Annotated in this window: 39 protein-coding genes, 1 rRNA gene and 1 other annotated feature; of the genes, 32 read left to right on the top strand and 8 right to left on the bottom strand. The window is 50.6% G+C overall.

All coding sequences use genetic code 11. The features are described from left to right. Positions 1 to 235: 235 nt before the first annotated feature. The 9 genes from rrf (at position 236) to AR333_RS09895 (ending at position 8,582) form a co-directional block, all read left to right on the top strand. A 5S ribosomal RNA gene (gene rrf / locus AR333_RS09860) occupies positions 236 to 352 on the top strand. 271 nt (positions 353 to 623) lie between these two features. Then, positions 624 to 1,382, top strand: coding sequence for an SDR family NAD(P)-dependent oxidoreductase (locus AR333_RS09865; protein ID WP_068775205.1), 759 nt, complete (start codon positions 624 to 626; stop codon positions 1,380 to 1,382). 459 nt (positions 1,383 to 1,841) lie between these two features. Next, positions 1,842 to 2,120: a hypothetical protein gene (locus AR333_RS09870; RefSeq protein ID WP_068775206.1), complete on the top strand. Its 279-nt coding sequence runs from the start codon at positions 1,842 to 1,844 to the stop codon at positions 2,118 to 2,120. A 461-nt stretch (positions 2,121 to 2,581) separates the two neighbouring features. Further along, positions 2,582 to 3,520: a ubiquinol oxidase subunit II gene (gene cyoA / locus AR333_RS09875; protein WP_172798861.1), complete on the top strand. Its 939-nt coding sequence runs from the start codon at positions 2,582 to 2,584 to the stop codon at positions 3,518 to 3,520. A 23-nt stretch (positions 3,521 to 3,543) separates the two neighbouring features. Further along, positions 3,544 to 5,514, top strand: coding sequence for a cbb3-type cytochrome c oxidase subunit I (locus AR333_RS09880; protein WP_068775208.1), 1,971 nt, complete (start codon positions 3,544 to 3,546; stop codon positions 5,512 to 5,514). After that, complete coding sequence (gene cyoC, locus AR333_RS09885; protein ID WP_068775209.1) at positions 5,515 to 6,141, top strand: cytochrome o ubiquinol oxidase subunit III; 627 nt, start codon at positions 5,515 to 5,517, stop codon at positions 6,139 to 6,141. Between the two features lies 1 nt (position 6,142). After that, entirely contained in the window at positions 6,143 to 6,499 is a 357-nt protein-coding gene (gene cyoD, locus AR333_RS09890; protein ID WP_068775210.1) for a cytochrome o ubiquinol oxidase subunit IV, read from the top strand. Positions 6,500 to 6,605: 106 nt separating this feature from the next. Next, positions 6,606 to 6,835: a binding site (T-box leader), on the top strand. Between the two features lie 78 nt (positions 6,836 to 6,913). Next, a complete protein-coding gene (gene argS, locus AR333_RS25745; protein WP_367584233.1) occupies positions 6,914 to 7,537 on the top strand; it encodes an arginine--tRNA ligase in 624 nt (207 codons plus the stop codon). Then, positions 7,476 to 8,582 (top strand): DALR anticodon-binding domain-containing protein, encoded by a 1,107-nt coding sequence (locus AR333_RS09895; protein WP_367584235.1) that lies wholly within the window; start codon positions 7,476 to 7,478, stop codon positions 8,580 to 8,582. The genes argS and AR333_RS09895 overlap by 62 nt, the downstream gene beginning before the upstream one ends. Positions 8,583 to 8,641: 59 nt before the next feature. Here the strand turns inward: AR333_RS09895 and AR333_RS09900 are convergent, their stop codons facing one another. The 4 genes from AR333_RS09900 to msrA form a co-directional block, all read right to left on the bottom strand. Continuing rightward, positions 8,642 to 9,571 carry a D-alanyl-D-alanine carboxypeptidase family protein gene (locus tag AR333_RS09900; RefSeq protein WP_068775211.1) on the bottom strand — a complete coding sequence of 310 codons (930 nt, stop codon included), beginning with the start codon at positions 9,569 to 9,571 and terminating at the stop codon, positions 8,642 to 8,644. Positions 9,572 to 9,756: 185 nt separating this feature from the next. Next, positions 9,757 to 10,869 (bottom strand): cell wall metabolism sensor histidine kinase WalK, encoded by a 1,113-nt coding sequence (locus tag AR333_RS09905; protein WP_068775212.1) that lies wholly within the window; start codon positions 10,867 to 10,869, stop codon positions 9,757 to 9,759. Continuing rightward, complete coding sequence (locus AR333_RS09910) at positions 10,859 to 11,566, bottom strand: response regulator transcription factor (protein ID WP_068775213.1); 708 nt, start codon at positions 11,564 to 11,566, stop codon at positions 10,859 to 10,861. The genes AR333_RS09905 and AR333_RS09910 overlap by 11 nt, the downstream gene beginning before the upstream one ends. A gap of 242 nt (positions 11,567 to 11,808) precedes the next feature. Further along, positions 11,809 to 12,777, bottom strand: a complete 969-nt coding sequence (gene msrA / locus AR333_RS09915; protein WP_068775214.1) for a peptide-methionine (S)-S-oxide reductase MsrA — start codon at positions 12,775 to 12,777, stop codon at positions 11,809 to 11,811. A 325-nt stretch (positions 12,778 to 13,102) separates the two neighbouring features. On the opposite strand from msrA, the gene AR333_RS09920 reads away from it, so the two are divergent. The 5 genes from AR333_RS09920 (at position 13,103) to AR333_RS09940 (ending at position 20,479) form a co-directional block, all read left to right on the top strand. Then, complete coding sequence (locus tag AR333_RS09920; protein ID WP_068775215.1) at positions 13,103 to 13,642, top strand: NUDIX domain-containing protein; 540 nt, start codon at positions 13,103 to 13,105, stop codon at positions 13,640 to 13,642. A gap of 260 nt (positions 13,643 to 13,902) precedes the next feature. Then, a complete protein-coding gene (locus AR333_RS09925) occupies positions 13,903 to 17,133 on the top strand; it encodes a phosphodiester glycosidase family protein (protein ID WP_068775216.1) in 3,231 nt (1,076 codons plus the stop codon). Between the two features lie 268 nt (positions 17,134 to 17,401). Further along, positions 17,402 to 18,538, top strand: coding sequence for a metallophosphoesterase (locus AR333_RS09930; protein WP_068775217.1), 1,137 nt, complete (start codon positions 17,402 to 17,404; stop codon positions 18,536 to 18,538). 78 nt (positions 18,539 to 18,616) lie between these two features. Beyond that, positions 18,617 to 19,621, top strand: a complete 1,005-nt coding sequence (locus AR333_RS09935; protein ID WP_068775218.1) for an aldose 1-epimerase — start codon at positions 18,617 to 18,619, stop codon at positions 19,619 to 19,621. A gap of 147 nt (positions 19,622 to 19,768) precedes the next feature. Further along, positions 19,769 to 20,479, top strand: coding sequence for a hypothetical protein (locus AR333_RS09940; RefSeq protein WP_068775219.1), 711 nt, complete (start codon positions 19,769 to 19,771; stop codon positions 20,477 to 20,479). Positions 20,480 to 20,651: 172 nt separating this feature from the next. Here AR333_RS09940 and AR333_RS09945 read toward each other — a convergent pair whose 3' ends face one another. The 3 genes from AR333_RS09945 to AR333_RS09955 all read right to left on the bottom strand — a co-directional run bounded on the left by AR333_RS09945 (position 20,652) and on the right by AR333_RS09955 (position 25,666). Then, positions 20,652 to 21,899, bottom strand: a complete 1,248-nt coding sequence (locus tag AR333_RS09945; RefSeq protein WP_068775220.1) for an ATP-binding protein — start codon at positions 21,897 to 21,899, stop codon at positions 20,652 to 20,654. Positions 21,900 to 22,092: 193 nt separating this feature from the next. Further along, a complete protein-coding gene (locus tag AR333_RS09950) occupies positions 22,093 to 23,976 on the bottom strand; it encodes an ABC transporter ATP-binding protein (RefSeq protein ID WP_068775221.1) in 1,884 nt (627 codons plus the stop codon). Further along, a complete protein-coding gene (locus AR333_RS09955; RefSeq protein WP_172798862.1) occupies positions 23,969 to 25,666 on the bottom strand; it encodes an ABC transporter ATP-binding protein in 1,698 nt (565 codons plus the stop codon). Before AR333_RS09955 ends, AR333_RS09950 begins: the two co-directional genes overlap by 8 nt. A gap of 259 nt (positions 25,667 to 25,925) precedes the next feature. Between AR333_RS09955 and AR333_RS09960 the strand changes: the two genes are divergently transcribed. From AR333_RS09960 to AR333_RS10025, 14 genes are all read left to right on the top strand, one after another. Continuing rightward, positions 25,926 to 26,483: a nucleotidyltransferase family protein gene (locus tag AR333_RS09960; protein ID WP_068775223.1), complete on the top strand. Its 558-nt coding sequence runs from the start codon at positions 25,926 to 25,928 to the stop codon at positions 26,481 to 26,483. A 167-nt stretch (positions 26,484 to 26,650) separates the two neighbouring features. Further along, a complete protein-coding gene (locus AR333_RS09965) occupies positions 26,651 to 27,868 on the top strand; it encodes an MFS transporter (protein WP_253735800.1) in 1,218 nt (405 codons plus the stop codon). A 218-nt stretch (positions 27,869 to 28,086) separates the two neighbouring features. Continuing rightward, positions 28,087 to 28,344, top strand: coding sequence for an HPr family phosphocarrier protein (locus AR333_RS09970; RefSeq protein WP_068775224.1), 258 nt, complete (start codon positions 28,087 to 28,089; stop codon positions 28,342 to 28,344). Between the two features lie 9 nt (positions 28,345 to 28,353). Beyond that, positions 28,354 to 30,108: a phosphoenolpyruvate--protein phosphotransferase gene (ptsP, locus tag AR333_RS09975; RefSeq protein ID WP_068775225.1), complete on the top strand. Its 1,755-nt coding sequence runs from the start codon at positions 28,354 to 28,356 to the stop codon at positions 30,106 to 30,108. A 105-nt stretch (positions 30,109 to 30,213) separates the two neighbouring features. Continuing rightward, positions 30,214 to 32,136: a transcription antiterminator gene (locus tag AR333_RS09980; RefSeq protein ID WP_068775226.1), complete on the top strand. Its 1,923-nt coding sequence runs from the start codon at positions 30,214 to 30,216 to the stop codon at positions 32,134 to 32,136. A 2-nt stretch (positions 32,137 to 32,138) separates the two neighbouring features. Next, positions 32,139 to 33,272: an amidohydrolase/deacetylase family metallohydrolase gene (locus AR333_RS09985; protein WP_068775227.1), complete on the top strand. Its 1,134-nt coding sequence runs from the start codon at positions 32,139 to 32,141 to the stop codon at positions 33,270 to 33,272. Continuing rightward, the gene (locus AR333_RS09990) at positions 33,260 to 33,622 is read left to right on the top strand and encodes a hypothetical protein (protein ID WP_068775228.1); all 363 of its coding nucleotides are present in this window, start codon (positions 33,260 to 33,262) and stop codon (positions 33,620 to 33,622) included. Before AR333_RS09985 ends, AR333_RS09990 begins: the two co-directional genes overlap by 13 nt. A gap of 14 nt (positions 33,623 to 33,636) precedes the next feature. Continuing rightward, complete coding sequence (locus tag AR333_RS09995) at positions 33,637 to 34,002, top strand: glycine-rich SFCGS family protein (protein ID WP_068775229.1); 366 nt, start codon at positions 33,637 to 33,639, stop codon at positions 34,000 to 34,002. Positions 34,003 to 34,010: 8 nt separating this feature from the next. Continuing rightward, on the top strand, positions 34,011 to 34,349 hold the full coding sequence (locus tag AR333_RS10000) for a DUF4312 family protein (protein ID WP_068775230.1): 339 nt from the start codon (positions 34,011 to 34,013) through the stop codon (positions 34,347 to 34,349). Positions 34,350 to 34,426: 77 nt separating this feature from the next. Beyond that, positions 34,427 to 35,215 (top strand): DUF4311 domain-containing protein, encoded by a 789-nt coding sequence (locus tag AR333_RS10005; RefSeq protein WP_068775231.1) that lies wholly within the window; start codon positions 34,427 to 34,429, stop codon positions 35,213 to 35,215. 2 nt (positions 35,216 to 35,217) lie between these two features. After that, a complete protein-coding gene (locus AR333_RS10010; RefSeq protein WP_068775232.1) occupies positions 35,218 to 35,868 on the top strand; it encodes a DUF4310 family protein in 651 nt (216 codons plus the stop codon). Positions 35,869 to 35,950: 82 nt separating this feature from the next. Continuing rightward, entirely contained in the window at positions 35,951 to 37,051 is a 1,101-nt protein-coding gene (locus AR333_RS10015) for a DgaE family pyridoxal phosphate-dependent ammonia lyase (RefSeq protein WP_068775233.1), read from the top strand. A gap of 33 nt (positions 37,052 to 37,084) precedes the next feature. Beyond that, positions 37,085 to 37,807: a KDGP aldolase gene (locus tag AR333_RS10020; protein ID WP_068775234.1), complete on the top strand. Its 723-nt coding sequence runs from the start codon at positions 37,085 to 37,087 to the stop codon at positions 37,805 to 37,807. 614 nt (positions 37,808 to 38,421) lie between these two features. Next, entirely contained in the window at positions 38,422 to 38,655 is a 234-nt protein-coding gene (locus AR333_RS10025) for a CsbD family protein (protein WP_068775235.1), read from the top strand. A gap of 259 nt (positions 38,656 to 38,914) precedes the next feature. Here AR333_RS10025 and AR333_RS10030 read toward each other — a convergent pair whose 3' ends face one another. Further along, positions 38,915 to 39,805 carry a phosphatidylinositol-specific phospholipase C/glycerophosphodiester phosphodiesterase family protein gene (locus AR333_RS10030; RefSeq protein WP_068775236.1) on the bottom strand — a complete coding sequence of 297 codons (891 nt, stop codon included), beginning with the start codon at positions 39,803 to 39,805 and terminating at the stop codon, positions 38,915 to 38,917. 401 nt (positions 39,806 to 40,206) lie between these two features. Here AR333_RS10030 and AR333_RS10035 point away from each other — a divergent pair, with 401 nt between their 5' ends. The 4 genes from AR333_RS10035 to AR333_RS10050 all read left to right on the top strand — a co-directional run bounded on the left by AR333_RS10035 (position 40,207) and on the right by AR333_RS10050 (position 43,581). Continuing rightward, entirely contained in the window at positions 40,207 to 40,875 is a 669-nt protein-coding gene (locus AR333_RS10035; RefSeq protein WP_068775237.1) for a chromate transporter, read from the top strand. Positions 40,876 to 40,887: 12 nt separating this feature from the next. Next, positions 40,888 to 41,424, top strand: a complete 537-nt coding sequence (locus AR333_RS10040) for a chromate transporter (protein WP_068775238.1) — start codon at positions 40,888 to 40,890, stop codon at positions 41,422 to 41,424. Next, on the top strand, positions 41,417 to 42,628 hold the full coding sequence (locus AR333_RS10045; RefSeq protein ID WP_068775239.1) for an ROK family transcriptional regulator: 1,212 nt from the start codon (positions 41,417 to 41,419) through the stop codon (positions 42,626 to 42,628). The genes AR333_RS10040 and AR333_RS10045 overlap by 8 nt, the downstream gene beginning before the upstream one ends. 98 nt (positions 42,629 to 42,726) lie before the next feature. Beyond that, a complete protein-coding gene (locus tag AR333_RS10050) occupies positions 42,727 to 43,581 on the top strand; it encodes an SMP-30/gluconolactonase/LRE family protein (RefSeq protein ID WP_068775240.1) in 855 nt (284 codons plus the stop codon). The last annotated feature ends 176 nt before the right edge of the window (positions 43,582 to 43,757 follow it).

The raw sequence follows: 43,757 nt of genomic DNA on the forward strand, positions 1-43,757 counted from the left end.
CACAGCAATGTGTGGAGCTGACCAATACTAATCGGTCGAGGGCTTGACCTACAGGTCTTTACGCGAGTAGAGGCCAACATCGGAAGCATGGCCTATGGCCGTGCACCACAAGATCTTTGGATGGATCTTAGTACATCTTTCGCTGCTAGTTTTCAGGGTACAACCCTGTGATGAGTAGTATGTCCGCAAGGAGATGCTGCGATTTTCGAAGTCTCTAACACTTCGGAACATCCTGTTTGGTGACGATGGCGGAAGGGAACCACGCGTACCCATCCCGAACACGACCGTTAAGCCTTCCAGCGCCGATGGTACTTGGACCGCAGGGTCCTGGGAGAGTAGGACGTTGCCAAGCAAATCAAAGAACATTCCGTTATATCAACGGAATGTTCTTTTTTTATCCAGAAATTGATATCAGAATTTTGATTTTATTTCATCCTATCGGGAAAACTAGTAAACAGACAATATTCGAACCTAAATTGAGATCATTGGCACGAAATATCGGTGGGATCTGAGAATGAACAGTTTTTTTTGGTTGATGAAATAAATTTCATTTAGTGCTAAACTAAATGAAGTAGTGATTCTTTCCTGGTCGCTCAATTTACTTACGCGAGGAGACACAACTAATGGAGAACACCAGCAAAGTCGCAATTGTTACAGGCGGGGGCAGCGGGATCGGTAGAGCTAGTTCCTTGAAATTAGCAGAAGATGGCGTCAAAGTAGTGATTGTTGATTTTAATCAGACAACAGGCGAAGAAACAGTAAATCTGATTAAAGAACAAGGCGGAGAAGCAATTTTTGTACAAGCTAACGTAACAGACAGTAAAGATGTTCAAAACTATGTTAATAAGACTGTCGAAACATATGGCAGAATTGATATCTTTTTTAACAATGCAGGCGTTATCCAGAAGTTTGCCAAGCTTGCGGATGTACCGGAAGAAGAATTTGACCGTACGATGAACGTTAACGTAAAAGGTGTTTTTCTGGGCCTGAAATATGTTCTTCAAGTGATGGAGAAACAGGGCAGCGGTTCGATTATAAATACGGCTTCGACTGCCGGTATCAGAAGTGAGCACAGTGCAAGTGCCTATTCAGCAAGCAAGCATGCTGTAATTGGTCTGACCAAAGCAGCCGCACTTGAGTATGTCAGACAGGGTATTCGCGTTAATGCAATTTGTCCGGGCGGTGTTGAAACTGCACTGACAGCCGGAGTTACGGAGAGCTTTAAAGAAGGGGGCTATGTACCCGAAGAGGTCTCGACTATGCGCATCGGCCGATTCTCACAGCCTCAAGAAATTGCAGAAGCCGTGGTATTCTTAGCCTCCGATAAATCCAGTTATATGACGGGTTCGGTAATGGTGGTTGACGGAGGCTTGACTCTGTAGATTCTACAGGAAGCGCGGCAAGCTCGTGGTATGACTCGTGGTGTTAAATGAGGGAAGGACAGAATTTCTGTTCTTCTCTTTATTTGTATACCTATCCTAATCCCGCTAGATTGATCCCAACAATAGAATATTTCTGTTTGATACGATGAGGAATAAGGGCTGGAAGATTAGATAGGGACCCGAATCGAACGAGTCAAAGACAGCATCAGGGTCAGAGATGAAGTTAGGCATAGATAAGGGGCTGGCAGGAAACAATTTTCTGATGGGATGATTTAATTTAATCGGTGCTTTCTGCGTTTCTACTGGGGGTTTCTCCCAATGTTTAACGCCCTCCCAGGTCGGGTAATAATAAGTGTCCAATTGTTGATCAAAATTTGAATATTTTTTGAACAAAACGTTTGTTTTGTGCTATAATAGACACAAATAGACCCTTACAAGCCTGAAAGGGAAGTGATTCCATTGACAACGAATTCCGTAACTGTAAAACAGATCGCTAACAAAGAAAAAGAAGTTCGCCGCTTATTTAATTTTATGAACATCATGGCGTGGAGCGCGCTCGTGATCGGTGTAGTGTTGAGCCTGTGGAACGTCACACATTTTAGTGACAAGAACTTAACTCTTATGGTCGGCATTGGATTCTTAGTAGGCAGCGTCTTTATCTATACGATCGGCACAGCAATTCATCTGGTTCATAAGCGTAAGTATGAGCAGCAGGAGAATGAAGAAAGCAACGCCTAGAAATCTGGTTATAAGGTAATCAAACTGTACAACAAGAAAACCTCTCTTTACCTATTATAGGTGGAGGGAGGTTTTTTGCGTTTTAGATTTTAAGAATCCCTTTGTTAGGGTAAAGATGTTTATGCCCTGCGAATTGACAAGATTAGACAGGTTTCGCGCACCCGATTATTTCTAAAAACATTCCAGAAACATTCCAAAAACATGCAGAATGCAGATTTTATCCGCGAAAATGCCTAATGGTTACAGAAAAGCGTCTAAACGTTGAACATTGTATTACGGAAATTCAACGGATCGTTGACACATTTGTTAACAGGGCAGATGTTCGATTACGTTTCTGTTATGTTTATCACATAAATGTATGAACGAACGATTTTCGCAGGCTTTAATTGGCGGGGTCGTCAGTCAGGAGATGAGGAGAATTGAAGAAGGCAAAGTTATTCCGGCGTTTCACAGCATCAGCTATGCTGGTCTTGATGGCGGTTCTTTCTGCCGGATGTGACCTTATCGTGCTCGATCCTAAAGGGCCGATCGGTCAGCAGCAGTTAGATCTGATCATTATTTCCACCATTCTTTGCCTGGTCATTATTGCGCCTGTTCTGATTATTACTTTCGTAATCGTATGGCGTTACCGTGATAAGCCGGGACGTAAAGCGAAATACGAACCTAATTGGGAGCATAGCACCAAGCTCGAAACCATCTGGTGGGGTATTCCGATTATTATTATTTTGGCGCTAGCCGTCGTAACGGTAAAGTATACGTACGCGCTTGAGCCTTCTAAGCCGATTGAAGCAGAGGCCAAACCGATCACGATTCAAGTGACCTCGCTCGACTGGAAATGGCTCTTTAAGTATCCGGAGCAAGGCATTGCTACCGTGAACTACGTTCAATTTCCGGAAGACGTGCCGGTTCGCTTTGAACTGACCGCTGACTCTCCGATGAACTCATTCTGGATTCCTCAGCTTGGCGGGCAGGTATATACCATGTCAGGTATGGCAATGAAGCTGCATCTGATGGCCGATGAGCCGGGTGAATATATGGGATCCGGGGCTAACTTCACGGGCAGAGACTTTGGCAGCATGAGATTCGTAGCTAAAGCGACTTCCCAGCAAGAGTTTGACGAGTGGGTGAAGAAAACGAAAGCGGAATCGCCTGCTTTAACTATGGATGGCTATAAAGCTCTGGCCGTGCAGGGTGTATCGGAAGTGAAGTCGTATTCTTCGTTCCCTAACGGGCTGTTTGAGCAAATTGTTACGAAATACGGCGCTCACAATAATCATGGAGCGACGGGGGAGAACAGCAAGCCTGCTGAAGGCACTGCTGACAAATCCTCTACCGATGGAAACACCAGCTCTGATGGAGCTGCCAAAAAAGATGAGCATTCCGGCCATAGCGGCCATTAATAGAGAGGAAGGGAGGGTCATCTATGTTGGAGAGTATAAAACAATTCGCTTCTGAATTTTTCGTTACTGGCGATCCGCTTATTTATGGCGCTGACGTCAGTATCGCTTTGGCTACTATTGCCATTATCTTCGTACTGACCTATTTTAAAAAGTGGCAGTGGCTGTGGCGTGAATGGCTGACAACCGTCGATCATAAAAAAGTCGGCATTATGTATATCATTGCTTCCATTCTGATGCTGTTCCGCGGGGGCGTGGATGCGCTCCTGATGCGTACGCAGCTGGCCATGCCGGGTATGGAGTTCCTGGAACCGGAACACTATAATCAGATTTTTACAACTCACGGCGTCATTATGATTTTGTTCATGGCGATGCCTCTGATGTTTGGTTTGTTCAACATTGCAGTACCGCTTCAGATCGGTGCGCGTGACGTCGCGTTCCCGTTCCTGAATGCACTGAGCTTCTGGCTCTTCTTCTTCGGTGCCATGCTGTTCAATATGTCCTTCGTTATCGGAGGTTCACCGGATGCAGGCTGGCTTGCGTATCCTCCTCTATCGGAGCTCTCGCATAGTCCGGGGGTCGGGCAGAACTTCTATATATGGGGGATTCAGATTTCAGGTATCGGTTCCTTGATGACAGGGATTAACTTCATCGTTACGATCCTGAAAATGCGTGCCCCGGGTATGAAACTGATGAAAATGCCTATGTTCAGCTGGTCTGTTCTTTCCAGTTGTATTACGATCATTTTCGCATTCCCGATTCTGACGGTTACACTATTCCTGCTCTTCTTAGACCGTTTTGCAGGAGCGCATTTCTTTACCCTCGACGGCGGGGGCAACCCGATGATGTACATCAACTTGATCTGGATGTGGGGTCACCCTGAAGTGTACATTGTTATTTTGCCGGCTTTCGGTATTTTCTCTGAGATTGTTTCAACCTTCTCGAAGAAAAAGATTTTCGGTTACAAATCCATGGTCTTCGCTATGATGATTATTAGTGTCCTGTCGTTCTTTACATGGGCGCATCACTTCTTCACGATGGGATCGGGGGCGAATGTCAATGCCTTCTTTGCCGTAACGACCATGATCATTGCCATACCGACCGGTGTGAAAGTGTTTAACTGGCTCTTCACCATGTTCCGAGGGAAGATCAGGTTCGACACTCCGATGCTGTGGACGATCGGTTTCATACCGTGCTTTATTGTCGGTGGTATGACCGGGGTCTTGTTGTCGGTAGCACCGGCAGACTTCCAGTTCCACAACAGTTATTTCCTGATCGCCCACTTCCACCAAGTTCTTATCGGCGGCGTAGCCTTCGGTTACTTCGCAGGTCTGTACTACTGGTGGCCTAAGATGTTCGGCTTCAAGCTGAATGAGAAGCTCGGCAAATGGGCATTCTGGTTCTGGAATATCGGTTTCTATGTCTGCTTTATGCCGCAGTATCTGCTGGGTCTTGACGGGATGACTCGTCGTATCAGTACCTATGGCTGGGATACCGGATGGTATGCACTCAACCTGACTTCTACCATCGGCGGATTCTTGATGGGTGTAGGATTCCTTTTCCAAGTATGGCAGATTGCACACAGCATCAAATTTATGGACAAAGACACAACTGGCGATCCTTGGGACGGACGTACTCTCGAATGGTCGATTCCTTCTCCGGCGCCACTGTATAACTTTGCAACGATCCCTTACGCTCCTGAACAGGATCCGTACTGGGAAGAGAAGCAGCGAATCGCTCAAGGGCAGAAGCCTGCGCCGAAACCGCCGCTTGAACCGATTCATATGCCGAAGAATTCGGCTATTCCATTCATTAAATCGGTTTGCTGGTTCATTGCCGGCTTTGGTTTTGTCTTCAATTGGATGTTCTTCGCTATCCCGGGTCTTATCGGTGTAGCGGCCTGCATGATCTATCATTCCTTTAATTACGACACAGATTATTATATTCCGGTGGACGAGGTTAAACGCACGGAAGCCGCAGCAAGGGGGTCGGTCTAATTGGCACATGTTAAAAATCACGCGCACTCGCAAGCTCAAGGTCACGATGATCATCATGACGGCCATGTCGACCAGGAGTCGCTGCGGAGGTTTGGTTTCTGGATCTTCCTGATTACCGACGTTATTCTGTTTGCGACACTGTTTGCTACTTATATTGTACTGAGAAATAACACCAATGGCGGCCCAACCGGTGCGGAATTGATCGAAATGCCCGGTATTATCGCCTCCACCTTTATCTTGCTGACATCGAGTTTTACAAGCGGTCTGGCTGTCTTGTCGATGAACAAAGGCAACCTTAAAGGTCTTATCGGCTGGTTGGCAGTAACCGTATTGCTCGGTGCCTCCTTTATTGCGCTGGAAGTGAACGAATTTGTTCATCTGGTGCATGAAGGAGCTACGATCTCTACGAGTGCCTTCTGGTCCGGGTTCTTCACACTGGTCGGTACGCACGGGCTTCACGTATCGATCGGTCTCGTGTGGATGATCGGGCTGATGATTCAGCTTAAGCGTCATGGCATCAACAACATTACGAAGCGTAAAGTGGATGTTATCAGCTTGTACTGGCACTTCCTGGATGTTGTTTGGATCTTCGTCTTTACGTTCGTTTATTTAATGGGGGTGATGTAAGATGGCACAACATACGTCCCATTCAAATGGAGCAGGCGGGAATCACGGGCATTCGGAGGAGTCGCACGGTCACGGTTCCCTGAAGTCTTACGTCATCGGTTTTGTTCTGTCGATCATCTTGACAATCATTCCTCTGGTTGTCATTATGAACGACATGCTGCAGGGTAAAGCGGCACTGGTAGTTCTGCTTGGCACAGCCATTCTACAGTTCCTGGTACAGCTGCTGTTCTTCATGCACTTGAATGAAGAGAACAAACCGCGCTACAACCTGATGACGCTGCTTATGGGGATTCTGATCGCTGGAACGATTGTTGCCGGTTCGATCTGGATCATGACTTACAACGCAGTAGCAACCTAATCATTTAAGATGAACTAAGCCTTCCCGATTCCGGGAAGGCTTTTTTACTTGACATCGTTCTTGTCTTCCTGTATAAGTATTTTAATATTCAGTTGATTGCTATAATTTAAGATTGTTGAACGGGAAAGTATATTCAGCGCGGAGAGTCACAGCGAGCCGGAAGAGTGGGAACCGGTACAGATGCGTGAATAGAAACGGATCCGGGAAATGGTCTTCTGAACGTCCAGTAAGAAGATCCGGCTAATATGCCGTTATCCGTATGAGCGGCCGCTTCCGTTTAACTGAAGCCGGCACATAGAGTGGTACCGCGGGAAGCTATGAGCTCTCGTCTCTTATTAGAGACGAGGGCTCTTTTTGTTTGTATAGTTTCACATCGAGAAAGCAGTTCCTAAAGAATTTAGAGGGGGAAGAAAGATGATCCATACCCAGCTCCAGCAATCCATTGAAGAAATAGTAAACGGTATGCTAGTTGAATCGGGAGCGGAATGGCCGCAGAATCTTCAGGTGAAAATTGAGCACCCTGCCCACCCGGAGCACGGGGACTACAGTACGAACATTGCCATGCTGCTCGCGAAGCAGTTGAGAAGATCATCTCTGCAAATCGCTGCCCTTCTGCAAGAAAGATTGAAAACGCTAAAGATTGCCGGTGGATTGTTTGCTGAAACAAGGATCGCAGCGCCGGGCTTTTTGAACTTTTATATCGACTGGCAGGTGTGGGCGAATGAATATGCAGGGAGACAGAGGGATAGAAGTGGGACTGCTGCCAGGGAATCTTCCAAAATCGTGATCGAACACACCTCGATAAATCCGAACAAATCCGCACACATCGGACATCTAAGAAATTCCTGTATCGGGGACACGCTGGCCAGAATGTTACAAAGCGAAGGACATCAGGTGGAGGTTCACAATTATATTGATGATTTGGGCAATCAGCTTGCGGATACGGTAGCAAGTGCTGGTATGGGAAAGCGGTATAGTGAGAGAAGGATTCTGGGAAGAGACTTTTGCGCTGCTGAAACAGACAGAAGTCTTCTATAAGGTCAGAGAGGGTAAACTTGCAGGGTGCTGGGTGCTGAAGCATCGCGAGGAAGAGCAGGAGGTTGCTGCAAGCGAAGCAGACGAAGAATATCAGAACGATAAGATCCTAGTCCGCTCAAACGGTATTCTGACTTATACGGCTAAGGATATCGCCTACCATTTGTGGAAGTTCGGACTGCTTGCCAATGACTTCCGTTATAAAGAATTTACGCCAGGCGTATGGACGACCCAACCCCAAGGTGAGGGCAGACCCATAGGGCAGGCGGACACGGTGGTTAATGTAATCGATCACAGACAGGAGTATCCGCAGGCCATGGTGAAGCAGGCGCTGGAGGTGCTTGGCTATGAAGAGCAGACGGCCCGGCTGAAGCATGTAAGCTACGGGGTCGTCTCTCTGAGTCATGAGACCGCTGCCGGCCTCGGTGTGGATATATCTGAGGGCAGGAGTTCGTATCCCATGTCAGGCCGTCAAGGTGTCGGGATCAAGGTGGCAGAGCTGCTGGACCGCATGGAGCACGTGATTGACGAGAAGAGGTCCAGGACAGCGGGACTGCCCAGCCGGGACATTGCAGCGGCTTCCATCCGGTACTACCTGCTTAAATACCATCTGCAGACCGAAGTTGTCTTCGATTTGCAGCAGGCTACGGAGGTTTCAGGCAACTCCGGGGTCTACCTGTTGTATGCACATGCAAGGGCGTGCAGTGTACTGCAGAAGGCCAAGGAAGAGAAGGGGGATGGTTCCCTCCTTCATGATTCAGTAATCGTTGATGGAGAAGCGCTCCAGCCGCAAGAGCTGAGCCTGCTCCGTCATCTGGCTTATGGACCCGAAATCAGAGGAGCCGCAGCCCGGCAGCTGGCGCCGAATATTCTATGCGGCTATGCGTATGAGCTTGCCCTGCTGTTCTCCAATTTCTACAGCGCTTGTCCCATTCTGAAGGGGGCGGAGCAGCGGCAGAGCTTTCGTCTGTGGCTGACGTCATTCTTTAAAGACTCGCTTGAAGAAACGTTACACCTGCTGGGACTCCCCGCGCCTGAGAAAATGTAGGCAGGCGCTTGCAAGAGCAGCCGGGCTTGCCGAACCGCTCTTAGAAGCATAGGGAGCGGCTAGGCTTTAAAACCATAGCGGAGAAGCTTCTGGGAATCGGTCCAGATACCCGAGCGCGTTGATTTGAGGACAACGGCGATCAGATTCCGTCCATCGCGGCCGGCGGAGGATACGAGACAATAGCCGGCTTCGTCCGTAAACCCGGTTTTTACTCCGTTAACCCCTTGGAAATAGAATTCGCCATCCTGCAGGAGCAGCTGATTCCGGTTCTCAAAGGAAATGCTGGTCCCGGCGGAAATCGCAGTATGACGCGGCTCATCTACGATGCTGCGGAATGTTTCGTTCTTCATCGCGATCTGAGTGATTAACGCGATATCATGTGCAGTGGTGTAATGGTCATCATGATGCAGACCGTGCGGATTCATGAAATGAGAATCCTTCGCGCCGATTTTGCGCGCTTTGGTATTCATCAGCGAGGCGAAGTAACGGATACTTTGCTGAGCGGTTAGCTCCTGCCCGCTATCCTTCCGTGCGATGTAGCACGCTACAGTGCGGGCTGCATCATTGCCCGATGGCAGCATCATGGCGGCAATCAGGTCCCTCAGCGTCAGACGCTGGCCTTCTCTGAGTCCTGCGCTGCTTTCACCCGGATCAGATTCGCGGATTTCATCCCCTACGATGATCTGCTGGTCGAGGTCACCCTTCTCCAGTGCGATTAAAGTAGTCATGATCTTAGTTGTGCTGGCCGGGTATAGTCTCAGGTTTTCGTTCTTGTCATACAGGACAGAGCCGCTATCTGCATCCAGCAGAAGTGCGGCTTCTCCTTCAAGATCACCAGGCAGGATGACATTGCCGATTACTTTCGTACGGAGTGAATTCCATGCAAAAGCCGCGTGCGGCTTAATCGTGTTCCAAGGTTCGGCAAGAAGAGAGACAAGAAGGAGCACGGCAAGGGAGCCGATGAGAAATGCGGCGATTCGTAATTTCATCTGGGTCAATTCCTTTCGGATAATCTCCTTCCATTGTGAAGGACAAGAATAAACAATCCGATAAGAAAACCTAACGAAAAGATTAAGATTGCAGCGGAGGCTGTATGGGTGGAACGCTGTTCCGTCAGCAATAAACAAGAGGCGCACCTGCCAGGGATGCACCTCTTGTTTATTGGACGGACGGCCTATTTACCCGTTCCAGACTCCAGCGCTTTCAGCCGCACGGTAAATACGGTCTGTTCCGGATCGCTGTACGCTTCAATCGAGCCGCCGTGCAGGTCCATGATTTGTTTGGCGATGGCAAGGCCAATACCGGAACCGCCGTAGTGGGTTGCCCGTGATTTTTCAACCCGGAAAAATCGGTCGAAAATACGGGGCAAATCGGCCTCGGGAATTTCTTCCCCATAGTTAATGATTTGCAGAACGACTTCATCCCCGTCAAGACGCCCGTGAATGTCCAGATAAGTACCGTCATGCCCGTATTTGATGGCATTGGTCATCAGGTTATCGAATACCCTGCGCAGCTTATTGCCGTCCGCACGAACGTACAAGCGGGGCTGCTCGAATTCCATCCGGATCTCCATCTTACTGTCCTGTAATCGGAGCTGAAATTGCTCTGTGATCTGCCTGAACATTTCGACGGTATCAATCTGGACCCGGTGGAGTTTCATTTCGTTGTTGCGAAGCCGCGTATATTCAAAGAGATCGTGTACGAGCTGATTGAGACGCAGAGATTCCTCGTAAGCCATCCCGATATAATGACGCAGTTCGACTTCGTCGCGGTATTTATCCTGATCCACAAGTCCCAAATATCCCGTAATGGAGGTTAGAGGGGTTCTCAGGTCATGAGAAACATTAGTGATCAGTTCATTCTTGGCTTGCTCCGCTTTGCGCTCTTCTTCGAGAGCTGTTCTCAGCTTCTGAACGAGCCGGTTGATGTTGTCCGTAAGCTGCGCCAATTCGTCCGAATCCGCCGTTTCGGGAATCTTGTGGTTGAAATCGCTGTCCATGATTTTCTGGACGTGCTGATTGATCTGCTGAAGATGCGTCTGGTGGCGTCTGTGCTGTTCTCTTTTATAAAAAAATATAAAAAACAAAAGAAACAGGAGAGCGGCGGCTATGAAATAAGCATCCGGATATCCTACCTCATCGTTGATCCAGATTAGTAATTCAGGCAGATTGATCCGATTGGAATAGCCGGAGTAGAAAACAAGCCGCGAGATTTGATAGATGAAGAAGAAGGTGAGTAACGATGAAGCGATACTCCAGAGCAGCGCAATTCCCCATTTAGATTTCAAGCTTGTAGCCGACCCCCCATACAGTATGAATCAGTTTTTCTCCGTCCATTGCCCTCTCCAGCTTATCCCTCAGACGGCTCATATGAACCGTAACGGAATTCGTCGATTCGAAGTACTTTTCTTTCCAGATACGTTCGAAAATTTCTTCGGAGTTGAACACTCTTCCAGGGTGACTTGCGAGCAGGAAAAGAATGCCGAATTCCAGAGGCGTTAATTTGACCGGGGAAGATCCCGCCATTACGGTATGAGTCTGTTTGTCGATCCGCAGAGAAGCGATGGAGATGACATGTTTACCGGCCGTGTCCGCAGCGGGATCAGGCGGCGAAGCCTGATAATAAGCCCTTCTAAGCAGGGATTTGACGCGGGCGATAAGCTCCAGCGGGTTAAAGGGTTTCACCAGATAATCATCGGCCCCTGTCATTAGCCCCGTGATTTTATCGACATCGCTGTCTTTGGCGCTAATCATCAGAATAGGCGTCATCCGCTGTTCACGGATTTTCACGCAGACTTCCAGTCCGTCCATCCCAGGCATCATAATGTCGAGAATAACGAGATGAATCGTTTGGGCGGCTATGAGTTCGAGTGCTGCATGTCCGTTCTCCGTTTTGTACACCGTGTAGCCTTCATTATGTAAATAAATTTCAATCAGTCCTGCTATTTTACGATCATCGTCAACGATGAGAATGTTCTTGTTCATGGAGCCACACCCTTCTTCCGCATTGTTCGCTTGCAGCTTCTATTGTAGCATCCGTCCCTGCCGAACCCTTTACGAAAACATTAAGAATACTTTAGAATTGCATGTTCCGGTTCAATATTCGCAGGACAGCAGCAGATGTAATGAGGAATCCAAAGGAATTATTGATGTAAGCCAAAAAGACAGGGGATCCTGAACCAGGATGAACCCTGTCTGTCGTTGTTCGGTGCTGCAGCTTTAAGCTGTTATTTCGTAAACAGCCTGGAATAATATTCGTATCCTTCCTCTTCCAGCTTATCTTTGGGGATGAACCGGAGAGCGGCGGAGTTGATGCAGTATCTCAGGCGGCTAGGTCCGGGGCCGTCTTCAAAAACATGCCCGAGGTGGGAATCCGCTTCGCTGCTCCGCACTTCCGTACGGATCATATTGTGCGTCATGTCCACATGTTCGGTCACTTGGCTTTCTTCGACGGGTTTCGTAAAGGAAGGCCAGCCGCAGGAAGAATCGAATTTATCAAGGGAACTGAAGAGCGGCTCGCCGGAAACGATATCTACGTAGAGCCCTTCTTCTTTGTGATCCCAGAATTCATTGCGAAATGGGGGCTCTGTCCCGCTGTTTTGAGTCACTTCGTATTGGACAGGTGTCAGGCGTTTCTTCAGATCCTGATCTTTGCCGTGGTCTTTCCACTGTTTTTTCAAAAAAGCCGCCCTCCCGGAGCCGATGGAATACGCTTGATAGCGGATCGGATTTTTCTTGTAATAGCCTTGATGATAGTCTTCGGCCGGATAAAAAGGCTTCGCCGGCAAGATGTCCGTTACAATGGGACGCTGGAATCTTCCACTGGCGGCAAGCTCCTGCTTGGACCGCTCCGCAGCAAGCTTCTGCTCTTCGCTGTGATAGAAAATCGCCGTGCTGTAGGAGTGGCCGCGGTCTGCGAACTGTCCGCCCTCATCCGTCGGATCGATTTGCTGCCAGAACACCTGTAGAAGGCGCTCATACGGGAATACGGCAGGATTGAAAGTGATCTGCACGGCCTCGTAATGCCCGGTAGTGTCGGAGCATACTTGTTCGTAGGTCGGATTGGGCAGATCACCGCCGGTATAGCCGGAGATTACCTTCAGAATGCCGGGCTGCTCGTCAAATGGTTTGACCATACACCAGAAGCAGCCGCCCGCAAAAGTGGCAAGCTCTGTTTGTTGTGGGTTCTGATCCATCGTCTTCAACTCCTTCAAGGAAAAGTATAGGTATCCGGACCGTCCGCCTGTCTAAGGGGAAGATCCGTTCTCTGTTAGGTTAGGCTGACACGGAAGCGGAACCCGGCACGACCCGTAAGTTTGTCCGTGATTTTCTTATTATACCATTTCTGTCCGTAAAAAAAGAGCGCCTCTCCCCCGGCATAAGGATGAAGCATGCAGGATACTCACGCTAGCGACTTGACCGCTCCAACCAAAAGAGTATAATGGTCGCTGACATGAAAGCAAGCTGCGGAAGCGGCAATCGACAAAGGAACTAGGTGAGGCAGTGGGAGCAAATTATTGTATGTCGTGCGGAGCGGCACTGATCAGCCGCGATATCAACGGAACGGTACGCAGGGCTTGTCCGTCCTGCAGCTTCGTTCACTGGGGAAGCTACAGCACCGGGGTGGGAGCGCTAGTTATACGAGAGGGCAAGCTCCTGCTGGTACGCAGAGCCCAGGAGCCGGGGAGAGGGCGGTGGACGAATCCGGGCGGTTTCATCGAGCAGCATGAGCTGATTCATGAGACGATCTGCCGGGAAGTTCGGGAGGAGACGGGAATAGAAGCGGCTGTGCAAAGCATCGTGGCGGTCCGGGACCAGCCAAGAGATATCCACAACCTCTATATTGCCTTTGCCATGGATTATATGGGAGGAGAGCCGGTACCCGACGGTATTGAGGTGGACGGAGCGGGTTTCTTCAGCCTCGGTGAAATGGAGAAGATGAACGTGGCACCGTTTACCCGCTGGCTGGTGGATGTTGCCTTGAACGGAAAAGCGGAGGGCCTGCTGCTAGACGAGAAGCCTGTTGTGACTCTGGAAGGATACGGATTATTTCGCGTGTGAGGTTTTCTTCATCTATACAAACATATACAAGCAGACAGGTAGCAGGGATGCCTGTCTGCTTTTCGTTGAGGAGGATGGCGAGATACAGTTAAAATATTAAGTTTTTGTAAGCGCTTGCTAAAAAGGAAATTTGTATTTTATAATATTTATAAATCAAATTGATTTATTAAGTATGTAATCATTTGATTCACGGATGAGCCCATGGGAGGTGAAAAAAAAGAAATCTTTGCCGAGTCCAATAAGACGGGAGACGATGACCAATGAAAACCAGCATCAGCAAGCGGTTCCAGCTTCTATTTAAAATCGGCCTAGCCGCCGGTTTATTAATGCCTGCGTATGGTTTGAATACATGGACGACTGTGCAGGCGCAAACGGAAAGTATCCAGTGGCAGACCGTTGAGGAGAGACAATTTACCGTATCTCCGGGCGTTCAGCATACAAGCCGGACGATTACGGGGGGCGGACTGCGTGAGTCTGTACACATGCTGGAAGTAGATCCCGCTAATCCGTATGTAGGGATAGAGGCGGTATCTTCACGAGGGGAAGTATCGCGGCATGAGACGGTCGGGAACATGCTAAACGAGCTGAAAGCCCAGGGCAAACGCCCGGTAGGCGGAGTGAACGGCGATTTCTTCTCTACGGTAGGTGTTCCCTCCGGTCTAATGGTCGCAAGCGGTGAACTGGTCAGTTCTCCTTCTTCAAGCAAAGTCGCCATGGCGATCCTGCCGGATAAGACGATTAAAATTGATGAGGCTGTCGGAACTACTATGAAAATCAGCACGGAACAGGGAGAGTCTCTGGTGCTGAGTATGATCAACAGGACTCGTGTAGCCTCACATACCAATCATGCCTTCGCTTATAATTGGAGATTCGGGAGTTCCACCCGGACGCCGGCGGGCGGTGTCGAAGTGGTGGTCAAAGCCGATGATCCCCATGTAAAGTTCAAAGCGGGCCAGCCGCTCCAGGGTCTCATCCAATCCATACAAGAAGCGTCGGACACACCGATCGAGCCGGGTACCTATGTCTTGTCCGCAACGGGAGCCAAAGCGGATTGGATTCGTCAGAAACTGTCCGCAGGAATGAACATCCGCCTCGACATTGCGATCGGCAAAGGGTTCCAGGATGCGGAGCAAGTGATTTCGGGAAACTCCACCCTGGGCTACGTGCTGCTCAAAGACGGGGTGGTATCTCCGAAGCTGCTAGATCCAGCAGATCCCAATACGAGCGCACGGCATCCGAGGACGATGATCGGCTCCAAGGAGGGCAAGCTGTACTTGGTCACGGTGGACGGCAGGCAGCCGGGTCATTCGGACGGCCTGACCATGGCGGAGGGGGCCTATTATCTGCAAAGTCTCGGAATGGTCAATGCCATTAATGTGGATGGCGGAGGCTCTACAACCTACTACACGCGCCAGCCCGGAGACGAGCATCCTGCACTCCTGAATAAGCCTTCGGACGGTTATGAACGTGCAGTCGGCAATGGGCTTGCCGTACTGACAACAGCGCCGGTATCTCCGCTGGAGAAGCTGGTTGTAACGCCGGCTTCACCCGTTAAGCTGCTGTCGGGGAGCACTCTGTCCTTCGGGGTTAAAGGTCAAGATGCTTATCAGAATGGGATTCTTGTCGAGCCGGATGATCTCCAGTGGTCGGTAGAGGGCGGCATCGGCCAGGTGGATGCTGCAGGGAAGCTGACTGCGTCCGCACAGGCTGCGGTAGGGAAAGTGATTCTGCGCAGCGGCGCGGTTGCCGCGGAAGTGGAGGTGCAGGTTGTGGACCGTGTACACAAGCTGAGTCTGCGCCCTAACCCGGCGGTAATTGAACCGGGAAGCCAGGTGAAATTCGAAGTGTCCGCGGAGGATGAAGCGGGCCGCAGTATTCTGCTGTCACCGGACCGGCTGCAATGGTCGGTGAGCGGCGGCATCGGTACCGTTGCCTCAGACGGGACGCTCCAGACTGTCACCGGGTCCGCTGAGGGCAAAGTAATTGCCCTCAGCGGCGACGCAGCAGCCGAAGCGGTGGTGCAGGTAGGCAAGCCTCCTCTTGTACTGGAGGAATTCGAAAGAACCGACGCGATGCAGATCAAGGAAACGAATGTGGTCCCGGGATCTGTCGCAATTACAGCGGTCGCGCGTCCTAACCCGGTCCGCTACGGGACCCATTCAGGGAAATTCACGTATAATTTCTCTGGAACCACGGGTGAATCCGGCGCTTACCTTAATCTGCTGAATGCGGCAGGCGAGATCGGGCGTGAGGTGGAGGGACAGCCTTACCGCTTCGGAATCTGGGTCTACGGAGATTCGGGTAAACACGATTTGCGGCTCGGAATCGCAGACGGTCTGGGCACGAACCGGATCTATAAGCTCACAGGCGAGGGTGGGGTCGACTGGACAGGCTGGAAATACGTCACAGTGGACGTGCCTGTCAATGTGATTTATCCGCTCAAAGTCCGGTATATAGGTCTGGTGGAAACGGATGATGCCGATAAAAATAGCGGAACCCTCTTTCTGGATCAGCTCAGAGCGGAATACGTGGACATCGGTGAAGATCTGGAAGGGCCTGTCTTTACTGCCCCGTCACCGGAGCCGGGTTCACTCGTCTCAACCGCCCGTCCTGCCGTCGGGATACAAGTATCCGATTCCGGCATCGGTGTCGATCCGAGCTCGATCCATGTCACGTTGGATGGTACAGCGCTGCCTCATACTTATGAAGACAGCTCAGGACGGATCGTGGCTGTGCCGGAGAACGACCTCGCCGCAGGCGAGCACACCGTAAAAGTCGAAGCCGCCGACCGAAGCGGGAATGCGGCAATACCAGTTGCTGTATGGACATTCACCGTACATACACAGGACGGAGAATCTCCCCGCTGGGAGGAAGGCGGAGCACCTGAGGTTTCACGCATCACGGAGAGCACGGTGAAGCTGAGCTGGTCTGCGGCTGCTGATAATAGAGGCGTGGACGGCTACCGGATATACCGAAGCGGCGAGCGGATCGCAAGTGTTCCTGCCTCGGAGGCGGCCCGGTATGAATGGGACGGAACAGGCCTGCTGGGAGCTACCTCCTACCGGTTTGAGGTAGAAGCGTTCGATGCGGCCGGGAATACTGTCCGGTCGGCTCCGCTGGATATAATGACATTTCCCGATTCTTCACCTCCGGGTGCTCCGGAGCCGATATCGGTCCGGGCTTTGAACGGGCATGAGATTACGGCTGTATTCACACCTCCGGCTGACCCGGATTACGCGGGTACCGAGGTGCGTATAGTCCGTCACGGGCAAGGTGGGAACAAAGAGGATGCGGAACAAATTCTGCAGGCGGAGCACGGCCGTACGGAACTAACGTCTGCTTGGTTGAGGCACGGGAAGTATAAGGTAATCGTGCAAGCCAGGGACAGGAGCGGCAACCTGTCTGCTCCGGTCATGCGGGAAATAAAACTCAACGAGGGTACGAGGCCGGGCGTCGACCAAGAAGCAGCGCCCGGGCATGGGGGACAGTAACATCAGATTGCGGGTGGCTGATACAGTCACCTGCTCTTTTTTTAGCTTGAAGCGAGTATTCGTTTGAAGAAAAATTGAAAGAAAGACAAGCTGCCCAACAGCCGATTTGTAATCGGCTGTTTATTTGCCGGTGCGTGGAGTCCGGGGGACCGCCTTTTTAAGGCTAATTCCCATAGTAGCTGCTGTGCTTATTGGTTCATGGGTGTTCAATCATGCTATAATACGGACACCATTTATTTTTGAATCATGGTAAAGGAGACGGGCGAATGTGAAGTCACGGTTGGTTTTGATCATTCTTTTTTTGCTTCTCTATCTGGGCCTGAACTTCTACATTGGCTTACACGGGATACTGCTGCTTGCGTACTGGCAGGTCGGGATTCCTCCTGCTTTGTATTGGACGCTGTTTACTCTGCTGGCACTTGCCTACGTTCTCGGGCGCTCTCCTATTCTTCCGGGAGCACCGGGAAGATTCCTGAAGGTGATCGGTTCTTATTATTTCGCTGTGTTTGAATTTGCCGTGATCCTCATTCCGCTTGGAGATCTGTCTATATGGCTGATGAAGACCGCCGGGGTTTCTCCCGCTGTATACATACCTGCCGTAAGCACAGCGGTGTTAACGGTTCTAGTCTTGCTGCTGGTCAAGGGCTACTGGAATGCCTGGACTCCTATTGTCCGGACTTACCGGATCCGGGTAAATAAGAAGGCAGGGGATCTTGGGCAGATGCGGGTGGCCGTCGCTTCCGACATCCATATGGGGAATATCGTAGGCAAACGGCACCTCCGGCGTCTTGTGACCCGCGTGAATGCCATGAAGCCGGATCTTATCCTGCTGCCGGGTGATCTCATTGACGATGACATTGAGCCGTATATACGCAACGGCATGTCCGAGGTGCTGGAGCAGCTGCAATCCCGGCTGGGCATTTATGCTGTTCTCGGCAACCATGAATACTACGGCGGTCACGTGGAAGAGCATGTGAAACAGATGGAGCGGATCGGAATCCGGGTGCTCAGAGATGAGGTCGTTCCTGTCGGGGAGATGCTTTACGTCGCAGGTCGCAAAGATAAGACCGCCGAAACCTTCGAACCGGATGGCCGGCTCGCTGTAGACGCCTTGTTGTCTGGCCTCAATAAGAATAAACCTATTCTGCTCATGGATCACCAGCCTTATCATTTCAGCAAAGCCGCTGCGGCAGGAGCGGATGTACTTTTGTGCGGTCATACCCACAGGGGACAATTCGCTCCTAACCACTGGATTACAGGCAGGCTGTTTGAGCTCGATTGGGGCTATCTGCTCAAAGATAACTTGCATGTTGTCGTTTCCTCGGGCTTTGGAACATGGGGACCTGCTATCCGGATCGCAAGCCGTTCTGAAATTATCGAGCTCGTCATCGATTTTGTGGAATAAAGCAGGTTCAAGTAAATGTCTGGATAAAGTGAAAACAGGGCTTAAAAAATTAATCCAATTGAAGGAGCGGGAAAAGAAATGACGGGAACCAACACACACGGCGCCTATGAAGGCGATTATCAGGGAATGAAGGCAGTTTGGCTCAAATGGGGCCGCTACGAAGCCGCAATGCTGCCCGAATATGGAGGTAATTTGATTGCTTTCCGGGATATCGAGAATGCTTATCAATTTCTTCATGAACCTAAGGAAGAGGAGCTGGAATCGTTCAAAAAAAGTCCGGTTATCCACGGTATTCCCGTACTATATCCGCCGAATCGTTATGAAGACGGGAAAATCCCTTGGAACGGGCAGGAATTCCAGCTTCCGGTCAACGAGCCAGGCTCCGGCAACCACCTCCACGGTTACCTTCATACGTCCGCCTGGAAAGTAGAGGACTACGGTCAGACCCGCTGCGAAAGCTATGTCGTCGTATCCAGCACGATAGATGAACGGCATGCTATGTACCAGTACCTGCCTTTCCGGTTTACGGTAAGATTGCGATATGCCCTTAGCGAGGATGGGTTGTCCCAGCAGCTTTTCCTCCGGAATGACGGAAGCGATGCTATCCCTTGTCTGCTGGCCTTCCATACGGCGATTAACGCGCCGTTTGCTCCGGATTCGTCCGCAAATGATTACCGGGTGAAGCTGACCATCGGTGAGCGTTGGGAGATTAGCGACCGCTTGCTGCCGACCGGTAAGTTCCAGCCGCTGACTCCTCAAGAAATTCAGCTGCGCGATGAAGGGATTAGTCCTTACTTCGATGATCTGAACAACCATTACACCGCCCGGGCGCAGAACGGACGGAACCGTATGGAGCTGACAGATACGCGAAGCGGTGTAACCTTGGTGTACGATGTAGGCACATCCTATAAGCAGTGGATGATCTGGAATAACTTCGGAACGGAAGGCTTCTTCTGTCCGGAGCCGCAAATTAATCTGGTGAACGCTCCCAAGAGCTCCCTTCCGGCAGAAGATATCGGTTTATTTGCACTGCAGCCTGGAGAGATATGGGAAGCAACGGCTCGCCTGTATGTCAAAAGGTAAGGCTGCCGGGAATTAAACGATCTGAAAACCTTTACATGAGAGAAAGCTTCCCGTAAAATGACCTCAAGTAAGCAGTTCCAGAACCAAGCACTAAGCTTTCCCAATATCTGTGTAACATGATAAGATGGAAAGCAAGGAGGAGTAAACATGTCGACACCTAATGAAGCCGGCGAACAGCCGATTAAAGATGCAGCCCAAGAGCAGCCTGAGAGCCAGGATTCTCTTAATACGGAATCCGGACAAGCTGTCTCTGGTCAAGAAGAGCAGCCGACCGAGGAACAACTCCGTCAGCAGAATGAAGCTATTTTTGCGTGGTACAATCATGTGGAAGCTGTTCTGAAAGAGCAGTTCGCCGATTATGAAGTTGAGGGCCAGGTGGGTCAGCATCCCGGTTTTGGCCCTTTGTTTGCCTATACGCTACGCCATGATGGAAACAGCTGGTCGTGCGGCTTTTTCCTGAATGAGCTGGTTCATACGTTCCAGAACAAAGAGAATCCGGTTCAGTGGCTGTCTTCCTTCTTCGTCGATTTAATCCGCAGCCCGGAGAGCCGTCCGCTGCCAGCGGTTCCTCAAACAGAGGAAGACGCTAAGAATTTAATCGACCAGTACATCGTGCCTTATTGCGCCGATACCGTCAGAAGCGAGTTTCCGGAGGAGCAGGTTTATGTGGATCTGGAGCTTCATCCCGAGGCGGGTCCTGTGCTGGAAGTCGGTTTTCCGGCAATTAAGGAAGGCAACAATACCTTTGCGCTTCCGCTGCAATTCCTGCTGACCCTTCACTTGTTGAATCGTGACCCAGCCGACCCTCTGGTCCAGGCTCTGTTCCGTATTCATGAGGAACATAAGCAGCAAGTATAGCATCCGCGGATGGTTGGAAGGACCGGTCCCGACGGGGAAGCAATTCAAACAAGACTGGCAAGGGCTGGCGCGATATCGCGCCAGCCCTTATTTGCATCAGAGGCGCCTGCTGCAGCGCTTCTACTTAGCATGTATCTTTCTTTGTTCCGTCTAAATGCGCCGCTAAGAACCCTTATACAGGGTCCGAAGCCTTAAACTCCATGATGCAAGTAGTTCCTATGTAAGGCCGGCTTTCATAACGGATCGTGCCGTTCATCATTTTCAGCAGACTTATGACGACCATGATCCCCAGTCCGGTCCCATTTTGCTTGGTTGTATAAAAAGGTTCACCCAGGGATTTCAGCTGTATCGCTGACATTCCTTCGCCTGTATCCTGGATCGTGACCAGGATTTGATCCTTGATGCGGTCCGTCGTAATCGTGAGCGTCCCGCCATCAGGCATAGATTCGAGCGAATTTTTGAGAATATTGAGCATGCACTGTCTGAATTTCTTCGATTCTCCCCATATATATAGGGGTTCTTTACTGTGATGCTTAACAAGAGTTTCAATGCCGGAATGAATAGACAGCGTCGTGATCAGAGTAATAATTTCCGACAGAAGATTTTTAATTTCGAGCCGCTCCGGCTTATCCGCACTTGGCTTAGCGTAATTGAGGTAATCCGAAATAATCGTGTCAGCCTGATCGACTTCCGAGATCGCCAAATCCAGATAGCGCAGCTCAGTCTCGGAGTGCGGGTTGCGCCTAATCAGCTGAAGAACCCCACGGATAGTCGTTAACGGATTGCGTATTTCATGCGATATGGATGCGGCCATCTGCCCCACAAGCTGAAACTTTTCTGCAGCGATCAGTTTTTCTCGCATCATTTCCTGAGTCTTCACCCAGTCATACATATAATTGATGAACCAGACCGAAATCAGAGTGCCGGCAACCGTCATGAGCATGAAGGCAGCATTCTGCTGCAACCGGCTATCCAGTAGGAGCAGAAGAAGCAAATAAACAAAAGTGAGCCACGTTGCAGTCACATTTTTAAATAGGATGGAATGATGCCTCACTCTGCGGGCCACAAAAAAACCAAGCAAACTAATCACGATTGCTGCGGTGAACACAGGCCAGAACGGATTATGAAGGACAAAGTAGCTTCCGATGTTAAAGGCAGCCACAGTAGCCCCAATAAGAATAGGCCCTTCGAAGAACAGAACCAGCATCAGGGAAACCGGGATGAAGTGAAGGATATAGATCAAGGGATCTTTGGGCTCGAAGGTCAGGTAAAAGAAGGACGATAAGCCTAAAATAATCAGAAAAATCCATTCTTTCTTGATCCTTGAATTTTTCTGAAGAGCGAGAATCAAATAAATCATCGCAGCGCTCAGCGTATAAACCACACTGCGTACTTCGTATGTAAGAATCGTGTTAAGCAAGGCAATAGTCCTTTCCAAACGCGCGTTATGATTTTATCATAAAGGCTTGTCACCATAGGGGCAATGTAAATCATTATAAATAGACAAATACGGGAAAGGTTTGCTTGAATATCCTGAAAATGGACGTTTTGGAAGGGTTAAATACCGAAAAGCCGGACATTAGTCCGGCTAAGCGGTGCAGAGGACCGTACATTTAGCCAATTGCCGCAATGCCTTGCGAATGCCGGTATAATTCTTCGTAATAGCCCCGCTTGCCAAGCAGCTGATGATGCGTGCCTTGTTCCACGATCCGGCCATGTTTCATGACGATGATCCGATCCGCATGCATGATCGTGGACAGCCTGTGCGCAATCACGAGCGTGGTTCGTCCCTCAGACACGACGGCAAGCGCTTGCTGCACCAACTGTTCGGTATGAGAATCCAGATTGGCGGTAGCTTCATCCAGGATAAGGATTCTCGGGCGGAAGACGAGAATTCGTGCAAAGGAAATCAGCTGTCTTTCACCTGCTGAAAGTCCGCTGCCGCGTTCGGACAACCGTGTATCGTAACCGTCCTTAAGCCGCTGAATGAGCGCATGTGCCCCGACCGCTTGGCAGGCCCGGATTACTTCCTCACGGCTGAACTCTTCACGGAACAACCGGACGTTGTCCAGAATTGTGCCGGAATAGAGATAAGGTTCCTGCTGGACGAGTCCAATCATACGGTGCAGGGTATCCTGCTCTATCCGGCGGATATCTGTGCCGTCAATGCAGACGCTGCCTGCGTTCACATCATAGAATCGGGTCAACAAGGAGATAAGGGAGCTTTTTCCGGCTCCGGTTGTCCCGACGATGCCGATCATTTCACCCGGCAGGATATGTAGATCCAGCTTCCTCAATACGCTGCTTCCTTCCACGTAGGAGAAATCCACGTTGTTATAATCGATCCGGCCAGCCGTACGTTTCCAGTCGACCTCTGCCTTGTCCTTCGGGGAAGGATCTTTAACCTCAGGCTCAGTCGATAAAATTTTCCACAAGCGGTCCATAGAAATAGAAGTAGATTGCAAAGTATTCCACTGCTGCGTAATCTGGTTGATGGGCTGGAAAAACTGGCGGATATAGGTGATGAAAGCATAGAGAACACCGACTTCAACCGTACCTTCAAAAACAGTGACGCCGCCCAGCCAAGCGAGGAAAGCGACCGATACATTGCCGAAAATATCAAACGAACGGTTAAACAAGACATTGGTCTTGATTTCTTTCAAATTGGCTTTGAAATACTGTTCATTGCGGCCGCTGAAGCGCTCAAACTGTTCGTCCTGCTGATTATAAGCCTGAATGAGACTCATCCCTGCCAAATTCTCCGCCAAGTAAGCGATTAGCCGGGATAGTTGAGTGCGCGTCTGCTGATATGCTTTGCGCAGCATGTTCCGGAACAAAATGGCAATGAGCGCAATAACAGGCAGCAAAAGCATGCTGTACCAGGCGAGCGTAGCATCGATCTGGAACATGAAGAAGATGATGAGAATAAGTGTCATTCCATCCCGGACCAGACTGAGGAATACCTGCGTGAAAAATTGGCTGATGGTCTCCGTATCGTTTGATTCCAGAGTGACGAGACTGCCTATGGGATAGCGGTCAAAAAAGGACATGGACAGTCTGGAAATGTGACTGAACAGTCTCTTACGGATGCTGGCAACGATGCTCTGCCCGGCGAATTGAAGCAGATTGTTCTGGATGTAGGTGAAGATGAGATTGACGGCGGACAGGGCCAGGTAAACAAGGCCGATAACGATCAGCGGCTGCATAGCCCCGTCTCCGCCAATCAGATGGTCATCAATTGCGATTTTAACCAGGTAAGGCTGGAACAGCTCCGCAAGAATGGCAAGCAGCGCACATCCGAAGATGCCCAGGAAGGTTAGCCGATGTGGCTTTGCATAGGACAACAACGCTTGGAAGGCCGCCGTTTTGGCCGGTTCTTTGCGGTCTTTCTCTGCTGTCACCGCCTCGTCGGTCCTGCCGCCGGAAACGGCAGAAGCATGTGATCCGGTTTCCTTGGCGGAAGACGGATTCCCGCGTCCAGATTTATCTTTAGGCATGCCGGGTCCCCTCCTCCTGTATGGAATAAAGTGACGCGTAGAGTCCCTTCTGCGCGAGCAGCTCCTGATGGGTTCCGCGTCCTACGATGCGCCCTTCGTCTAGTACGATGATTTCGTCCGCATGTTTAACTGCGCTGATACGGTGCGCAATGATTAAGGTGGTTTTATCCTTGTGCGAAGCCCGGATTTGTCTTACGATGCTGGTTTCGGTAACCGCATCCACCGCGCTGACGCTGTCGTCTAGAATCAGAATGGGGGCATGCTTCATGAAGCCCCGTGCCAGACTGGCCCGCTGGCGCTGGCCGCCCGACAGCGTGATCCCGCGTTCACCGAGCTTCGTATCGAAACCTTGGGGGAGCTCGGTAATGCTGCTGTAAATTTGAGCATCGCGCGCCGCCTGCTCCATCTCGTCTTCCATCGCTTCCCGGTTAGAGAAGGCGATATTATCGCGGATCGTCGTGCTGAACAGGAAGCCGTCCTGAGGAACATAGGCGATTTGGGATCGCAGGCTGCTAAGGGTGACATCGCGTATATCCCTTCCACCGATAAGAATGGTATGGGCAGGAGGATCATAGACCCGCAGCAGAAGTTTAACCAGCGTAGTCTTGCCGCTGCCTGTTCTGCCTACAATGCCCAGCGTTCTTCCCGGCTTGATGCTCAGGTTGATGTCTTCCAGTGCGCAGCGGTCCGAACCCGGGTAGCAGAAAGACAGGTTCCTGATTCGGATATCCGTCATTCCCGGACCCAGCTCTGCCGCATCAGGCTGTTCACGGATATCCGGCGCAGCGGACAGCAGATTGTTCAGCCGTTCGAGCGAGGCACGGGAGCGCTGCATCATATTGATCACATTGCCGATCTGCTGCAAAGGTGTCATCATCATACGCAGATAAAAGGTGAGCGACACGAAGCTTCCGAGTGAAATTTGTCTCGTTAGCGTCATATAACCGCCAATAAGAATGGCAAGTACCATGGAGAGAGAACCCATAAAGGGAAGCAGGGTCTGGAAGAGAGAAGAAATTCTTACCAGACGGAGCTGGTTCTGCCGGATTCGGTCCACACTCACTCCAAAACGTGCAGAAGCCATTTCTTCGGCTGCAAAAGTCTTGGTTACCCGGATTCCGCCAAACTGCTCTTCGGCGGATTCGGTCATAGAGGCGAGCGATTCCTGGACTTCAAGTGAGCGCGTACGTATTCGTGGCCCCAGAAATACAACGATGACGGGAATGGTTGCCATGGGAAGGAGCGTGCCCGCGATCAGACTAAAAGGAATTGAACTAAGTGACATCATGACAAAGGCGGATAAAATAAAGAAGATGGCGTTAGTAGTCTGATTCACGCCGTTGGAGATCGATTCTCTTACGGCTGTTACGTCATTCATGACATAGCTGAGCAGCCTTCCGACCCCATGTCTTGAGAAGTAGTACTCACTCAGGGAAGAGAAGTGACGGAACAGCTTCTGGCGTGTGACATATTCGAATTTTCTTCCTAGCCTTGCATTGGTATATTGGCCGATACCGAATAGCACACCATAAGTGACGCCAATCCCAAGCAGAGCAAGGCTGTAACGGGCAATGGATTCCATGGTCGCGGTCTTTTGCTGGAGGTCATCGGTAAAATGGCCCAGCACCAGCGGAAACAAAGACTGGATAACGTTGGATAGAATGATGAAGAAAACACCCGTGGCATACATGCCTAAATTAGCTTTTACATAATCACGCAGTAATCTTGTACTGCCCAAGTCACAGCACCTCCCGGCTCATTTACTCATCCTTCCATTCTAAAGGGCTGTAGAAGAGAGCGGCAAGGAACGTTTGTGCACCTGTAGGGTGATATCGGGGCATACAGAGCCGCCAGTTATATGAAAGCGGTTTTTTACCAAGGAATTCAAAATATTTGGAGTTTTTATCCTATTGAACATCTCAAGTCAAAATTGTGTCAGGGGGAGCGGTATGGAGGAGACGTTATACAGGGAGCAGTTAATCGAGTGGTTTTTACATAATGAGGAGAGAATGGAGGCTTTGAGAGTCCTGCGGAACCAAGCGCTGCCAGAAGCCGTTATCGCTGCCGGATTCGTACGCAATTATGTGTGGGATCAGCTGCATGGCTATAAGACCGCAACTCCGCTCAATGATACGGATGTTGTCTACCTGGATCTGCTGGATGTATCGGAGCAAAGGGACCGGTCAGCCGAGAGAGCTTTACAAGAATTGTGTCCCAGATGGAAATGGTCTGTCAAAAATCAGGCGCGCATGCATCTGCGGAATCAAGTGGAGCCTTATACTTCGCTGGAAGATGCACTCAGCAGATGGCCGGAAACGGCGACCGCCGTGGGGATCAGATGGACGGAAGAGGATAGGCTCGAAATTGTTGCGCCTTACGGGCTTACGGATCTGTTTCAACTCCGGGTAAAGAGATGTCCTTCGTTTGAAGATCGGTTCTATTACCGCCAAAGAGTGGAGCAAAAGGGCTGGCTGACAAGATGGCCCAGGCTGCAAATGGAAGACTGAATCACAGAGAGGATTTGCACATTCGCCCCTTAATCTTGACCTTGCCAAAAAACATTTTCAAAAAGATAATCATGGACGATGTTTCCAGGTTAGGATTATAATGCTGACAGAACGGAGCTTAATAATCCATCTTATTGCTCGGAGCCAAAGCCGGAAGGGTGAGCCAGGTGTCATCGAATATCCGTAAAATGCTGATGATGAACTTTGTTTCGTCAATTATTTTTATTTACATCGGGATTTTTATTAATTTGTATATTTGGCAGGTTAACAACAGCATTTTTGAAGTTTCTTGGTTTAACCTGGTTATGTTTATAGGCTGGGGCATCTCCTTTGTACTGGGGGCGCGGATGCTGTACAGGCAGACAATCCGCCTGCTGCTGGCTTTGTCGGCTGTCAGCGGTGCGGCTGCCTTCCTGCTGCTGACTTTCCTCACTCTGGATAACCGGAATTTGTGGATCGCTATGATCGGTTTGCCGGTAGGGCTGATGTGGGGGTTCTATACGGTTGCTCAGAATTTAAGTGTGTCTTTCTCTGGGAAAGGCAGCGAAGTCGCTTCTTTTTTTGCCGCCAATAACCTTATCGCTCAGGTCTTATCCATGGTTATTCCGATCGTATCCGCCCAGTTTATCGGATGGTTCGGCTATGAAAGCTCGTTTATTCTCATGTTTGTCTTTGTTATTATCATGCTCCTGTTCTCTTATACGATGCCTAAAATATCGATGCCCCTTTCCGAGGGGCCCCAACTGGGTTTCTGGAAAGAACTTACCGTAAAAAAGGTGTTCGGCAGCCGCCAATCGGTCTGGCTCGTCCTGTCCATCCTTGCAGGCGGCGTATTCCTGCAATTTCAGAACCTGTTTACACTCGTGTTCACTTTTACCGTTACCCAGGATAAACTGCTGATCGCCCTGCTGAATGTGCTTTATACGGGTTCCGCTTTTCTGGGCCTTGTGCTGTACCGCAAATTCAAATGGAACGATAATCTCTGCCTGTGGCTGGGAGTTATTCTTCTGTCGGCGGGGTTTGTTGTTGCGCTCTTCCCGCTGCATCCGCTGCTGATTTTGTCCAATGTGTTGACGGCTTTCGGAATGTTCTTCTTCGCGATGATCTGGAATGCGCAGCAGTTTCACTGTATCGAGAATTTCCCGCCTGCCCGTAAGGCCGCTTTTCTGATCTGGCGTGAGGGCCTCTTAATCGGCATGCGTATCATTCTGCTTGTTTTTATCATGCAGCTTCAAAGTCTGGACGGCTGGTTGTATGTGGCCCTCATCGGGATTACGCTGATCAGCTTGATTTTAATTCCTGTTTTTCAGACAAAAGCAGTTAAAGTGATGGTGACGGGCAGGGCGCCTTCATCCCCGGGAACTTCCATTTCAGAAGGAACCTGAGGGATATCGAAGATTGGGAAGCAGGACTTTCCTCAGGGTGCAGGAACCCGGCTAAACCGGACTTAGGACTAATTTCCTGAGTCCGGTTTCTTTTTGCACTATGAATGGTGCAAAAGGTTTGATCTTCTCAGTTGGAAGCGGTTGCGATAAGGTGGATACATCGGGAGCAGTCCCGCTAAGGTCAAGTTTCAGGCACGAAATCGGGAGGAGTTATACAAATGCAGAAAGAATTTTCCGTGCAGAATCCGCTAGGGATCCACTCACGCCCTGCCGGGGCTTTGATGAAGAAAGCAAAATTATTTCCATGTGAAATCACTGTTACTAAAGGTGACAAAACCGTAAACGGCAAAAGCATCGTCGGTTTGCTGTCGCTCGAAATGCGTTACGGAGATAAAGTAACCGTCAACACGTCCGGTGAGCAGGAAGAGGAAGCGCTGAACGAGCTCGGGCAAATGCTCGAATCCGTTCTTGAATAGGTGAATAGCATGAATAGGCAGGAAGAAAATGTTAAAATAAAAGGAATTGCGGCTGCTCCTGGCTATGCAATGGGCAGAGCGCAAATCTGGCAGGAAGTGCCCGTTGAGGTCGGCAGACGGATTCTGGCTGAGGAAGAAGTGGCAGCAGAAGTAGTGCGGCTAGAGCTGAAAACCAAGCAAGCGCTTGCAGAACTCCAGTCTCTCAAAGAAGAGACGGCGCAGAAAATGGGGGAAGCTCATGCCGAAATCTTCGAGACACACATGCTGCTTCTTGAAGATGATGATTTCATCGGCGCTGCGGCCGCCAGCATCCGCTGTGAGCATGTGAATGCAGAGGCAGCGGTGGAAGAGGCTGCGCAGGCCCTCGTCGCCGTATTCGAGAACATGAATGACGCCTACATGCGCGAACGCGCATCCGACATCCGCGACGTCGCCAAACGTCTGCAGCGTCTGCTGCGCGGTGAAGAAGCCGATATGCAGGTCGGAGGCAGGGAACCGGTCGTTCTGTTCGCCCACGACCTGACGCCATCGGATACGGCCCGGCTGGACCGCAGCCGCGTTACCGGCTTCGCTACCGCTATCGGCGGCAGGACCTCGCATTCCGCGATCATGGCAAGATCGCTGGAGATTCCCGCCATTGTCGGCATGGGCGACGCACTCCAGCAGGTGAAAGCCGGCGACTATGTGATCGTCGACGGCAGCGAAGGCGCGGTGTACATCAATCCGGATGCGGAGCTGATCGGGCAGTACCGCTCCAAACAAAGCCGCTATGAAGAACGCCGCAGCCGGCTGCAGGCCTATGTCAGCCGTGCTTCGGAGACAGCCGACGGCAAGCACGTCGAGCTGGCGGCGAACATCGGCGGCCCGCAGGATGCCCAGGCGGCCCGCACGGGCGGAGCCGAAGGAATCGGTTTGTACCGGACGGAGTTCCTGTACATGGGCCGCGACACGATGCCGACGGAGGAGGAGCAGTTCCTCGCGTACAAAGTCGTCGCCGAAATGTTCCCGTCCCAGCCGGTTGTGATCCGGACCCTCGATATCGGCGGAGACAAAGAATTGCCGTATCTGAGCCTGCCGAAGGAAGCGAATCCGTTCCTGGGCTATCGCGCCATCCGGCTTTGTCTGGACCGCAAGGACTTGTTCCTCACCCAGCTTCGCGCCATCCTTCGCGCCAGCGCCTTCGGCAAAGTCAAGATCATGTACCCGATGATCTCGAATATCGAAGAGCTGCGCCAAGCGAATGCGGTTCTCGCGGAAGCCAAAGCAGAGCTGGATGCCGAGGGAATTGCCTACGGCCAGGACGTAGAGGTCGGCATCATGATCGAAGTGCCGGCTGCGGGCATGGCAGCGGATCAACTCGCTTCCGAAGCTGATTTCTTCAGCATCGGCACGAACGATCTCGTGCAGTATATGATGGCTGCTGACCGGATGAACGAAACGATCGCTCATCTGAGCGAACCGTTCAATCCGGGCGTCCTCCGCCTGATCCGGCACGTGATCGAGTCGGCGCACGCCAAAGGCCGGTGGGTCGGCATGTGCGGTGAGATGGCCGGCAATGTGACGGCTATTCCGCTGCTGCTGGGAATGGGCCTGGATGAGTTCAGTATGGGAGCGGGATCTATCGCCGCCGCCCGGGGGCTTCTGCATAAGCTCGACAGCGAAGAGATGAAGCTGCTGGCAAGTGAAGCGCTCGAGCTGTACACGGCAGAAGAAATCAAGCAGTATGTGATCGGCCGCGTTCCTGCCGTATCGGAATGGCTGTAAACCTGTAGCGGCCGCTCCTGCCTAGTCACGATGAATTCCTTCCGTAGAAGAGGATGGGAAGTGGTACAATAGACGACAAGGTTGTACTTGCAGGAGGGATTACTGATGACGTTAACTACACGATCTCGTGCATTGCTCAAAAAAATCGTCTATTCACGGAGTCCTCTGAGGATCAAGGAATGTGCGGAAGAATTCCAGGTTAGTGAGCGGACCGTCAAATATGATCTGGAAGCCATAAGAATCTGGCTCCAGCAGGAGAGCATCGAACTTCAGTCCAGACCGAACAAAGGGATCTGGATTGAGTGCGGGGATGCGGAGAGGATTCATCTCCTGGAACGGCTGGATGCGGTAAGCGAGCATGTTTTTCTTAATCAGCAGGGCCGCATGAGGTATATGCTCATTGAACTTCTGCTGAACGACGGATACGTGACCATCGGCGAACTGGTGAACAAACATGACGTCAGCCGGAATACGGTGCAGGCCGATCTTGCCATTGCGCAGCAGCAGCTCGTCCATTCGAATCTGGAGCTGGTCCGCAGCAGGCACGGAATCAAGGTGAGCGGCCCCCGGCTTCGAAAACGCGCAGCTCTGGAGAATATTATCCAGGATCTGCTCGACGGTAATGACATGTTCCAGATTGTGCAGGGAGTTGTCCGGGAAAGAAAGCCCAAGCTCCACTTCAGCAAGCTGCTGGAATGGTTCCTGGAGCCCGTCGGGGATCTCGACCGTATTTTCCAAGTGGTCGGAAGTCTAGTGAGACAGACGCGCGAGAGGACGCATATCCTGCTGTCGGATAATGCCATCATTGGCGTGTTTATCCGGCTATGTATCGTCATCCGCGGGAATTTTACACTAGAAGGTGAGGATGAAGCCGGTCTGAATCAGCAGACGCCGCTCTCACCGCCCCGTGCCCTGACCCGGCATCATACGTGTATAACGGAACTGTTCCGCGATCAATTAACCGGACTATCCGCTGTGCTTGAGCGCGAATTTACCGACGAAAGCATCCGGTACGTCAGTTTACCCGCAATCGGCATGATACCTCAGATGCTGAAGGATAAAGATGAGGCGGGGCAGATGCTGCCTGACGCTTATCTGGTTACGAAGACGCTTATTGATCTCGTCAGTGAAGCCGTGCGCGTCCGGTTCCGGCAGGATCCCGATCTCATGCAGTATCTGCATGCTCATGTCGCCGATAAACTCAACAAATACAGCTATGGAATCGCCGATCCCAATCCTTTGCTGCATGAAATTATGCGTTCTTACCGCCAGATGTTCGATCCTGTCCGGCAAGCCTGCAAAGAAGTATTCGCTCCTTACGGCATTACACTCTCTGATTCCGACGTAGCGTATATAGTTCTTCATTTCCAGGCTGCTTTTGAACGGCGACAGGACACTCAGGTCTATAAGGCGCTGGTTGTATGCGGTACCGGACGGGGAACATCGAAGCTTTTGAAAACGGTCATTGAGAATGAGATCAAAACGCTTCAGGTTGCGGCTTTTTGTTCGGTGATGGAGTTTGAGAAACAGAATGTCACCGATTTTGATCTGGTTATCAGTATTTTTCCGATCGATTCGGCTGTGCCCGTCGTCGTGGTTAATCCGATTCCGGATAAGAATGACTTCAAATCGATACGTTTGAGGCTGGATCATCTGGAAGAGACGCGGGCCCCTCAAGATCCGCTGGCGCGGGTGAACGATAGTTTGCAAAGGCCCGAGCTGTCTTATTTAGAACAGAAGTTTCAAGATATTATCTGGAAAGGCTTCGAGCTTAGCCGGGCTATCCGGACCCGTTTCGCAGACTACCTGAGCGAAGACAGAATGGAAGGCTTAACGCTTCATTTGCTTTTTATGATGAACCGCATTGCGTTTGATACAGCTTATGTCCAGTCCGGCAACTCAGCCGTTCCTGAAGGTATCGGAGGGGAAGCGGTACAGCACTTGAAGGAGCTGCTTTCCGAACATCGGATTCATGCGACAGAAGGCGAAATCATGGCCATTTTAAGGTATTTTGAGAGGAGTTCGTAAAGATGAAAGCGGAATTGCTAATAATTGGCGGGACGATCGTTGATCCTTCTACTGGTAGATCCGGCGCGGGCGATGTCCTCGTCAGCCAGGGGCGTATTGTTGGGGTAGTGGAGCCGGGAACGGCTGTAGAGGCAGAGAGAACATTGGATGCTGCCGGCTGTTACGTATCACCGGGCTTTATTGATATTCATACCCACATTTATGAGGGTGTGCAGGAGATGGGCGTTGCTCCCGACCGCGTCGGGATCGACCAGGGCGTTACGACGGTCGTAGATGCAGGCAGCTCCGGCTTTGCGAATTATGAGGATTTTGTTAAAAGAAGTATCGAGCCGAGCAAAAGCCGCGTACTGGCCTGGCTGAATATCTCCGCGCCCGGACTTGCCGAGGGGCGCTCTGAGCTGGCTGATCTAGCGAAGCTTGATCCCGAAGCGACGCTTGAGGTCATTGAGCGTCACCGCGACAGTATTATCGGAATCAAGGCTAGAATGAGCGGCTCGGTTGTTAAATCAAGCGGTATCCGCCCGCTTGAGATCGCTAAGGATACGGCGAGAGAAGCAGGCCTGCCGGTGATGGTTCACGTAGGCAATGCGCCGCCGGCACTCGGTGATGTGCTTGACTTGCTTGAAGCGGGGGATGTCGTTACCCACGCTTTCCACGGCAAAGCAGGCGGCATCCTGAATGCGGACGGTTCCTTGATTCCGCAGGCAGCCGCTGCGCTTGAGCGTGGTGTTCTGTTCGACGTCGGTCACGGCAGCTCAAGCTTCAGTTTTGATACGATGATCAAAGCCAGGGAGCTTGGAATTCATCCTTACTCGATCTCTACGGATCTTTATCTTGTTAATTTAGTTGAAGGGCCTGTATACAGCCAGGCGATCACCATGACCAAACTGCTGGCGCTCGGTTACACCCTGGAAGAGGTTATTACGTGGGCGACTTCCGCACCCGCCAAAGTGCTTGGACTGGAATCAGAAATCGGGACCTTAAAAGAAGGTTCAGAAGCCGACATCACCATCTTCCGGATCGAAGAGGAGCCTATTCTTCTTAAGGATGCGGAGGGCAAAACCATAGCGTACAACCAGCAGCTCATTCCACAATATACCATAAGAGCTGGAGAGATATACACATGTTCAACCTAAATGAAGTCATGGAAGAAATTCCGCAGAAAACGGAAGCTTCCGCAGAGAAACTAGAGATTGTCCAAACCCTTCTTACGGATCTTCGGCTCATGTCTGAAGATATTAGTCTAAGCATCCCGCATACGAAAGCCGTTATTATAGGCATACATCTTCTTGCCTTTCTGAGAAGAGTGGACCTGGACGAATATTTGCCGGAAATTGAGCCGGAGATGTTCGAAGAGCTGAGTACGGAGTCTATCGAACTGAGTAAACGTCTGTTCAGCAGCTATCAGTTCCCTCCTACAAGAAAGCTGGATGATGCGGAAGTGTTTTTCCTGGCAGTTCATTTTGAAGCTGCCAAATCTAACTAACAGGAGTGAAATCCATGGAAAACAAAGTGAAAGTAGTTATTGGCGATCGTTTAGGTAAAGGGCAGAATGTAGCCAAAGGTGTCGAGGCGGCCGGCGGAATAGCGATTGTGATTCCTGGTGTAGGCGCTGATATGAAGCTCGGGGACGTTATGAACAAAGAAAACGCGGATTTCGGTATCTCGTTCTGTGGCAGCGGCGGTGCAGGTGCCGTTACAGCTAATACCAAATATAAATATCCGATGGAATTCGGAATGCGTTCGATTGATGCAGGAGTTACGGCAATACGCGAAGGTAAAAAAGTGCTCGGTTTCGGTTTTATGGACGTCGAAGAGCTTGGACGCCGTTTGACGGAAGAATATAAAAAAGTAAACGGGAGGTAAGGCAGACTATGTTTCAGCAAAAACCGTTAACGCTCGTTGTCAGTGGGTCCTCGGAAACGAAGCAGGGCGCATTTCAGCAGGCCCTTACCCGTATGAAAGGTCAAATTTCAAGGGAAACAACCGATGTGCTCATGCAAATTGAGCCGCAGGAAGTGGAGATCGTTTCGGCCAACGTGACGCAGTACCGCGAGAAGTTTCTCGGACTGTTCTTTCCGCGGAATCGGACCCGTTATGATGTAACGCTGCGGATAACGGTGAAGCTGAAATATGTGAACCTTGATGAGCTTGAGTTTACTGAAAATGCCGAGAATCTCAGTAAATACCAGCGCATTCTCAAAATGCGTTAAAAGATAGAGCTGAGATTACTAGAGATAGAGAGTGGATTTGGGAAGCTGTCTGTATTCTGAAGTTCTGGGGGATTCATATGAGTATTACATTGGCCATCATTTTTAAGTCCATCATTATCGGACTGCTTGTCGGCTTTGGTGTTGGAGCCGGCGCGGCGCGTATGTTCCATGCGCCGAACGTGCAAGGGATGGGCGCTTTCCGCACATTCGGAGAACTGAATGCCTGCGAAGGCGACTCCGTAGCCCACTTTTCATTCGGTCTGGGCTTTCTGTTCAATGCCTGGGCGTCTGTTGTCGGTGCCGGTGCACTGACACAGGACGTCGATCACCGGATTATTCCGCACTGGTCGGCAGCTGCCCTGCTATCGCGGAACAAGAAGCTTGAAGAGACGCTTCACGATCCGCGTAAAATGGCTTGGGCAGGCGCAATTATCGGTGCGATCGTTGTCGCTCTGCTTAACTCAACAGCGGCAGCTATCCCGGCTTCGCTGCAATCCGTAGCGACCAAGGTCCTGGTGCCTGCCGCTAACTGGCTGATTAATCCGATCATGCCGATCGTATTCTGGACTGCGGCAATGGATGCAGGCAAGCGGACCGGTGTGTGGGCGACTCTGCTCGGCGGCTTCTCTCATCTCGTGATGGGTAACGCGGTTCCGGGTATCGTGCTTGGTATTCTAATCGGCAAGGGTGTTGATGACGGCGGCTGGAACCGTATCACCAAAACGATGCTGGTTGCCATTATTCTGCTGTTCGTATTCAGCGGTTTCTTCCGTGCCTTCGATGTGGCTCTTCTGAAGAGCATGAGCATCGCAACCCCGCAGTGGCTGATTGACCTGCACGCATTCTTTGGATCGGTGGTGAAATAACCATGGAAAACAACTTGCAAAAAGGCTTCTGGTATTCCGAATGGGCATTTGTTTTATTCGTTGCTTGTCTTTCCTCTGGGATTTTTGCCGGAACTCACTTATACTATGTATATCATGTAGGTGCATTCAACGATATTGCTATCGTAGCTATGCTTGAAGCAGGTATCAAAGGTGGAGCCTATGGCGCCGCAGCGGCATTCGGTGCGAGCTTCTTGTTTGCCCGTATTCTGGAAGCTCCGCTGGTTGGTATTCTGGATATCGGCGGTTCTCTACAGACAGGTATCGGTATCGGTGTTCCCGCTCTGATGCTTGGAGCAGGCATGACGGCTCCCCTTACCAACTTCCCGCTTGCTTTGCTTACGGGAGCCGCTCTTGGCGTAGCTGTAGGCGGCGTTATCATTCTGATCCGTAAATTTACGATCAATGCGTCCAATTCAACCTTTGGTGCCGATGTCATGATGGGAGCGGGTAATGCCTCCGGACGTTATCTGGGTCCGCTGATTGTAATCTCTGCGGTTATGGCTTCGATTCCCGTTGGAATCGGTGCGACGATCGGTGCAGCTATTTTCTACTACTATAAAAAACCGATTGCCGGCGGTGCGATTATCGGAGCTATGATACTGGGTGCAATCTTCCCGATCGTGACGAAATAAACCTACACGGAATACGGATACAAAATTTAAGCAGCAAGATGTTCATACCATGGATTCAAATCAAGGATAGAGGAGAGAGACCATGAGTATCTTTGAGCAGTACGGATGCAGACAGGTAATTAATGCGAGCGGTAAAATGACCGCACTCGGCGCCAGCGCCGTCCACGAAGATGTGGCGGCAGCTGTTGCGGAGGCGGCGAAGGATTATGTGGATATCAGTGAACTGATGGTTCAAGCCGGCAAAGTGATTGCCGAGGTGACGGGCGCCGAAGACGGCTGTCCGACAACCGGAGCAGCCGGAGGCATCGCGATCTCGGTCGCGGCCGTCATTGCGGGCAAGAGCCTCAGTCTGATTGAACGCATACCGCTCACGGATGGCCTCCGTAATGAGATCATCATCCAAAAAGGACACTCGGTTCACTTCGGCGCCTCCATTCCACAGATGATTGCAATCGGCGGGGGCAAAGTCATTGAAGTGGGCCAGGCCAACCATGTCGAGAAGGATCATATCGCGGAAGCGGTTACGGATAGAACCGCAGCACTTCTCTACGTGAAATCTCACCATGCGGTGCAGAAGGGAATGCAGTCCATTGAGACAATGGCTGCCATCGCCAAAGAGAAGGGAATTCCTCTGATCGTAGACGCTGCAGCTGAGGAAGATTTCCGCAAATATGTTGCCATGGGTGTGGAAATCGTGGTATATAGTGGCGGTAAAGCACTAGAAGGCCCGACATCCGGCTTCATTTGCGGACGCGCGGATCTGATGGAAGCGTGCCGCGCCCAGTATAAGGGAGTCGGACGCCCGATGAAGATCGGCAAAGAGGGCATCGTCGGATTGCTGACGGCGCTCCGCCGTTACGACAACCGTCCGGATGAGTCCGAGCAGCAGCGTGAGCGTATGGAGTGGCTGATCGCCGAGCTGCAGAGTGTTCCGGGTGTCAAAGGAGCTATCCTGCAGGATGAAGCGGGACGTGCCATCTATCGTGCGCAGCTGACGATTGATCCCAAGGCAGCAGGCAAGACGGCTTATGAACTGATTAAAGAGCTCGAAGCCGGTAATCCTGCCGTTTATACTCGCAATCATTATGCGAACCTGGGGATGATCAGCATTGACCCGCGTCCGCTTCTGGTTGGACAGGAGCAGATTATCGCAGAGAGAATCAAAGCGATTCTGCAAGCTTAATCCGTTAAAGAAAAGGGAGATGGAGAGAACGATATGTCACAACAACCTACGATTAAATTAAATGTTCTTGCAAAAACTGCTGAAAACGCGAAACAGATTGTTGATGCAGCGGAAGGCCGCGTTTACGTGGGACTGATGGTTAAAAACTTCGCTTCCGTAGATGAAGCCGTCCAGACAGTGGACGAGTTTCAACAAGCAGGCGTGCCTGTCTCGGTAGGTCTGGGTGCAGGAGATCCGGCTATGTGGAGCAAGGTTGTAGATGTTTCGATCCGCACCAAACCGGCTCACGTGAATCAAGTATTCCCGGCAGCAGGCTATACACTGGGCGCTATGCGCGCAGCGGGCAGCCCGGATACACTGGTCAACGCTCTGATCACCCCGAGCGGAACTGCAGGTCAAGTTAGAATCGCAACGGGTCCGACAAGTGTTCAGTTCGAGAACGACACGGTTTCTTGTGAAGCTGCTGCGGCTATGCTGGCTGAAATCGGCATCCACTCCGTGAAATTCTACCCGATCGGCGGCGTAGACCACCTGGACGAGCTTGCTGCTATGGTGAAAGCTTCCGTTGCTCAAGGCATTAAAATCTTCGAACCGACTGGCGGAATCGACATCGATACGATCGGCCGTGTTGTAGAAGTATGTGCAGAGAATGGCGCTGAGATCATTATTCCACACGTGTATACGTCGATTATCGATAAGGCGACAGGCTTAACCCGCATTGAAGATGTAAAAGAATTAATGCGCGCGATTTCGTAAGAGACTGTCATAAAGCTGCTGGTAAGCTGGACTTTAACAAGTGTAAGCATAGTAAACGCTGCCAATATTAAAGAAATGGCCTCATGCCGGTTATCCGCCATGAGGTTTTTTAATAGTCTGGATCTCAGGAATTCATCGAACTGTACCCAAATTAGATGATTGTACCCTATATGCTTTGAATTTATCCCTTTTGAGACCTAGCGATTTATGGTGTAATAAAGACACGGGTCAGCTTCAATTTCACACTCCACACGTTCTGGTACTCTCGCATTATGGGGAGTACACTTTTTTTTGTCCGGATGTATGTGAGTTCGTAACTTTTGTTATAGGATCGGATAAGAAGTAGGACCCCGAATTTGTACTCATCTGCGTTTTTCCGTAATACAGAAACTTCAAAATTAGTAATTTTTATCCCTGTATGAATCGAATATACCCCTGTTGATGCGGGGGGATATATGGTGTAATGAATGTAGCCGACCGCTGCTTGGGTATCCAAGAGAGTCGGCTTTTTCTATGCCCAGGCTTACAGAGTTTTGTTTCGCATCATTACCCGAAGGGTAATTAAAAGCTGTAGAGATAAAGTAATAAATAACCCCATAAGGAGATGAGATACCATGGACAATAATGTATTTAAAGGTAAATGGAAACAGCTCAAAGGGGAAGCGCAAAAGCAATGGGGCAAGCTGACAGATGATGACATGGATGTCATTAACGGCGAGAAGGAAAAGCTGGTCGGTAAGCTGCAGGAGCGTTACGGCCATACGAAGGATGCAGCAGAGGACGAATACCAGCGCTGGTCCAGTACTTATCGTGGTGATGAACCAGTGGATACCGACCGACGTATTTAATACTATCAGGTTTGCTAATAATAAAGCCGAATCCTTCCGGATTCGGCTTTTGACTGTTATACCACATGCTGCTGCCTTGGTCTTGTGTGTGGTCTTGTGTGTGAAAGGGACATTTTAATAAGAGAGAATAAAAAAGTGCACTTCTATCTAAATAGAAGTGCACCTTTTATGGGTTTAATTATGGATTATAATGGGTCATCATCCAGTATCCCAGAAGCAGCTTGTCCAGACAACTGAATGCCGCTGTCCTCTCTGCAAATTAACGGGCTGCCGCTACATTACCGCCTAACCGGGTACCCGCATTGGCGAGTTTAGGGGCCATAGGTGTCGAATAGTCTATATAGTCGGAATAAAATCCGTGGACACCAATTTGCTGCAGGCGTTTGACTTGATATGGATCGTTCACGGTATGAACGTAAGTCGGCACACCCAATTTGTTCAGCCCATCAATCATAGAAGCAGTAGCTCTTTCAACTGGCATCGCAACCGCCTTGATATTATGCTTTTTGACTAAAGCAATCGTTTCTTTCTCGGTATAGCCAGTCATATAGATGGAAAACAGGTAGTTAGGGAAATCGTGAATTTGCTTCACGTCTTTGATCATGTCGATTTCAAACAATTCCGGTACGATGCGATCCAAGAGGGCCGGATCGATCGCTTTTGCTTTTTTGACAATAAGCTCAAATTGTTTTTTATATACGGCAGGATCTTCACTTTTCGTATCGGTAACAAAATAAACATCCGGATATTTCACAAGTATTTCTAATATCCCGTCCAGATCCAGAGGCTTGTATGCCTTTAAGATTTTATGCTTCTTGAATTCAGCCAGCGTAAGCGGGCCGTTCTTCAAATGTTCGGGCAGTGTCGGCTGTAATCTTTCGGACAAGTATTGGTACCAATCATGACGTGCCGCAAGCTCATTATCGGCTGTCAGAATCAGATCCGCCTCAAATACGCGGTACCCCTTGTCGTAATTGACGAGAAATGCTTCGTATGAATTCGTGAGCGTCTGTCCATATATGCTGCCTAGACCGTGCGCAATAAGGGTCTCATTCGTCCAAGGTTGCTTAGCCTCTTCAGCTGAAGCTTGTACCGGCAACAGTGACAACATGATCGCGACGGACAGAACTCCTGTTAATAGCTTCTTCACTTAATCAACCTCCTTGATGGTAGTGGGCCGGAATTTCCCAGGGAATAACCGGCTTGAATTAGTAGTCATTTTGTCCTGGTGAAACACCCTTTATTTACCCGACTGACTTGGCGTGAAACAAACAACTTGGAAATTTGGTTGTGTTTTTGTCGAAAAAAAGGTAAAAATCCTATTGTTTCACCCGGATTAAATACTGGTTTTAGAGTTGCTGAAATTTTAAATAATATCTCAACTTTTTGTTATTTTATCGTATAAGTCAATCCAATCTAATCCAATCCAATCAATATTAAAGTGTTAAAGATCTATTTATTGAAAAATGTACAAAAGTTTATTCCAAAATGAAAAAAAGTGGTTTAAACTAAGACTAGCACAGATATCAGACACGAAAGAAGTTGAGGTGTATGTTACAGTTTGTTCCACGATTGAGGCTATGGGCCTCCTTATTCGGTTCTTTTGCACGTATTGCTCCTTTATCTTTTGGTGGCGGATTCGCCATGCTTCCCGTTCTTCAGCGTGAAATCGTACACCAGCGAAACTGGCTGTCGGAAGAAGAGTTTACGGAAGTGATCTCCGTCTCCGGCGTAGCGCCGGGAGGGGTCGGAGTAAATGCATCCGCGTTTATCGGCTATAAACTGGGCGGAGTAGGCGGAGCTGCTGCCGCAGTGTGCGGAATGATTCTGCCTACCTTTGTACTGGTTATGATTCTTACTATTGGCTTTTCTTCGTTCAGGCATTATCCTAAAGTTAATGCGGCTTTGGAAGGCATTCAGATGGCTGTGCTGGCCCTCATCGCGTTTGCGGGTATACGGCTCATCCGCTCTTCTGTGTTCGACGGCGCTACACTGTCGGTATTCGCCGCTGCGGCGGCGGCTCTGCTGTTCACCGGGATTCATCCTCTGCTGGTCATTCTGCTGGCTATTGCTGCAGGTCTTGTACTTGTGGCCGCGAAAATCCGGCTGCACATAGCGGTTCGCTATGAACCGAAGCCCCGAACGTTGCCGGGGAATTCAACTGCATCCTCACCTAATCGTTATCCGGAGTTCGAAGGCTACTTCGGCGAAGGTATATAGGGGGAAGATGGGATGCTGATTCTATTATTCTGGACGTTCCTTAAAATAGGCATTCTTTCGTTCGGCGGCGGCTACGCGATGATCCCGGCCATTCAGCACGAAGTGGAGAGCCGAGGCTGGATGACTGCGGAACAGTTCGGCGATGCTGTTACTTTATCGGGCATGGCGCCGGGACCTTTGGCTACCAATTGCGCCATTTATATCGGCGATTGGATGCTTGGGCTTCCCGGGGCAGCGGCAGCTCTGCTGGGCATGGTCATGCCATCTGCAGTGCTGGTCGTGGCGGTGGCACGGTTTTTTTTCCGGATCCGTACGCATCGTACCGTGAAGTCTGTTTTCTACGGACTGCGTCCTGTTGTAGCGGCCATGGTCGTCGTAGCTGCCCTGCGGTTCGGCTTCACTTATTTCCAGCATGACTGGTGGACCTGGAAAACAGCCGTATCGGCCGGTATTTTCGGATTAGCGCTGCTCGGCCTGACGCGGTATCGAATGCATCCTTTGTCCGTAATTCTGCTCTGTGCGCTAGTAGGTGTAGCGATTTATGGCTAATAAGCCGATTACCGAACGTATCGGAAACCGTAAAGAAAAAGAAATTTTCGAACTGATCCGTCAGGGAGGAACCGTGTCCAAGATCGAACTTCTGGAGAAAAGCGGTCTGACGGTCAGCACACTAACGCGCTTACTGGATGAGCTTTGTGACCAAGAGCTGATCACCGAATCGGGATACGGCCCTTCAACCGGGGGCAGACGGCCTGTCCTCTATCAGATCAGGGCAGACTACGGCTGTGCGCTGGGAGTCGATATTTCGCGTACACTGACCCGGCTTGTGTTGACCGATATGCATTTGAACATCCTTGATTCCAGGACTTGGGAGATGACCGTCCGGATGACTCCGGATGTCCTTCTGGAGGAGATCGCGGCCGAAGCGGCAGCTATGCTGAGCCGCTGCGAAATACCGGCAGATCGAGTGCTGGGTATGGGTTTAGGAGCGGTAGGGCCGGTTGACCGGCGTGAAGGTGTCATCCTAAACCCGCGTTATTTTCCGGCTCCGGGTTGGCAGGAAGTGCCTGTCCGCGCGCTGCTGGAGCGGCGCCTGGGACTTCCTGTTCTCCTGGATAACGGAGCCAATACTGCGCTCCTGGCGGAATCATGGTCCAGGCAGAAGCGTTCTTTCCGCCATATGCTGTATGTGCATATCGGGGTAGGTCTGCGTTCCTCCATGTTAAGCGAAGGTGAGCTTATCTACGGCGCTGTGGATATGGAAGGCTCTATCGGCCAGATGATTATTCAGACGGACGGTATTTCGCCCCGCTCACAGGAGGGTAACTTCGGGGCCTTGGAGTCCTACGCTTCGATCTATGCGATCGAGCGCGAAACACGGGCCCGGCTCAAACAGGGACGGCACAGTACGCTGTCCGCTGCCGGCGATCCGGATGCGGTCACCTTTCGTGAAATTGTCCAAGCATTAGCTGCCGGCGATCCTCTGGTAGTCGAGGTTATTACCCAGGCGGCCGTATATTTCGGTATCGGGCTCGCGAATCTGCTGAATATGATGCACCCCGAGAGAGTCGTGCTGGGCGGCCCTTTGATCGCTGCAAGCGATTTGTTCTTCTACACCGCAACGCAGACGGCTATCAAGAAAACGTATTATTACCCGACTTATCAAGTTCTATTCAGCAAAGGAAGCTTTGGTGAAGAGGCGCTGGCTATAGGCGCGGCTGGCCTCGTCATACGCCAGCTCTCTTCGCACTAGCGCAAAGGCTGTGCCATTACAATACAAACCGCTGCCGCAGATTTTACCGGTCGAAGAGAGCAGCAGGCGGTACGGGAATACGAAGGAGAGCGAGCGATATGGAGAATAAGGAACAATTGTTCACAAGCCGTGTTTTGACCGAGCCGCAAGGTTTTACTGCAGGAATTGAAGGCCCTGGCTGCGACGCGCAGGGTATCTTGTATGCCGTTAATTACGCAGAACAAGGTACGATCGGCAGAGTCACGCCTGAGGGGGATTGCAGTGTATTCCTCAACATGCCGGGTACAAGTATCGGCAACGGGATCCGTTTCACCAGAGCCGGCGAAATGCTGATTGCGGATTATGTAAACCATAACGTCTGGAAGGTTGATATGGCGACTAAAGCGATGACTGTTCTCGGTCACAGTCCAGACATGAATCAGCCTAATGATATTGCGATTACGGCAAACGACATCGTACTGGCGAGTGATCCGAATTGGGGCAATAACACGGGCAATATTTGGAGAATTACACCGGATGGAACAGTCACCTTGCTGGAGAGTGACATGGGGACCACGAATGGGATTGAAGTCTCAGCGGACGAGAAGACACTCTATGTGAACGAATCCGTGCAGCGCCGTATTTGGTCGTACGATCTGTCTCCAGATGGCTCGGTCAGCAACAAACGGCTTTTCATCGAATTCCCCGATTTCGGGTTGGATGGAATGCGCTGTGACGCCGAGGGGAATGTATATTGCACGCGTTTCGGCAAGGGAACTATCGTTAAAATTTCTCCCGAAGGTAAGATTCTTGAAGAAATCCAGCTGCATGGGAAGAACTGTACGAATCTTACGTTCGGAGGACGCGATGGCCGGACGGTGTATGTCACGGTAGCCGACAACGGCAATGTAGAGACATTCCGGGTGGATATTCCGGGCCGTGACCGTGTGCTGTGCGGAGCGGTAACTCTGTAGCTTGCAGATTTTGAAGATGGTTCTTTTCAAATCGGAAATTGGAATTACCCTCAATAAAAAGACTTGGCGCCTTGCTTGGGACTGACCCCTGTTTGTGAGACAGGGATCAAAACACCTTTCAAGTTATGCAGCCAGTCGTCGGAATTCAAGCGGCGACTGGTTATTTAGTTTCGTTT

Origin of the sequence: Paenibacillus sp. FJAT-26967, assembly GCF_001541095.1 — a bacterium.
GTDB lineage: Bacteria > Bacillota > Bacilli > Paenibacillales > NBRC-103111 > Paenibacillus_F.

Bases quoted from the DNA above. Each gene is read 5' to 3' on its own strand.
- AR333_RS09925 (WP_068775216.1), top strand. From the start codon at position 13,903: ATGAAAACCAGCATCAGCAAGCGGTTCCAGCTTCTATTTAAAATCGGC.
- argS (WP_367584233.1), top strand. From the start codon at position 6,914: ATGATCCATACCCAGCTCCAGCAATCCATTGAAGAAATAGTAAACGGT.
- AR333_RS10040 (WP_068775238.1), top strand. From the start codon at position 40,888: ATGCTGATTCTATTATTCTGGACGTTCCTTAAAATAGGCATTCTTTCG.
- AR333_RS09980 (WP_068775226.1), top strand. From the start codon at position 30,214: ATGACGTTAACTACACGATCTCGTGCATTGCTCAAAAAAATCGTCTAT.
- AR333_RS09910 (WP_068775213.1), bottom strand. From the start codon at position 11,566: ATGAACAAGAACATTCTCATCGTTGACGATGATCGTAAAATAGCAGGA.
- AR333_RS10010 (WP_068775232.1), top strand. From the start codon at position 35,218: ATGGAAAACAACTTGCAAAAAGGCTTCTGGTATTCCGAATGGGCATTT.
- AR333_RS10045 (WP_068775239.1), top strand. From the start codon at position 41,417: ATGGCTAATAAGCCGATTACCGAACGTATCGGAAACCGTAAAGAAAAA.
- cyoA (WP_172798861.1), top strand. From the start codon at position 2,582: ATGCTGGTCTTGATGGCGGTTCTTTCTGCCGGATGTGACCTTATCGTG.
- AR333_RS09950 (WP_068775221.1), bottom strand. From the start codon at position 23,976: ATGCCTAAAGATAAATCTGGACGCGGGAATCCGTCTTCCGCCAAGGAA.
- AR333_RS10020 (WP_068775234.1), top strand. From the start codon at position 37,085: ATGTCACAACAACCTACGATTAAATTAAATGTTCTTGCAAAAACTGCT.
- AR333_RS09995 (WP_068775229.1), top strand. From the start codon at position 33,637: ATGGAAAACAAAGTGAAAGTAGTTATTGGCGATCGTTTAGGTAAAGGG.
- AR333_RS09970 (WP_068775224.1), top strand. From the start codon at position 28,087: ATGCAGAAAGAATTTTCCGTGCAGAATCCGCTAGGGATCCACTCACGC.
- AR333_RS10035 (WP_068775237.1), top strand. From the start codon at position 40,207: ATGTTACAGTTTGTTCCACGATTGAGGCTATGGGCCTCCTTATTCGGT.
- AR333_RS09985 (WP_068775227.1), top strand. From the start codon at position 32,139: ATGAAAGCGGAATTGCTAATAATTGGCGGGACGATCGTTGATCCTTCT.
- AR333_RS10015 (WP_068775233.1), top strand. From the start codon at position 35,951: ATGAGTATCTTTGAGCAGTACGGATGCAGACAGGTAATTAATGCGAGC.
- AR333_RS09935 (WP_068775218.1), top strand. From the start codon at position 18,617: ATGACGGGAACCAACACACACGGCGCCTATGAAGGCGATTATCAGGGA.
- AR333_RS09940 (WP_068775219.1), top strand. From the start codon at position 19,769: ATGTCGACACCTAATGAAGCCGGCGAACAGCCGATTAAAGATGCAGCC.
- AR333_RS09900 (WP_068775211.1), bottom strand. From the start codon at position 9,571: ATGAAATTACGAATCGCCGCATTTCTCATCGGCTCCCTTGCCGTGCTC.
- AR333_RS09955 (WP_172798862.1), bottom strand. From the start codon at position 25,666: ATGTATGCCACGGGTGTTTTCTTCATCATTCTATCCAACGTTATCCAG.
- AR333_RS10005 (WP_068775231.1), top strand. From the start codon at position 34,427: ATGAGTATTACATTGGCCATCATTTTTAAGTCCATCATTATCGGACTG.
- AR333_RS10050 (WP_068775240.1), top strand. From the start codon at position 42,727: ATGGAGAATAAGGAACAATTGTTCACAAGCCGTGTTTTGACCGAGCCG.
- AR333_RS10025 (WP_068775235.1), top strand. From the start codon at position 38,422: ATGGACAATAATGTATTTAAAGGTAAATGGAAACAGCTCAAAGGGGAA.
- AR333_RS09880 (WP_068775208.1), top strand. From the start codon at position 3,544: ATGTTGGAGAGTATAAAACAATTCGCTTCTGAATTTTTCGTTACTGGC.
- AR333_RS09920 (WP_068775215.1), top strand. From the start codon at position 13,103: ATGTCGTGCGGAGCGGCACTGATCAGCCGCGATATCAACGGAACGGTA.
- ptsP (WP_068775225.1), top strand. From the start codon at position 28,354: ATGAATAGGCAGGAAGAAAATGTTAAAATAAAAGGAATTGCGGCTGCT.
- msrA (WP_068775214.1), bottom strand. From the start codon at position 12,777: ATGGATCAGAACCCACAACAAACAGAGCTTGCCACTTTTGCGGGCGGC.
- AR333_RS10000 (WP_068775230.1), top strand. From the start codon at position 34,011: ATGTTTCAGCAAAAACCGTTAACGCTCGTTGTCAGTGGGTCCTCGGAA.
- AR333_RS09960 (WP_068775223.1), top strand. From the start codon at position 25,926: ATGGAGGAGACGTTATACAGGGAGCAGTTAATCGAGTGGTTTTTACAT.
- AR333_RS09990 (WP_068775228.1), top strand. From the start codon at position 33,260: ATGTTCAACCTAAATGAAGTCATGGAAGAAATTCCGCAGAAAACGGAA.
- AR333_RS09865 (WP_068775205.1), top strand. From the start codon at position 624: ATGGAGAACACCAGCAAAGTCGCAATTGTTACAGGCGGGGGCAGCGGG.
- cyoD (WP_068775210.1), top strand. From the start codon at position 6,143: ATGGCACAACATACGTCCCATTCAAATGGAGCAGGCGGGAATCACGGG.